Raw genomic sequence first — 53,035 nt, 5'->3', positions numbered from 1 at the left:
CAGGCGGGCCAGCCGTTGATGACGGCGATCAGCTGCCAGTACCGCTCCGCGCGCGGGTCGTTGCCGATCTCGACCTGCTCCAGCAGCTTCCGCCGGAACTCGGGGCCGTCCGCGGCACCGTAGGCCGCCGCGTAGGCGGCGACCAGCTCGTCGAGGACGGGACGGGCCGCGTCCGAACCGGGCTCGATCCCGTCCGCGATCGCCGCCGCGATCCTGTCCCCCGTCATCCGGCCGAGGCCCTCCGGATCCTCGGGGTAGGCGCCCTGCTCGATCTGGGCGGCCTGGTACTCGGCCATCCGCCGCACCGACGCCCGGAAGCCGGGGTCGCCGACCAGCTCGGCGAGCTCGACCCAGGCGTCGACCTGCTCGGGCGCGGGGTCGTCCGGCAGCTCCGGAAGCCCGGACCGCATCTTCGCCTCGAAGTCGGGGCTCAGGTCCAGTCCGGCGAACGACTCGTCGATGAAGTCGGTGATGATCCGCCGGCGCTCCTCGTCGGACAGCCGGGCCAGCTTGTTCATGATCTCGATCTCCTCCGGGGTGGATCCGCGTTTCGCCACCGCCCGCAGCACGGCCCGGCGCAGCCTGAGCGTCCGGATCTGCACGTCCAGCGCCTCCGCGTGCGCCGCCGCGACCTCCCCGACGCCGATCTCGCGGGCCAGCACCCGCTGGATCGTGCCGAGGTCGACGCCGAGGTCCCGCAGCGTCCGCACCAGGTCCAGGCGCGCGGCGGCCTCCGCGTCGTACAGCCGGTAGCCGGCCGCGGTACGGCAGGTGGGCGGCACGACGCCCTCGTCGGAGTAGAACCGGATCGTCCGCACCGAGAGCCCGGTGCGGCGTGCCAGCTCCCCGATCGTGTACAAGGCGTCGCCGTCCATGCCCCTCACCCTGTGCCCTCCACCCGCTGGAGACTCAAGCCATATCTTCCAGGCCGGTGGACGAACCCGGTCACCGGCCTCAGCCGGATGCGCCGCCACGGCATCGCCACTGGTCAGCGCGTCGTCCCGCCGCCACGAGAGCGCTGTGCGACGATCGCGGGCATCGCGTGGGACTTTTCGTGGCCGGAATCTGCCTGCGCCGGGGGATTTCCCGCCGGATGCCGGGGAACTGATCGCGGCGGGCGGGATCGGCCCGGCCCCTCGCGGGACGGATCGCGGGGACGCGGGAACTGCCGGGAGAGGACGTGGACGCGAACCAAGCACTGAACGAGCTGCTCGCGGGACGGCTGGAACCGGGCGTCTACCAGTGGCGGACGCCCCCGGTGCCGGGCGCGGTCGGCGACACGAGCTGGACGGAGCGGGCCGAGGAGGCCGGCTGGCGCGGCTTCCACCTCGACGGCCGCCGCGCCCGCGACAAGGCGGGGTTCCTCCGGTTGTGCGCCGCGGTGTTCGAGGCGCCGGCGCTCGCCGACGGCGACTGGGACGACCTCGCCGCCGCCCTCAGGGACCTGTCGTGGGCGCCCGCGAAGAACGGCTACCTGGTGCTGTACGAATCCTGGGCCGAACTGGCCGACACCGACCACAAATCGCTGCGGATGGTCCTCGACGTGTTCGGCGACGCGGTCAAGGCGTGGCGCGCCACGTCCACCCCCATGACGGTGCTGATGTCCAGCGTAGGGGTGGAGGTGGCGGGCGTCCCACGGCTGGCCTGAGCGGTCAGTACGTGCTGCCGCTGCTCGCGGCGAACATCGCGATCCCGAGGATGTAGAAGAGCAGGATGAGCAGCCAGCCCGCGCTGATCAGGTAGCCGAGGATCAGTCCGGTGACGGCCATGCCGTGGCCGCCCTCGCCGGTCCGCTTGATCTGGCTCAGCGACACGTGCCCGAAGATGACCGCCAGGATGGACGTGACACCGCACGCGAAGAACCCGATGAGCCCGCAGACCAGCGACGCCGTCGCCATCCCGTTGGTCGGCGGGGCGACCGGCATCGAAGCCCCGTAGTAGTGGTGCTGCACGGCCGGGGGCTGGGAGTAGGACTGCTGCGCGTACGGGTCCTGCGATCCGTAGCCGTAGGGGTCGTAAGGGGGCTGTGCCATGTGCATCCCGATCGGTTCGCGCGCCCGCCGGCCGGAGAGGACGCGCGTGCGCTGAGGGCTGGGTTCCGGATTATGCCAGTGTGACGTGACCTTCGGATTTTGTCGTCAGGCTGGTCGCACCCGGTTTAGATGCCGCGCACGCTGCGCGGGTTCCAGGAACCGCGCTCCTCAGAGCTTCGAGCGCAGCCACGCGATGTCGTCGGCCTGCCCCGCCGCCGGCGTCTCCACCACGACCGGGGCGCCCGCGGCCCTGACCACGGCGAGGATCAGCTCCGGGTCGATGCTGCCGCTGCCGAGGTTGGCGTGCCGGTCGGCGCCCGACCCGAACGCGTCCCGGCTGTCGTTGCAGTGCACCAGGTCGACGCGGCCGGTTATGGCCTTGATCCGGTCGACGGCGTCGACCAGTTCCTCGCCGGCCGCGTGCGCGTGGCAGGTGTCGAGGCAGAAGCCGAGCTTGCCGTCCAGCCCCGGAACCCCGGACAGCACCTCCCACAGCCGGGCGATCCGGTCGAACTTGCGCGCCATGGCGTTCCCGCCGCCGGCCGTGTTCTCGATGTAGACCGGAATCGGACACTCGACCCGCTCGAACACCTTGCGCCAGTTCTCGAAGCCCGTCTCGGGGTCGTCGTCCTTCAGCACGTGCCCGCCGTGCACGATCAGCGCCGTCGCCCCGATGGACGCGGCCGCCTCCAGCTGCTGCGTGAGGTTCTTGCGGCTCGGGATGCGGATCCGGTTGTTGGACGTCGCGACGTTGATCGTGTACGGAGCGTGCACGAAGACGTCCACGCCGGACCCCGCCAGCGCCTCGACGCCCTCCGGCAGGACGGGCTTCTTCCAGCCCTGCGGGTCGCCCAGGAAGAACTGGACGACGTCAGCCCCGACCGCGCGGGCGTTGTCGAGCGGGTTCTGCTGGTCGACATGGGCTCCGATGCGCATGCCGACGAGCCTATCCGCGCTCTGCGACACCCGGGACGGGTCAGATCGAGAAGCCGCCGTTGCTGAGCGCGAAGCCGGTGCCGATGAACGCGGTGATCATGCCGATCACGTTCAGCCACCGCTCATTGGTCGTCGCCGAGATCATCTGGGAGTACAGCGCGAGCGGCAGCCCGATCACGCCGAGCACGGCACCGGGGAAGTGGGTCTCGGGGAACCAGCCCAGGAACAGGGCGGCGACCCCGATGGTGATGGCGGCCACCGCCAGCACGCCCTGCAGCCGGCGGGGCTCCTGCCTGGTCTCGGCACGTGCCGGCGTCCGCCGTGCGTCGGTTGCCTCCTGCGGCATCGGATCCTCCTCAGGTGGTGCTCCCGCGCTTGGGGCGCATGGTGAACGCGGGACCGGACGGACCATGCCCATAAGGGAATTCCCAGCCCAAGCGAAGATCAACCAGCGTGGGCGGTCGGAAAATGTCGGCGGCACCCGGTACTGTCGAACATGGATTCGAGAACACCGGCTCGGTCCGGCCCCCGAGGGGAAGCGGGGGAGAGCAGGAGGTTGCACACCGTGACGAAAGCGGAGTTGGGGCTCATCGGCGACGCGGAGCTCGTCGAGGAGCTGTCCCTGCTGACGACCCAGACCGCCCGCATGCGCGCCCGCATGGCCGACATCATGGCCGAACTGGAACGCCGCCGCTGCACCAGACCCACCCACCCCACCTACCAACGCCACTGACCCACCCATGCCCCACCAACCGGCGCGGTGTCGGCTTGTGGGGGCGACCCCACACACCCCCGGCAAGGGCGGTACAAGCCGGTTCCCTCCGTTCCGCTGGCGCTCCACTGCGGGAACCGGCTTGTACGCTGCCGACTGTTGGTAGCCTGTATCGGTCTCGCGGCAGGTGCGCCCGGCAATCCGGGGTCCAGTACCGCCGCGGCGGACGCAAGAGCCCTCCTGTCACGGAGAGACCGTGACCGCATCAGTCCAGAGGAGGTAGGGACACAGCATGCGTCGTTACGAACTCATGACCATCCTCGACCCCGCCATCGACGAGCGCACCGCGAACGCGGCGCTCGAGCCGTTCCTGAAGGTCGTCCGGGACGGCGGCGGCAGCGTCGAGAACGTCGACGTCTGGGGCCGCAAGCGCCTGGCGTACGAGATCCAGAAGAAGTCCGAAGGCATCTACGCGGTGATCGACCTGTCGGCCGAGCCTGCCACGGTCAAGGAGCTCGACCGGCAGCTCAACCTGAGCGAGTCGATCCTCCGCACCAAGGTCATCCGCCCCGAGGTCCACTGAGCCAGGCTCAGCCCTCTCATCAGCCGGAGCGAGCCCCATGGCAGGCGACACCGTAATCACGATCGTCGGGAACCTCGTCGAGGACCCGAATCTCCGCTTCACCCCGAGCGGCCAGGCGGTCGCGTCCTTCCGCATCGCCTCGACCCCGCGGTTCTTCGACCGCCAGTCGGGCGACTGGAAGGACGGCGAAGCCCTGTTCCTGACCTGCAACGTCTGGCGGCAGGCGGCCGAGAACGTCGCCGAATCGCTGCAGCGCGGCATGCGGGTCATCGTCCAGGGACGCCTCAAGCAGCGGTCGTACGAGACCCGCGAGGGTGAGAAGCGCACCGTCTTCGAGATCGAGGTCGACGAGGTCGGCCCGTCGCTGCGCAGCGCCACCGCCAAGGTCAACAAGACCCAGCGGCAGGGCGGTGGCGGCGGCTTCGGCGGCGGTGGCGGCCAGGGCGGCGGCGGCTTCGGCGGCGGCGGCGGTCAGGACGGCGGCTTCGGAGGCGGCGGCGGCCAGCAGGGCGGCGGCGGCTTCGGAGGCGGCGGCCAGCAGGGCGGCGCCCCCGCGGACCCGTGGGCCACGGGCGGCGGCGGTGGCGGCGGCTACTCCGACGACCCCCCGTTCTAGGCCCCGACGCTCCGGCGCGACCACGACACCATCCAGTACACGTCCATTCCCGCGTGAGCGGGGCTCTCCCAAAGGAGCACCACGATGGCGAAGCCACCTCCCCGCAAGCCGAAGAAGAAGGTTTGCGTTTTCTGCCAGGAGAAGATCTCCTACGTCGACTACAAGGACACGGTCCTGCTGCGGAAGTTCATCTCCGACCGCGGCAAGATCCGTGCTCGGCGGGTGACCGGCAACTGCACCCAGCACCAGCGGGACGTCGCCACGGCGATCAAGAACGCCCGCGAGATGGCGCTGCTGCCGTACACCAGCACCGCGCGCTGAGGCAGGGGGTATAGATCATGAAGCTCATCCTGACCCAGCAGGTCTCCGGGCTCGGCGAGCCCGGTGACGTCATCGAGGTCCGCGACGGCTACGGCCGCAACTACCTCGTCCCCCGCGGGTTCGCGATCCAGTGGACCCGGGGCGCCGAGAAGCAGATCGACTCCATCAAGAAGGCGCGTTCGGCCCGCGAGATCGCGACCGTCGAGCACGCCAAGGAGGTCGCCGACCAGCTCGGCGGCCTGCGCGTCACGCTGCGCACCCGGACCGGCAGCAACGGCCGCCTGTTCGGCGCGGTGACCGCCGCCGACATCGCCGAGGCGGTCAAGGCCGCCGACGGCCCCGACCTGGACCGCCGCCGCATCGAGATCGGGAACCCGATCAAGACCGTCGGCACCCACCGGGTCAGCGTGCGCCTGCACAGCGACGTCAGCGCCACGATCGACGTCAACGTCGTCGAGGGCTGACGCACCCACCGCACCACCGAACGGCCCCCGAGTCCCACAGGCTCGGGGGCCGTTCCACGTCCACCCCCTTGCCCCTGCACCTCGGCCGAGCTGCGCGTTCGAGTTCCCTGGGTCTGCGTCTTTCCGCTACTTGCCGTTGCTAGGGCGGTGCATGCGTTCGGTGGGGACGGGGTGCGTGGAGACGGCTCTGGATCCCGCAATCTCTTGCACAAGAGCAGGGCGAACGCCGTCCAATGGCAGGGATCGTGCGCTGGGTTTCATGTGAAACGTCCCTGAACCGCCCTGTGTTTGGGTGATCGCCAGAGCGGCCATTACGTTCCGTGATCAGTTGATCCGGAATGAGGGGGGACGGTGTGATCGCGCATTCGGGGGACGGCGCGGACGACCGGGACCGGCGCGGCCTGCCGGTGACGCGCCGGGCGCTCATCGGCGGCGTGGCGGGGGCCGGCCTGCTGGAGATGCTCTCGATGGCGTCGCCGCTCCAGAATGGGGCCATGGCGGACGAGGGGATGGCGGTCCCCGTCGACTTCACGGCGGAGAACCCGCACATCTACACACGCGCGCAGTGGAACGCGAGACCGCCGAGGCGGCCGGCCAAGGTCCTGAAGCGGGCGCCGGATCACATCATCGTGCACCACACCGCCACGGCCAACACCAGCGATGTGTCGCTGTCCCACGCGTTCAGCCTGTCGCGGTACATCCAGAACTTCCACATGAACAAGAACGGCTGGGACGACACCGGTCAGCAGCTCACCATCAGCCGCGGCGGCATCGTGATGGAGGGCCGCAACCGCAGCCTGAAGGCGATCCGCGCCGGCGACCTCGCGGTGGGCGCGCAGGTCCTGCACCACAACCAGCACACGCTCGGCATCGAGAACGAGGGGACGTACACGTCACGGGCGGTCCCCGGCAAGCTGTGGGGTTCGCTGCTGGAGGTCTGCGTGTGGCTGTGCCGGCAGTACAACCTGGACCCGGCCCAGGCCATCGTCGGGCACCGCGACTACAACAACACGTCCTGCCCGGGCGACAGGCTCTACGCGCGACTGCCCGAACTGCGCCGCGCGGTCGCCGCCCGCCTGGAGACGTCCAACCCGAGCCAGAACAACGCCGACAACGGCTCAATCCTGCCGATACTGCCGCCCCTCGACAACCTGACCTGACCCTCCCCCTCCACGGACGCCACTCGCGTGAAACGCTCGCGCATCACCGCCAGTACGAGAACGCCTGCGCGATGCCGTCCGTAGCCCTTGGGGTGGTGGTCGGGGTGGGTTTAGGTGTCGGGGGTCGTGTAGCGGGTTCGGCGGCGGGCTATCTCGGGGTCGATGCCCTCGACCAAGGACCAGATGCCCGCCACCCGTTCCACCAGGGTCTCCGGGGGCAGCCCGGCCAGGCCCTCGGCCGCCAGGTCGTCGATCGCCTGCGTCAGCCGGGCCATCCGCTCGCCATGGGTGGAACACATGTTCGAATCGTAGCGGGTGGGGTCGGTGGTGCGGGTGCGATTCCCAGGATTTTGCCCACGCGGGTCAGCGGACGGCCCCGGTGACCATCCAGCGGTCGCCGCGGGCGCGCAGCCCCAGGGTGATCATCCGGGTCAGCATCCACAGGCCGATCGCGACCCACAGCCCGATGAGGCCCGCGTCCGCCCGGTACAGGACGAGCGCGGCGGGGAGGAAGACGACCGTCGCGATCAGCGTGGTCGCGGCCAGGTAGGCGCCGTCGCCGGCGCCGATCAGGATGCCGTCCAGGACGAACACCACGCCCGCCACCGGCTGGAGCAACGCGACGAGGAGCAGTGAGGCGAGCAGCAGGTCGCGGACGTCGCCGTCCCCGGTGAACAGGCCGGGCAGCCACGGGCGCACGGCGAGGACGGCCAGCCCGAACACGATGCCGCAGCCGATGCCCCACCAGACCATCCGGCGCGTGATGGCCCGGGTGCCCGGGATGTCGGACGCGCCCAGGTAGCGCCCGGTGATGGCCTGCCCGGCGATCGCGATGGCGTCGAGCGCGAACGCAAGCAGCGTCCACACCTGGAAGCCGACCTGGTACGCGGCGATCTCCTCGTCCCCCATCCGGGCGGCGATCGACGTGCCCACGATGAGGACGACGCGGAGCGCGGCCGTCCGCACCAGGAGCCCGAAGCCCGCCGTGGCGGACGTCCGCAGGCCCTCCAGGTCGGGACGGACCGGGGCCCCGTGGCGGCGCGCCCCGCGCAGGACGACGGCCGTGTAGACGGCCGCGCTGCCCGTCTGGGCGAGCACGGTGCCCCAGGCCGAGCCGGCGATCCCCCAGTCCAGGACGATCACGAACACCACGTTGAGCAGCAGGTTCGCCGTGAAGCCTCCGATGGAGACGGCGAGCGGCGTGCGCGTGTCCTGGAGGCCGCGCAGCACGCCGGTACCGGCGAGGACCAGCAGCATCGACGGGATGCCGAAGAGGCTCACCCGGAGGTAGGTCACGGCGTACGGGGTCACGGACGGGGACGCGCCGAACGCGTCCACGATCCACGGGACGAGCGGCCATCCCGCGACGATCAGCACCGCGCCGATGGCGACCGCCAGCCACATGCCGTCGATGCCCTGCCTGATCGCGGCCCGCATGTCCCCGGCGCCGACCTGCCGCGCTACCCCGGCGGTGGTGCCGTAGGCGAGGAACACGCACAGGTAGACGAGGGTGCTGAGGGCCTGGCCGGCGACTCCGAGCCCGCCGAGCTGGGCGGTGCCGAGGTGCCCGACGATCGCCGAGTCCGAGAGCAGGAACAGCGGCTCGGCGACGAGCGCGCCGAAGGCCGGCACGGCGAGGCGCAGGATCTCGCGGTCGTGCGCGGTCGCGAGCCGCCGGGAAGTCGTCACCGCGCCGAGGCTACCACCGGAGTAACTGTCCTAAGAACTTCAAGCCTTACATGGGCGCGGACGGCCGACTTTCTTTCCCGCACAGCCGGTGGACGACGTTGCCGCAGGTCAGCGGAGTGGGGCGGGGGTCGTCCGGCGGAAATCCACAAAGTTGTCCACAGGTCGTGCACAACCATAACGGCGTGTCTGCACAGGCAGTCCACAGGGTTGTCCACAGGCTGCTTTGCTCCCGGCCGCGCGGCCTCGGGAGAATGTCGGACGCGTCAGGTAGACGTGGGACGAACGGTCGGCGACGCGGGGCCGCCGGCGGCCGAGATGAAGGGGGTGCGACGGTGAGCGTGGCCGACATCGGACCGCAGGAGCACGAGTTCGAACGCACCCCGCCGCACGACATCTCGGCGGAGCAGGGCGTCCTCGGCGGCATGCTGCTCTCCCAGGACGCCATCGCCGAGGTCGTCGAACTGCTGCGCACGCCCGACTTCTACCGGCCCGCGCACCAGATCATCTACGACGTCATCCTCGACCTCTACGGCCGCGGCGACCCGGCCGACGCCGTCACCGTCGCCGGCGAGCTCACCAAGAACGGCGAGATCGCCCGCATCGGCGGCGCCCCCTACCTGCACACCCTGATCTCCCTGGTGCCCACCGCGGCCAACGCCGGGTACTACGCCAAGATCGTCCACGAGCGGTCGATCCTGCGCCGCCTGGTGGAGAGCGGCACCCGCATCGTCCAGATGGGCTACGCGGCCGACGGCGCCGACGCCGACGAGGTCCTCGACCGCGCCCAGGCCGAGGTCTTCGCCATCGCCGAGAAGCGCGCCGGCGAGGACTACGTCGCGCTGTCGGAGATCATGCCCGGCGCCCTGGACGAGATCGAGGCCATCGGCAGCCGCGGCGGTCAGATGGTCGGCTGCCCCACCGGCTTCGCCGACCTCGACGCCCTCACCAACGGCCTCCACCCCGGCCAGATGATTGTGGTGGCGGCGAGGCCTGCCATGGGTAAGGCTTTGAGCCTCAATGTCCCACTTCCCACCCCTTCGGGGTGGACGACCATGGGGCAAGTGTCCGTTGGTGACCAGCTGATCGGGGCCGACGGGAAACCGACTCGCGTCGTCGCCGCCACCGACGTGATGTATGGCCGTCCCTGCTACGAGATCGAGTTCTCCGACGGCGAGGTCATCGTCGCCGACGCCCAGCACCAGTGGCGCACCTCGGCACGCCTGAGGAACGGCGCTGCGTCGCCCTCGGCCGAGGTGGCCTCCAGACGCGCCCTGACTAACGTCAACACGAACTTCCGCATGGCCATCTCCGGGAAGCGACGCGGCCGGCTCGGACGAATCGGAGTCGAGTCGGTCCCGGACGCCTTCGATCCCCCGTTCTTCATCGCCGCCGGGCGCGGCGACCGGTCCGCTGAGGCGGTCCGCGCCGCGCACGCGGTGACGAGGGGGAACGCTCAGCGCGGTGAGCCGGGCGATCGCTCCCAGCACCGGACGAGCGATTCCGTTCAGCGCTGCCGCGGCCGGTTCGACCGAACAGGGGCTCAGCCGTCGGAGAGCCCTGACGCGGCACGGAAGACGGCCCGTCACCGCGCCGTCGTCGTCCCGCCGCAGGAGATGCAGGCTGGGCGCTCGCGGATTCGCACGACCGAGCAGCTGCTCGCGACGCTCCGGCACGAGGGGCGTCCCGCGCACACCGTCGAGGTCGCCGGCGCGTTCGACCTCCCGGAGGCCGAACTCCCCGTCGACCCGTACGTCCTGGGCGTGCGGCTCGGCGCCGGTGAGGCGGGAACCGACGGCATCACCTGCCTCGACCGCGAGGTCATCGCCCAGCTGGAGGCGACCGGCGCGCAGGTCCTCCCGGAGCCCATCCCCGGCTGCTACGTGCTGCCGGGGGTGCGTCGCCGCCTCGGGCCGTCCGACGGTGGGCAGATCCCCGCCCGGTACATGCGTGCGTCCGCGGCCCAGCGGCGAGCGCTGCTCGCCGGGATCCTCGACGTCCGCGGCCACGTGGCCGCCGATGGACGCGTCGACCTCGCCTTCTCCTCCGCTCGGCTCGCCGAGGAGGTGCACGAACTCATCCTCAGCCTCGGTCACCGTGCCGAGGTGACGACGTCGGGCCCCGCGGCGGAGGCCGTTCACGAGATCGCCTTCACGCCCGCCGAGACGGTGTTCCGGCTGCCGCGCAAGGCGGCACGGCAGCCCCAGAGCGTCCCATCCGAGGCCCGGGTGCGGTACATCGTGGACGTCCGGCCCGTGGAGAGCGTGCCGGTGCGGTGCGTGCAGGTCGACAACGACGACCACATGTACCTGGCCGGACGGCACTGCGTCCCGACGCACAACTCGACGCTCGCGCTCGACTTCGCCCGCGCCGCGTCCATCAAGCACGGCCTGACCTCGGCGTTCTTCAGCCTGGAGATGGGCCGCAACGAGATCACGATGCGGCTGCTGTCCGCCGAGGCGCGGGTGGCGCTGCACGCGATGCGGTCCGGCACCATGCAAGACGAGGACTGGACGCGCCTCGCCCGCCGCATGAGCGAGGTCGCCGAGGCGCCGCTGTTCATCGACGACTCGCCCAACATGTCGATGATGGAGATCCGCGCGAAGTGCCGCCGCCTCAAGCAGCAGCACGACCTGCGGCTCGTCATCATCGACTACCTGCAGCTGATGACGTCCGGCAAGCGCGTGGAGAGCCGCCAGGTCGAGGTCTCGGAGTTCTCCCGCTCGCTGAAGCTCCTCGCCAAGGAACTCGGCGTCCCGGTCATCGCGCTCTCGCAGCTCAACCGAGGCCCCGAACAGCGAACGGACAAAAAGCCCATGGTGTCCGACCTTCGCGAATCGGGATCAATCGAGCAGGATGCGGACATGGTGATCCTGCTGCACCGCGAGGACGCCTATGAGAAGGAGTCGCCGCGGGCCGGTGAGGCCGACCTGATCGTCGCCAAGCACCGCAACGGCCCGACCGCCACCGTCACGGTGGCGTTCCAGGGCCACTACAGCCGCTTCGTCGACATGGCCCAGTAGCCGGTCTCGGTCCGGACGCGGCCGCATCGCGGCACAGCCGTTGCGCCTCATTGGACCTGATGGGGCGTTGATCGAGGAATCGTTGGTCGCCGGAGTGGTGGCTCATGCGCAGACGTCCGGCACCGCCCCATCCTCGGCTGAGGCGACCTCGGGCTTGAGGACGGGGCGGGCCGGCGTTCCCGCGCGGGTTCTCGATCAGCCGCCTGTGCCGTCGCCGCCCGCGGACGGTCCGCCGGCCACTCGGGTGCACGGAGGCACGCTGCCCTTCTTCTTGACCATCGGGCTGAACACGCTGCCCGCGTCCTTCCCGAACCAGACGCTGAGGACGACCTGCTCCCCGGCGTGGAGCTTCTGCGGGTGGATCCGGGCCACGACGCCGCCCCTCATGTCCGCGTCGGCGTGGGGATCCGAGCCGGGGTCTTCGCCGAAGACGCCGCCGTCCGGCTCCTTCGACTGCCACCAGTCGGAGGAGTACTCGCGTCCTTTGCACTGCGTCCCGAACGGCAGGAAGTCCACCGTCGCGGGCACCCCGAACGCGCGCAGCTTGGCCTCCACCCGCTCGGGATGGGTGAACTCCACCAGACGCACCGTGATCGACCCGTCCGGCCCCCGCTCCACGGCGTTCGCCTGGGAAGCCTCGTCCCCGGTGAAGGCCGGCACGGCCACCAGCGCAGCGGCCGTGGCGCCCACCACGGCGGCCGCGACGCCGAGCCGGAGGCCCATCCGCCGCCGACGAGGTGCGGGCTTCTCGGACCTGGCCGCGACGACGTTCCTGAGCTCGCTCAGAAGCCGGTCTTCGAAGGTCTGCATGTTCTTCACTCCTTCACGTAGGCCAGGTCGTTGACGGGCTGGATGTCGGCGAGCAGTTTCCGGGCCCGATGCAGGCGCACCCGCGCCGTGACCGGCCGGAGCCCCAGCGCGGCGGCGGCCTCGGACACCGTCAGCCCGTCCACCGCGATCAGTTCGATCACCGCCCGAGTGCCCTTGGGCAGCGTCGAGATCGCCTCGTACGTCCGGCGCCCCGGGCTCTCGGCGTCGATCCGCTCCTCAAGTCGCGCGATGTCATCGGCGTCCAGCAGCCGCCGGCCGGCGATTCGCCCGGTGGCCCGGTGCTCCCGGGCCGCCCGGCGCCGCTCTGCCGCGAGCACGTTGCGCGCCACCCCGTACAGCCACCCGATCTGCGACCCGGCCGATGGCCGGTAGGTGTGCGCGGAGTCGATCACCGCCAGGAAAACCTCGGCCGTCATGTCCGCCGCCGTGTGCGGATCGCTTACGCGCCGCGCCACGAATCGCGTCACTCTGTCGATGTGCCGCCGGTAGAACTCCTCGAAGACGGCGGGATCCTGTCCCAGGCCGGCTAGGCCGGGATCGGCCATGCGATCACTCCTATCATCGTCGTACACCCCCACTTGGTCCCGCGCACATCACGCGTTACTGCACCGTCTTCACGCGTCGTCGACCAACCCGGTCGGCGTGGTCGAGTCCGGCAGAAGAAGCGGTGTGCCCGATTTCCTCGGGCTGCGCCGCCCTGCTCCCAGCCCTGGTGCGACGGCGTCGGTGGTCATCGCATCCCCTGCCGGTGTGCGCCTTTTCGAGGTTGTCCGGTAACACCGGTGGGGGGCTCGACACGTACGGGGTGTCACCGCTGTGAAGGAGAGACACGTGCGCCATGAGAGACCCCGTCATCGGGGCTTCGATGGATGACCGCGAGGCCAGGTTCGAGGCGATCTATGCCGCGACCTACGAGCCGATTCTGGGGTACGTGCTGCGCCGCTGCGCGTCCCCCGACGATGCCGCCGACGTGGTGGCCGAGACGTTCACGATCGCGTGGCGGCGGCTGGGCGAGATACCGCCGGGCGGCAGGGCGCGGCTGTGGCTGTACGGCGTCGCGCGCCGGGTGCTGGCCAACCACTGGCGCGGCGAGGCGCAGCGCAGGCGTCGCACGACGAGCCTGCGCCACGACCTGCGCGACGAGATCGCCGCGGTCGGTGCCGATCCGGTCGAGGCGTCGGCGATCGCGGACGCGTTCCGCCAGTTGTCCGACGACGATCGGGAACTGCTCAGGCTGGTCGCCTGGGAGGGGCTGGACCATTCCGCGATCGCCGCGGTCCTCGGCTGCTCGACGGGGGCCGCACGCGTCCGGTTGCACCGGGCGCGCAAGCGCTTCTCCCGCGCGCTGCGCTCGACGCGCGCCGAAGTGATGCCCGTGGCCGCGCAGCGTCCCATCACCGAACGGAGTTCCCTGACATGAAGCCTCACTCCACCGACGACATGGTGCGGTCGATGGCCCGTGTCCGCGACGAGTCGCTGGCCGGGTTCGCCGACCGGCCGGCCGCGCGGGCGCTGGCGAAGGACGTGATGGAGTCCGCGCGGGCCGAGGACGTCCGCGCCGAGACCGCGGGCCCGGTGCGGCGCCGCGGCGGGTTCCGGCTGGGCGTGCGGCTCGCCGCCGTCGGGACGCTGGCGGCGGTCGCCGTGGCCGGGGTCGTCCTGCGCGGGGCGGACGATGCCGGACCGCCCGAGGCGCTGCCCGCGGACATCGCGCTCGGTACCCCCGCCGAGGCGGCGCACGTCCTCGACCGGGCCGCCGCGGTCGCCGCGACCAGGCCGTCCGCCGGGGCGAAGCCGCGCCAGTGGGTCTATACGAAGATGCAGCTGACCTCGTCGGTGAAGCCCGCCGGGCTCGTCACCGGAGGCCCATACAAGACGGAGACCTGGGAGGTGTGGCGCCGCGGCGACGGCAAGCAGTTCACCGCCTATGAGAACGGCAAGCCGAAGGCCGGGCACGAGCAGGTGTCCTCGGCCGTCGCGACCAGGTTCGAGCCGCTGCCCAGCGATCCCGGTGCGCTGCTGCGGAAGGTGCGCAGGGGGCCCAAGGGCGGGGGCGGTGACCTGATGACCTTCCAGACGCTGGTCACCATCCTGCGGGACAGTTCCCACTCCCCGAAGACGGAGGCGGCGATCTTCCGGGCGATCAAGATGATCCCCGGTGTGACGCCGGTGGAGGGGAAGGCCGACATCGCCGGCCGGCCGGCGATCGCCCTCGGCATGACGGTGGAGGGCTGGCTGCACGAGGAGGTGCTGCTCGACCCGAAGACGTACGCCTACGTCGGGGAACGCGCGATCGCGGTCAAGACCCGCAAGTTCGAGTCGGCGGGTGATCCCACGGTCACGGTGAAGGCGGGGACGCTGCAGCGCCTCATGGTCCGCGTCGCCATCGGGGTCGTCGGGAAGTCGGGGCAGCGCCCCTGACCTTGGGTGAAGGAGTCACCGCGGGCCGGTGGTGCTGGCCCCGGCTTCCCACGGCGGCGTCGGACGTGCTCGCGTCCGGCGCCGCCGAGGCGTTCCAGCGCGCCGTACGCAGGCTCAGGCCGGCGCAGTCTCAGGTGCCGGTGGCGAGCGAGTCGATCCACCGGTGCAGACGGCCGCCCTCGACGGCCATGAGGCCGGGGTCGCGGAGGGTGTTGGTGAGCAGGGAGATCCCCTGGTAGGCCGCGATCAGGGCGACGGCCAGCTCGCGCGCGTCGCGGCGGCCCAGCTGCTCGAACTGCCGCTCCGCCCAGTCGATGAGCCGCGCCATCACCTTGGCGAGCGTCTCGTCCAGGCCGTCGGCGCGCTTGTCGAGTTCGGAGGCCAGGGTCCCGGTCGGGCAGCCGTACCGCGCGGCGAGGTCGCGCTGGTCGACCCAGCCGTCCACCAGTGCCTTGAGCCGGGCGGCCGGTTCGGGGAGCGCGTCGAGCGCGGCGATGATCGTGTCGAGCCGCCGGGACTGGGCGTCGATCGCGGCCTCGATGAGCTGGTCCTTGGTCTTGAAGTAGTAGTAGACGTTGCCGACGGGGACGTCGGCCGCCCGCGCGATGTCGGCGAGGGTGGTGCGCTCCACGCCCTGGGTGTGCAGGACCTCGGCGGCCGCGCTGGCCAGCCGCTCCCGCTTCCCCGGGCTTTTTGAGTTAGTCACCTGACTCACTATAGACACACTCCCCGGAGGCCGCTATGGTCCGATTAAGTCAGTCAACTAACTCACTGAGGAGCATGACGATGATCGCAGTCACGGGCGCCACCGGGAACGTCGGCGGGCGACTGGCCGCGCTACTGGCCGCCGCGGGCGAGCAGGTCACCGCCCTGTCGAGGCGGGCCGCGGAACTGCCGGACGGTGTCCGGCACGTCCGGGCCGACCTGGCCGACCCTCCGAGCATGGAGGCCGCCCTCGACGGAGCCGACGCGCTGTTCCTGCTGGTGGCGGGCGACGACCCCGAGGCCGTGCTGGACGCCGCCCGGTCCGGTGGCGTCCGGCGGGTCGTCCTGCTGTCCTCCCAGGGGGCCGGGACCAGGCCGGACGCCTACCGGCACCCGGCCGCCTTCGAGGAGGCCGTCCGCCGGTCGGGGCTGGAGTGGACGATCCTGCGGCCCGGCGGCTTCCACTCCAACGCCTACGCGTGGGCCGAGCAGGTCCGGGCGGACCGGCGGGTCGCCGCCCCGTTCGGCGACGTCGGCCTGCCGACCATCGACCCGGCCGACATCGCCGCGGTCGCCGCCGCCGTCCTGCGCGAGGACGGGCACGCCGGCCGCACCTACGAGCTCACCGGCCCCGGGCCGACCACGCCGCGCGAGCGCGCGGCGGCGATCGGCGCCGCACTCGGCGAGCCGGTCCGGTTCGTCGAGCAGACCCGGCGGCAGGCGCGCGAGGAGATGCTGCGGTTCATGCCCGAGCCGGTCGTCGAGGGGACACTGTCCATCCTGGGCGACCCGGTCGAGGCCGAGCAGCAGGTCAGCCCGGACGCCGAGCGGATCCTCGGCCGCGCGCCCCGGTCGTTCGCCGATTGGGCAGCCCGCAACGCCGCCGCCTTCAAGTGACGTGAAGACCGCCCACAGCCGCGCGAGCGGACTCCAGTCGTTCCTCGCCGCGCCGCACGTGGCCACCCTGACCATGCTGCGCCCCGACGGCTCACCGCACGTGGCGCCGTCCGCTTCACCTGGGACCGGTCCGCCGGCTAGTGGTCGGAGCCGGACGGGCAGGTGGCGGGGGTGCGGCGGGTGAGGACGGCGAGGGCCTGCTCGCACCAGCGGAGGTTCTCGCGTTCGAACGCCAGGCCGCGCATCAGGGTGAGGTAGGGGCCGATGCGCTCGGCGGTGGCGAGGTGCTCCTCCTCGGTGCGCCCGTCCAGCAGGCGGGCGCGGAGGCGTTCGAAGCGGGCGACCTTGGATTCGGCCCAGGTCATGCGTTCGCGGATGGCGTTCATGACGGCCCGGACGTCGCCCGCGTCCACCGCCTGCACCTGGACCATCAGCTCTTCGCGGATCGCGCCGGGGCGCGGCGGGGTGGCGGTGAAGTCGTGGAGCGCGCGGCGGCCGGCGGCGGTGAGGGAGTAGAGGCGCTTGTTGGGGCGGCGCTCCTGCTGGACGACGCGCGCCCGGATCAGGCCCTCGCCCGCCATCTTGTCCAGTTCCCGGTAGAGCTGCTGCGGGGTCGCCATCCAGAAGTTGGCGACCCCGGCGTCGAAGCTCTTCGCCAGGTCGTATCCCGACGCCTCGCCCTCCAGGAGCGTGGCCAGGACCGCGTTGCGCAACGACATGGGTCGAGCGTAGCGGCGGCGCCGGGCACCGGACGCGGGCGTCAGGGGGCCACCGGCTCCTCGGCCTCCTCGGTCCTGGGTTCGCGGGGGCGGACGGCGGCGCCCTCGACGTCCAGGCGGGGCAGGAGCCGGTCCAGCCAGGACGGCAGCCACCAGGCGCCCTTGCCCGCCAGCGCGAGGACGGCCGGGACGAGCGTCATCCGCACCAGGAAGGCGTCCGCCAGGATCCCGGCGGCCAGGCCGAGGGCGATCGGCTTGAGGGTGAGGTCGTCGGTGGTGACGAATCCCGCGAAGACGGACAGCATGATCAGCGCGGCGGCGGTGATGACCCGGCCGCTGTGCCGCGCGCCGGTCAGCACCGCGTCGCGCGGCAGGCCGGTGCGGACGTACTCCTCGCGGATCCGCGACACGAGGAACACCTGGTAGTCCATCGCCAGGCCGAACAGCACGGCGATCACGACGATCGGCATGAAGCTGAACACCGGCCCGGTGGTGGCGACGCCGAACAGGCCGGCGAGCAGGCCGTCCTGGAAGACGGCGACGACCGCGCCGAACGCGGCGCCCGCCGACAGCAGGAACCCGGCCGCGGCCTTCACCGGCACGACGACCGAGCGGAAGACCAGCAGCAGGAGCAGCAGGGAGAGCCCGACCACGAGCGCGGTGAAGGGCGGCAGCGAGCCCTTGAGCCGGTCGGAGACGTCGATCGCGGCGGGGGTCGAGCCGGTGACCAGGACCTCGGCGCCCGCGGCGGCGCCGAGGCCGGGGGTGCGGGAGCGGATGTCGCGGACGAGCCGCCGGGTCGCCTCGCTGCGCGGGCCCTGCGCGGGGACGAGGCCGAGCACGGCGGTGCGGCCGTCGGTGCCGGGTTCGGGGTCGCCGACCGACACCACGCCGGGCAGGTGGAGCCCCGCCGCGACGGCGGTCGCCGCCCGCACCGGGTCGCCGTCGCGGGCGCGCACCAGGACCAGGAGCCGGCCGTTGCTGCCGGGCCCGAAGGCATCGGAGATCAGGTCGTAGGCCTTGCGCTGGGTGGACGCGGGGTCGGCCGTCCCGTTGTCGGGCATCGCCAGGTCGAGTCGCAGCGCCGGCAGCGCCATCGCCGCGAGGGCCAGCAGGACGACCGGGATGGTGACGAGCGGGCGGCGGGTGACGAGGCGGGCCCAGCGCAGGCCGCCGCCGCCCGTGCCGCCGGGCCGGGCGGCGGCGCGCGAGCCCGGTGCGGGGCGCAGCCGCTCCCCGGCGAGGCCGAGCAGCGCGGGCAGCAGGGTGATCGCGGCGGCGACCGCCATCAGGACGGTCAGTGCGGCGGCGAGGCCCATGACGGTCAGGAACGGGATGCCGACCACCGCCAGCCCGGCGAGCGCGATGACCACGGTGAGGCCGGCGAAGACGACGGCCGTGCCGGCGGTGGCGGCGGCGCGCGCCGCCGATTCCTCGGCGGCCATGCCGGTGGCGAGCTGCGCGCGGTGCCGGGAGCCGACGAACAGCGCGTAGTCGATGCCGACGGCGAGCCCGATCATCAGTGCCAGGCTCGGTGCGGTGGAGGAGACGGTCGCGACGTTGGACGCCAGCAGCACGCCGAGGAGGCCGATCGCCAGCCCGGTGATCGCGGTGAGCAGGGTCAGCCCGGCGGCGAGGAGCGAGCCGAAGGTGAGGACGAGCACGGCGACGGCGACCGCGACGCCGAGCCCCTCGCCGATGCCCGCGTGCATGCCGGCGGTGCTGTAGACGGACCCGCCGACCTCGGCGCGCAGGCCGCCCGCGCGGGCCTCGGCGGCGATGTCCTCCAGCGCGGTGACGCTGGAGTCGTCCAGTACGTCCCGCTTGATGGGGTACAGCACCTGGGCGAGCGCGGTGCGGCGGTCGGCGGAGACCGCGCCGGTCTCGAAGGGGTCGGTCGCCTCGGCGACCTGCGGCGCGGCGGACGCCTCCCGCACCGCGGCCCCGATGCGGGCCCGGTGGACGGGGTCGTCGACGGTCGCGCCGGGCGGCGCGGCGAAGACCAGCTGCGCGGTCACCCCGGTCGCGGCCGGGAGGGCGTGTTCGAGGACGTCGATCCCCCGCTGCGACTCGGCCCCGGGGATGGTGGCCTCGCTGTCCAGGTGGGGGCCGGCGGCGATGAGGCCGCCGGCGGTGAGGGCCAGCAGGAGGAGCCAGCCGGCCAGGAAGCGCGCGCGGTGGCGGAACGCGGTCCGGCCGAGCCGGTAGAGCAGGGTCGCCAACGGAGGGGTCCTTTCAGCCGCGCGCGGGCGGCGGGAGCAGCGCGGTCAATACGGCGGTGAACGCCCGCTCGATGACGTCGGCGGTGACGGATCCGGGGTCGGCGAGGTGCTCGTTGACCAGGCCGTTCGTCAAGCAGTGCAGGATCAGCCCGGCCAGCTCCGGGGGGACGGCCGGGCTGGTGCCGGTGCGCTCGGTCACCTCGGCGAACGAGCGGGCGGCGGTGTCGCGCTGCGCGCGGCGCAGCGGGGCCAGCACGGCCCGGGTCGGCTCGTCGCGGGCGGCGCGGGCGGCGAACTCCAGGCCGAGCTGCCCGCGCCCGGTGTCCCCGACGATCCGGGCGGTGATCAGTTCCGCGATCCGCTCGATCAGCGCGGCGGCGTCGTCGGTGCCGCCGATCTCGGCGGCCACGGCGGCGAACTCGTCCTCGGCGCCGCTGCCGAGGACGGCGCCGAACAGCTCCTGCTTGCCGCCGAAGTTGGAGTAGACGGCGCCCTTGGTGAATCCGGCGGCGTGGGCGATGTCCTCCAGCCGGGCGTCGGCGTAGCCGCGCTCGGTGAAGATCCGCAGCGCCTCGGCGAGCAGCCGCCGCCGTACCTCGTCGCGTGGCACCCGCCGCGCGGGCCCTGGGTTGTCGTTCATGGACGCACCGTAGCATACTTAAAGTACTGAGTACTTTCGGTATCCGAAAATGGAGGCACGTTGTCCATCTCGTCCCGCCGCGCACTGCCGCTCGCCGCCGGAGCGCTGCTCGTGACCGCGTCCCTGGCCGGCTGCGGCGCCTCGGCCGCCGACGCCACGCCCGAGCAGCGCGCCTTCGGTCCCGTCGGCACCCGGCTCACCATCGCCAAGGACGCCGGTGACCTGGACATCCGGCCCGCCGACGTCAGCGATGTGCGGGTGACGCGCCGGTTCGACCGCTGGTCGGTGATCGGCGGCAAGCCGTCCGCGACGTGGAAGCTCAGCGGCGACCGGCTCACCCTGGCCACCGACTGCGACACCCTGATCGGCGGCTGCGACGTCCGCTACGAGGTGCTGGTGCCGAAGGGGCTCGCGGTCGGCGTCGAGGGGCAGAACGGGACGATCTCGGCGACCGGGTTCAATGCCGCGCTCCGCGTCCGCAGCGCCAACGGCGCGATCGTGGTCGACGGTGCCGCCGGCCCGCTCGACCTGCGCAGCGAGAACGGGGAACTGCGCGCCAGCGCGACCAGGTCGCAGGAGGTCTCGGCGCGATCGCAGAGCGGGAAGGTCGACCTGTCGTTCGCGGCGGCGCCGCGCCGGGTGGCCGTGACGACCGAGAACGGCGAGGTGCGGGTGACGGTGCCGCGCGCCCCCTACAAGGTCAGCACCGCCACGGAGAGCGGTGACGTCCGCGCCGACGTGCCCGCGGAGGCGTCCTCGCCCCGGTCGATCAGCGCCCGCACCGAGAGCGGATCGATCACCCTGCGGACACCGGGCGGCTGACCGGGCGCGCCGGGCGGCCGAGCGGCCGGCGTGTGACCTGTGCCATCGGGGTGGCCTCTGGACGAGTGGTCGAGTGCGCGATTAGTGTCATTCGCACCTAGTCAACTAGTTTCCTATCGGGGGGCGCTCCCATGCATCCGTTCCGCCGGGCCGTGGAGGCCGGTGACGTCGCCGCGCTGGAGTCGCTGTTCGCGGAGGACGCCGTGTTCACGAGCCCGGTCGTGTTCAAGCCCTACGAGGGGAAGGCGATCACCGCGGCGATCGTGCGGGGCGCGGCGCGGGTGTTCCAGGACATCCGCTACGTGCGGGAGATCGTCAGCGTCGACGGCCGCGACCACGCCCTGGTCTTCAAGGCGACGGTGAACGGGCTCCAGGTGCACGGGTGCGACTTCCTGCACCTCGACGAGGACGGGCTGATCGACGACCTCACCGTGATGGTGCGCCCGCTGTCGGCGGCGACGGCGCTGGCCGAGGCGATGGGCGCCCAGTTCGACCGGATCCAGCAGGAGGCGCTGGGCGCGCAGCCGGTCGAGTCGCCGTAGGACGCCGGCCGGGCGATCAGCGGGCCGGGCGATCAGCGGGCGGTGTGATCAGCGTGCGGGGTGATCAGCGGGCGGGGCGGTCGAAGATGAGTTCGCGGCCGTCCTCTTCGTCCCACTGCTCGCCGATGTAGGTGAAGCCCTGGCCGGCGATCGTGGCGAGGGACGCCTGGTTGTCGGGGCTGATCGTGGCGCGGACGGTGGTGACGGACGGGTCGGCGGCGGCGCGCTCCCGGAGGGCGGCGAGCATCGCGCGGGCGTAGCCCTTGCGGCGGTGCGCCGGGTCGACCGAGTAGGCGATCGTGACCGTGCCGTTCTCGGGGGCGCCGTGGAATCCGGCGTGGCCGACGACCTGCCCGTCCGGTTCCGCGACGGCGGCGCGCACGATCCACGGGGCGTGGGACGGGTCGCGTGCGATCTGGTCGAGGCGGAAGCGCCAGAGCGACTTGGCCTCGCCGGTCGTGAAGTAGCCGGTGAGGGGGATGCCGGCGGCGGCGCTCGCCTTCGCGAGGTCTCCGTCGAGCAGTGCGGCCATCGCGGCGGGCGGCAGTTCGACGAGCCGGATCACGGGCGGCACGGATGGCATGGGCGCCTCCTTGAGCGGGGGGAGGCGCCAAGCCTACGGTCGGGTTTCCCGAGGTCGCGACTGATTTACCGGCCCCGCGCGTGGTGGTCGGCGAGGCGGGTGAGCAGGCCGGTGAACTGCTCGCGCTCGGCCGGGGACAGCGGGGCGAGGAGGTCGTCCTGGATGCCGGCGAGCACCGCGTCCAGCTCGCGGAGGTGGCGGGCGCCGGCCGCGGTGAGCGTGATGACGTTGCGGCGCCGGTCGGACGGGTCGGGGGAGCGGTCGACCAGGTCCTTGGCGGCGAGTTCGTTCAGCGCGGCGACGACGTCGCTGCGGTCGACGCCGGTGTGCCGGCCGAGGGCGGCCTGGCTGGACGGGCCGTACTCGTCGAGGGCGGCGAGCAGCCGGTAGTGGTAGCCGCGGGCGCCTGCGGCGGCGAATCCGGCGCCGACCAGGCGGTGGCTCTGCGCGGCGACCAGGTTGATCAGCCAGCTGGGGGCGTGCCGGAGGCGTGCGGGCGTCCGGGCGTCGGCCGTCGTCATGCCGGCCAGTCTAGCGGTTTGTTGGCAGCGCCAACGGTTGATAATGTTGGCGTATCCAATGTTGGTGTCACCAATGAATGGAGTCGGTCATGGACGATCGTCAGCAGCTCTCCACGCTGGTCAGCCGCCTCGGGCGGTGGCTGGACGACAAGAGCCCCGGCGACGGGCGCGACCTCTTCACCGAGGACGCGGAGGCGCACACCCTCGGCGGCGTCTCCAAGGGCGTCGACGCCCTCGTCGAGCAGGCGCGCCGCAACCACCAGGTGCCGACGCAGCACTTCATCACCGACCCGCTCGTCGACGTGGACGGCGACCGCGCCGAGATCAGCGCGAACCTCCTCGTCGTCTTCGTCCGTGAGAGCGGGCCGCGCATGCTGGGCGAGCGCTACGAACTGGAGACCGTCCGGACGCGGGACGGCTGGCGCATCTCGCGCGTCCAGGCCCGCCCGATCTGGGAGATCGAGCACGCCTTGGCCCTGGGTTAAGGGGACGTGAGGTCGTCCGAGAGCGCGCGCAGGCGGGCACGGGCATCAGGGTCGTACGCCTGCTCGTCCGCGCGAGCTTCTTGGAGGCCGTTGAAGAAGCGGCCGGAAAGGTCGTCCAGCGCCGGATCGGTGACGAGGCGATGCGTCGCCTCCACGCCCTCCTCCAGCGTGCTGACCGGCGACGGCACCATCTTCGTCGGCATGAACGTGGCCGGGTGCAGGGCGTTCGCGGTGACGCCCGTCCCGGCCAGCTCGCCGGCGAGGTCGATGGTGAACAGGACCTGGGCGAGCTTGCTCTGGCAGTACGCTCCAAAGCTCTGGTAGCGGCGGGTGAGCATCACGTCGTCGAAGTCGATCGCCTGCTGGCCGAGGCTGCTGACGTTCACGATCCGGGCCGGTGCCGACGAGACGAGGGTCGGCAGCAGCAGCCGGGTCAGCAGGTAGCCGGACAGGTAGTTCACCGCGAACGTCAGCTCGTGGCCGTCCGTGCTCGCCTGCCACGAGTCGGGCCCGGCGATGCCCGCGTTGTTGACCAGCACGTCCAGGCGCGGGTGGTCGGCGCGGACGGCCTCGGCGAGCGCGCGCGTCTCGGCGAGTGACGACAGGTCGGCCCGGTACCAGGACGCCCGGCCGCCGATCTCGTGCAAGGTCGCCTTGCCGCGCTGGTCGTCCCGCCCGTGGACGAGCACCGTCGCGCCTTCGGCGGCCAGCCGGGCGGCCAGGGCGCGACCGAGGCCGTCGGTCGCGCCCGTGATGAGGATGGTCTGCTGATCGATGGGACGCATGGTTCCCATCGTGCTCGGTCGGGCGGGGCTCCTGTCAGGGGCGGTCGAGGAAGTCCTGGACGAGCTTCACGAACTCGTCCGGCCGTTCCATCATGACGACGTGTCCGGTGTCGAGTTCGGTGTACTCGCTGCCCGCGATGCCCCGGGCCAGCTCCCTGTGGTTCTCGACCGGGATCGTCAGGTCGGCGGTGCAGCCGATCACCAGGGACGGCGCCTCGATCTTCGTCAGCAGCGCCCGGACGTCGACCCGCCGGACGAGGTCCATCTGGCGCAGCATGCCGTCCGTGGGGCGGATGAAGCCGTGGAGCTGCTCGGCCCCCTCCTCCCCGATCCTGTTCAGGAACGCGCGGCTGGCGGAGGTGACCGTCCCGAGCCTGGCGAATCCCTCGGGGCTGCCGGTCAGCGTGAGCCACAGGGCGAACAGCTGCCGGACGTACTCGTCCTCGCTGTGCGCGAACCCCGCGACGGGGACCAGCCGCCGGACGAGGTCGGGGCGCAGCGCGGCCGCGGCGGCGGCCGTCGGCGCGCCCAGCGAGAAGCCGACCAGGTCCACGGGGCCGGTGCCGAGGTCCTCGATCACGGCGATGACCTGGTTCGCGAGCGCCTCGATGGTGAGCGGTGAGCCGTCGTCCTCAGCGGGCTCGGAGCCGGCCAGGTCGGGCAGGACCACGGTGCGCCGGTCGGTGAAGCGGTCGGTGAGCGCGTCCCACATGGCCGAGCCGGGGCCCACGCCGTGGACGAGGACGAGGGCGGGGCCGGAGCCTTCCGTCCGGTAGGCGATGCGGGCGTTTCCAACGGTCAGGTTCGTCATGGCCCCGACACTGCCGCCGTACGGCCCGGATGAGGAGCGGACCGCTCTGGCTAGGACAAGCGGTCCCAGTCTGGGGCGGCGCAGAACAGGGACTATGGAGACATGGGCATGAACCGTCGCGACCTCGCCGATTTCCTCCGCCGCTCCCGGGAACGGCTGCGGCCCCGGGACGTCGGCTTGGCGGAGGGGCCGCGACGGCGCACGCCGGGGCTGCGCCGCGAGGAGGTGTCGCAGCTCGCGGGCATGTCAGCGGACTACTACATGCGCCTTGAGCAGGCCCGCAGCCCGCAGCCGTCCGCCCAGCTCCTCGCCGCGCTCGCCCGCGCGCTGCGGCTGACCGTGGACGAGCGCGACCATCTGTACGTTCTCGCCGGGCACCGGCCGCCCGCAGGACCCTTCGCTGGCGAGCACGTCCGGCCGGGCCTGCTGTACCTGCTCGACCGGCTGACCGAGACGCCCGCGCAGATCATCGGTGACCTCGGTGACCTGCTCGCGCAGAACGCCCTGGCCGAAGCCCTGTTCGGCTGCGTTTGCACCGTGGAGGGGCCGGACCGCAACATCGTCTGGGGGTGGTTCACCGACCCGTTCGTGCGGGAGGCGTACCCGGCGGAGGAACGCGACCACTACAGCCGCCTGCACGTCGCCGACCTGCGCGCCGCCGTCGCGCGGCGCGGCGGCGACGAGGCGGCGCAAGCCCTTGTCCGGCGGCTGCGTGCGGCCAGCGACGAGTTCGCCGGCCTGTGGGATCTGCACGAGGTCGCCGTCCGCCGGACGAGCCGGATGAGGGTGGTGCATCCGCAGGTCGGGCCGATCGAGTTCGACGCGGAGGTCCTGCTCACACCGGCCGAGGACCAGCGCCTCGTCGCCTTCACCCCGCCGCCCGGCAGCTCGACGGCCGACGCCCTCGCCCTGCTGCGCGTCATCGGCCCGGAGACCGCCCACCGCAGCCACGTCTGAGGAGTCAGGCGGGAGCGCGCCGCAGCCGCCAGAGGGACGTCGTCTCGGCGGCGCGGGCCGCGTGGAGCGGGTCGTCGGGGTCGGCGGCGCGCGGGTGGACGGGCTTGTTGTCGAGCCTGCCGGCCACCTCCAGACCGGACGCGTCGAACAGCGCGCGGAGGTCGTCGCGGGTACGGAGCCCGAGGTGTTCGGCCAGGTCGGAAAGGATCAGCCAGCCTTCGCCGCCCGGTTCGAGACGGTCGGCGAGGCCGGTGAGGAAGCCGCGCAGCATCCGCCCGCCCGGGTCGTAGACGGCGTGTTCGAGGGGCGAGCTGGGTTTGGCGGGCACCCACGGCGGGTTGCACACGATGAGCCCGGCCTGGCCTGGCGGGAACAGGTCGGCTTGGACGACCTCGACCTGCTTTCCGACGTCCAGATGGTCGACGTTCTCCTTGGCACAGGCAAGCGCGCGCGGGTCGAGGTCAGTGGCGACGACGCGTTGTATGCCACGGCGGGCCAGGACCGCCGCCAGAACACCCGTACCGGTGCCGATGTCGAACGCGGTCTTCGTGGACGGGAGCGGAGCCTCGTTGACGAGGTCGACGTACTCCCCTCTAACCGGCGAGAAAACGCCGTAGTGCGGGTGTATCCGGTCGCCGCCCAGCGCTGGGATGGGCACGCCCTTCCCACGCCATTCATGCGCGCCGATCAGCCCGAGCAGCTCGCGCAATGACGTCAGGTAGGGCTGGTCGTCCGACCCGTAGGCCTCCGTACACGCGTCTTGGACGGACGGTGCACGACGTAGCGGGATCACATGTCCCGGATCGAACGGTATGAGCAGCATGCCGAGCGTCCGCGCGCGCTGGGCGCGTGCCTGGCGGTGCAGGTGGAATGCCTGTACCTGTGACGGTTCCGGCTTGCGCTTGGCCCTGCGCGGCGGTCGGTCGATCCTGCGTGCCATCGCCGTGAGCAGTTGCCGCGCGTTCTGGAAGTCGCCGCGCCACAGCAGGGCGGTGCCTTCGCAGGCCAGTCGGTAGGCGTCGTCCGCGCGGGTCTCGTCGTCCGCGACCACGACGCGGCGGGGCGGCGGCGCGCCGCTCTCCGACCGCCAGCGGACGCGATGGTCCCGGCCGTCCTCCCGCCAGGAGATCTCGTCCACACGTGTACGGTATCGGCGTGCGTCTTCCTGGGCCATTGCATGTGCTGAACGAGGGGCTCGCCTTCGTCCTGGAGGTCGCGGCCATCGTCGCGCTGGCCTGGTGGGGTTTCACCACGGGCGGCAACGTCGTCGTCAACATCATCTTGGGCATCGGGACGCCGGTGGCCGCGATGGTCCTGTGGGGCCTGTTCGCTGCGCCGCGCGCCCGGTTCAAGGTGGCGCTGCCGTTCGTCCTGTTGGTCAAGGCCATCGTCTTCAGTGCGGGTGCACTGGCGTTCTACGGCGTGGACCATGCGACGGTGGCCGTCGTGTTCGCCGTCATAGCCGTCCTCAACACCGCGCTGGCCACGCTGGACCGCGAGGCCCACTTCCGTGCGGCGGCCGACCCAAACGCCTAGCCGAGGTCGGCGCTGGAGCGGCGATCGGACGTCTCGGCCAGTTTGTGCAGGGCGGCCTCTGACGGCGACCCCGGTTCGGCCGCGTAGAGCATCAGGCGGCTCAGGTCCGGGTCGCCGGGCAGGTGCAGAGTCTCGAACGGCAGGACGAGCCGTCCGACCTCCGGGTGGTCGATACGGGCCTCACCGTGCGTCAGGTCAGAAACGTGGTGCGCCGACCACATCCGGTGGAAGTCGGGGCTCCGCTTTCGCAGGCAGTCGATGACCGCGCGCAGGTTGGGGTCGTCCGGGTCTTGGCCGGAACGGAACCGCAAGTAGGCGGCGTTGCGCCGGGCAACGGTCGGCCAGTTGTCGCCTAGCCGCGCCTTGTAGTCGGCGTTGAGATGGATCTGGTGCGACCACGTCCGCTCATCTGGCGGGACGCTCGCCAGGTCGACGAACACGGCGGCGGTGAGCCTGTTCCACGCGACCACGTTCGTGTAGTGCCCGACCACGTACGCGGGCGCGTGCGTGAACGAGTCGAGCAGGTGCTGGAGGGGCGCCCGCAGGCGCGGCGGCGCGGTGACGGGCGCGCGGCGCGGCGGGTGCGCGAGGCGGTGCAGGTGGGCGTGCTCGTCGCCGTCCAGCCGCAGCGCCCGCGAGATCGCGTCCAGGACCTCGGCGGAGACGCCCTCGGCCGTCCCCTGCTCCAGCCGGATGTAGTACGCGACGCTGACGCCGGCGAGCTGCGCCAGCTCCTCGCGCCGCAGGCCGGGCACGCGGCGCCGCGTCCCGTAGGAGGGCAGGCCGGCGTCCTCGGGCCGCAGCCGCGCACGCCGCGACTTGAGGAATTCGCCCAGCTCGCCGTTCCGTGCCATGCCGCAGAGGCTATCCAGCCTGGAGCCTGCTACTGGGAGTGGTACGAACGAGCGGGGTCTGGGTAGGCGCGCCCAACGCAGCGATGGTCTCTTGCATGACCGCATTGACCACCGCCGTGTCCGCTCCTTCTGAGCGGATGTCGTCGCGGCACAAGCTGGTACTGACCCTTCTTCTCGGCGCGCAGTTCATGCTCGCCATCGACTTCTCCATCCTCAACGTGGCGCTGCCGGTCGTCGGCAAGGGCCTGGGCTTCGGGCTGGACGAGCTGCAGTGGATCGCCACGGCGTTCGCCCTCCCCGCCGCAGGGTTCACGCTGCTGTTCGGCCGTGTGGCCGACCTGTTCGGACGCCGCCGGATGCTGCTCGCGGGCATGGCCCTCTTGGCCGGAGGGTCGTTGATCGGCGGGATGGCCACGTCACCGGCGATGCTGCTCACCGGACGGGTGCTGCAGGGGCTCGCCACGGCGATCGCCACACCGGCCGCGCTGTCGCTGATCACGACGTCCTTCCCGGAGGGCCCGCTGCGGACGCGCGCGCTCGGGCTCAGCGGCGCCCTCATGTCCGCCGGGTTCACGGTCGGCGCGATCCTCGGCGGCGTCCTCACCGACCTGCTGAGCTGGCGCTGGGCGTTCCTGATCAACGTCCCGGTGGCGGTGCTGATCCTCGCGGTCACGCCCGCCGTGATCGCGGAGAGCCGCTCCCGGGACGGGGCGAGACTGGACGTTCCGGGCGCGGTGACCGTGACCGGCGGGCTGCTCGCCCTCGTCTACGGGATCACCTCCGCCGGATCGGCCGGCTGGAGCTCCCCGTCCGCGCTCGGCGCCCTCGCCGCCGCCGCGCTGCTGCTCACCGCGTTCGTCCTGGTCGAGCGGCGCGCACCGGCCCCGCTCGCGCCGCTGCGCGTGCTGACCCGCCGGACGGTCGCCTGGGGCAACGTGGCCGGGTTCGTCGCCTTCGCCACCGAGACGTCGCTGGTGTTCCTGATGACCCTCTACCTGCAGAAGGTCCTGGACTTCACGCCGCTCGCGACCGGGCTCGCGCTCGGCGTCCTCGGTGCCGGGACGTTCGCGGGCGGCGTCGCCGCACCCCGGATCATGGGCCGGCTCGGCGGCCGGGCGACGCTGGTCGCCGGGCTCGTCCTGCAGGCCGCCGCGACCGCCGCGCTGCTCGGCCTCGGGGAGTCGCGCGGCTCCCTCGGCCTGCTGCTCGCCGCGACCGCGATCGGCGGTTTCGGGAACCTCGTCGCGATCGTCGCGTTCATGGGGACCGCGACGTCCGGGCTGCCGGACGCCGAGCAGGGCCTCGCGACCGGCCTCGCCACGATGACGCAGCAGGTCGCCATCACCCTCGGCATCCCGGTGATGAGCGCGGTGGCCACGGCGAACGCGTCCGTCCTCGGCGGCCTCCACCTCGCGACCGCGGTCAACGCCCTGATCGCCCTCGCGGGCGCGGCCCTCGTCGGGTCGTTCCTGCGCCGCTCCGGCGGGTCGTTCCCGCGCCGCTCCGGCGACCGGTGAAGGAGACCGCCATGGACCTCGAACTCGACGGCAGGGTGTACATCGTGACCGGCGCGTCCGCCGGGATCGGCGCGGCCGCCGCGCGGCTGCTCACCGGCGAGGGCGCGCACGTCGTCGGCGTCGCGCGTTCGTCCGCCGACGTGGCCGCCGACCTCACCGACCCCGCCGCGGCCCAGCGCGTCGTCGACGCCGCCCTGGAGCGCCACGGGCGGCTGGACGGCCTGGTCAACAACGCCGGCGCGCTCGAATCCCGCATCGGCTTCCTGGACGTGACCGACGACCAGTGGCATGCGACGTTCGAGCTGAACTTCCACGCCGCCGTGCGCATGGCCCGCGCCGCGCTGCCGGCACTGATCGACCAGGGAGCCGGGAGCATCGTGCACGTATCCAGCGAAGCCGGGCGGTTCCCTGACACGCCGCTGGTCGACTATGCCGCGTCCAAGACGGCCCTTCTGTCGGTGTCCAAGACGCTGGCGGGGGAGTTCGGCCGCTGCGGGATCCGCTCCAATGTCGTCACACCCGGCCCCACACGGACACGGCTCTGGGACGAGCCCGGAGGGTTCGCCGACCAACTGGCCGCCCAGTACGACCTTCCGGTGGAGGAGGCGATCGAACGGTTCGTCCACGAAGAACGGCGGCTCCCAACAGGACGCCTTGGCACGCCCCAGGACGTTGCCCGTGTCATCGCCTACCTGCTGTCACCCCTGGCCGTCCAAGTCACGGGCGCCGAATGGACGGTGGACGGAGGAGCACTACGCCAACTCTGAGGAGGCAGCACCCCGTGTGCCGGACGCCGCGCAGGCGTCCGGCACATCCGGGCCCCCTCGCCTTCAGGCCGGGACCTTGTCGAGGAACCCGGTCACCCGCTCGAACCGGCCGTCGTCCGCGAAGACCGCCACGTCGAAGCCGGCGGCGATCGCCTCCCCGTCCTCGGGGCCGAGCTCCCAGGTGAAGCGGGCCACGTTGTGGTGGGCGTCCACGGCGCCCGCCGGGCGGAACACCAGGCCGGGGAACTGCTGCTGCGCGGTGCCGATGAACGCGTCGATGGCGTCCCGGCCCTCGGCCAGGCCGAGCGGGTCCACGTAGACCGGGTTCTCCGTCCACAGTTCGTCGATCGCGGCGCGGCGCGCGGCCGGGTCCTTCTCGTTCCAGACCGCCAGGTAGCGGGCGACCCGCTGCTGAACGTCGCTCATGTCATGACTCCCGTCTGATCGACCGGGTTCGTCCCCCGGTGACCCTCACGCTGCCAGCGCTCCGGCGGAAGATCGATTACCTGCGACGTCAGCTACCTGCGACGTCATGCCCGTCCCTCACTCGACCGCGATCGCGGCGACGGCGGCGCGGGCGAGGCGCTCGGCCTCCCGGACGGCCTCGTCGCGGGAGTCCCGCTCCTCCGGGGGCGCGTAGACGAGCCACGCCACGACGTTGGCCTTGCGCGCGGAGACCTGGATCTGGTGCACGCGGGTGCCATCCTGGTAGGTGGCGGTGTCGATCGTTGCTCCGTCGCCGACACCCGGCAGCGTACGGGCGCCCTCATCGTCGAGCGTGGGCCCGCCAGGCCCCTCGCGGAACCGCTCCTCGGCACGCTCGATCCCGCCGTCCATGCCAAGGTCGTACCTGAAGAGTGTGTACTTGAGCGATAGCGAATCACCGAACCGGCACCGCTCCTCGTCGTCGTTCGGGAGCCGCTGCGGTGCCTGCTTGGGGAACATCTCCTTCGCGGTGGGCTCGATCACGTGGCACGCGTTGGGGAGGCGCACTGCCTCCTCACGCCCGGGCCAGGAGGAGTGGTGCCAGACCGGGTCGAAGGTCACGAAGAGTGCGGTCCATGCCGCGAGAATCGCCAGATGGGTGCAGGCGTAGCCCAACGTCAGGAGCGAACGTCCGCGCACCACACCGGTTCCGGCACGGCGGGACAGTTCGGCGAGGGCGGCGTCGAACTCACGGTCACGCCCGAAGCGCAGCCGGACGGGCGCCGCCAGCGTCACCTCGGTGAGGCCGTCGGCCGCCACCACCGACTCCGTCCACAGGCGGCGGCGCAGCTCCAGCCGATTGATGCTCTCCCAGGTCAGCGACTTCTCTCCGACCGGGTCGTCCTTGCTGCGCAGCCCGCGCGGATCGAGCGTCACCCGGCCCGCCGCCAGCGGTATCGCGCGCCCCGCGCCGACCAGGCCCATGAAGGCGATGCACATGGACGGGACGATGGCCCCGACCATGAGCAGGTAAATCGCGATGCCGACGAGCAGGGCGCCGCACGCGATCAGCACACGGGCCGCGTAGCGGAGCGTGCGCGGCGGCCTCAGCACCACCTCGCCGGATGCGCCGGAGCCCGCTGGTCCGTCCGCGTCGTGGGCTGGTAACAGGCGGCCCTCGGGCTGGTGCTCCATGGTCTCCCCTTCGCCGATGCCGGTCGCGGGACGATCGTAGTGCCGGTGACGATGATGTCGTTTTCTCGCTAGTAGAGGCGTATCGCCATCGGTGATGCTGGAGGCATGCACGATGACGTGGAGAGGTGCGTGCGGGCCGTCCAGTCGAAGGACGCCCGCTTCGACGGGTGGTTCTTCACCGGGGTGGTGACCACCGGGATCTACTGCCGTCCAAGCTGCCCGGTGGTCCCGCCCAAGCCCGAGAACATGCGCTTCTACCCCAGTGCCGCCGCGGCGCAGCAGGCCGGTTTCCGGGCCTGCAAGCGCTGCCGGCCCGACACCTCCCCCGGCTCGCCCGAGTGGAACCACAGGGCGGACGTCGTCGCACGGGCCATGCGCCTCATCGCGGACGGTGTCGTCGACCGGGAGGGCGTGCCGGGCCTTGCCGGACGCCTCGGCTACAGCACACGCCAGATAGAGCGGCAGCTCAACGCCGAACTGGGCGCGGGCCCGCTCGCCCTGGCACGGGCCCAGCGCGCTCAGACGGCACGGCTCCTCATCGAAACGACACCCCTGCCGATGGGCGACGTGGCGTTCGCGGCGGGGTTCGCGAGTATCCGCGCCTTCAACGACACCGTGCGCGAGGTGTTCGCGCTCACGCCCACCGCACTGCGCGACCGCGTCGCCAAGGGGCATCCGCCTGGCGGGTCCGGGGTTCTCGCCCTGCGGTTGCCGTTCCGTACGCCGCTCTGCCCGGACAACCTGTTCGGCCACCTCACCGCCACCGCTGTGCCAGGCGTCGAGGAATGGCGGGACGGTGCGTTCCGCCGTGCCATGCGCCTGCCCCACGGGCACGGCATCGCGACCCTTCGGCCCCAGCCCGACCATGTCGCCTGCACGCTCAGCCTCAGCGACCTCCGCGATCTGACCATCGCGATCAGCCGCTGCCGCTGGATGCTCGATCTGGACGCCGACCCCGTCGCCGTGGACGACCTGCTCCGCGCCGACCCCGTCCTGGCCCCGCTGGTCGACAAGGCCCCCGGACGGCGCGTCCCCCGGACCGTGGACGGGCCCGAGTTCGCCGTGCGGGCCGTCCTGGGGCAGCAGGTCTCCACGGCCGCCGCACGCACCCATGCCGGCCGCCTGGTCACCGCCTACGGTGACCCCATAGACGACCCGGGCGGCGGCCTCACGCACCTGTTCCCGACACCGTCCGCCCTGGCGCGGCTCGACCCGGAGACGCTCGCCTTCCCGAAGACCCGGCGCACCACCCTCACCACCCTTGTCAGCGCACTCGCGAACGGTGAGATCGACCTCGGCGTAGGGAGTGACTGGGAAGAGGCCCGCGCGCGCTTGGCCGAGCTACCCGGCTTCGGCCCGTGGACCATCGAGACCATCGCGATGCGCGCTCTCGGCGACCCGGACGCGTTCATCCCCAGCGACCTGGGGATCCGGGCCGCCGCCAAGTACCTGGACCTTCCCTCGACCCCGGCCGCCCTCGCCAAGCGCGCCGCACCATGGCGTCCTTGGCGCGCCTACGCCGTCCAATACCTGTGGGCGACGAGCGACCATCCCATCAACCTGCTTCCAGCACACTGAGGAACCTCATGACTTCACACGTCGTCCTGGACAGCCCCGTCGGCCCCCTGACCATGGTGGCCGTAGACGGCGGCCTGGCCGGGCTCTACATGGAGAAGCAGCGCCACCTTCCGCCTGAAGAGACCTTCGGCGCACCCGATGACCCGGACGCCGAACCCTTCGCGACCGTCGCCAAGCAACTCACCGCGTACTTCGCCGGAGAGCTGACCGAGTTCGACGTCCCGCTCAACCTTCGCGGTACACCCTTCCAGCAGCGCGTCTGGGCGGCGCTCCAGGAGATCCCCTACGGCCGGACCACGACGTACGGCGAACTCGCCGTCGAGATCGGCAGCCCGTCCGCGTCCCGCGCGGTCGGCCTGGCGAACGGGCGCAACCCGGTCAGCGTCATCGTGCCCTGCCACCGCGTCGTCGGCTCCACCGGCTCCCTCACCGGCTACGGCGGCGGCCTCGACCGCAAGCGCTACCTCCTCGACTTCGAGCGCAGGGCCCGCACCGCGGCGGACGAGGCGACGCTCTTCTGACGCGTTCTGTCAGATGCGGCGGCTACCGTGCAAGGCGTAGACGCTCACCGATGGAAGGCTGACCGAGGTGGAGTTCCGAGTCGACCGGCAGACGCTCGCCGACGCCGTCGCATGGGCGGCGCGGACGCTCCCGACGCGTCCCGCCCTCCCCGTCCTCGCGGGCATGCTCATCGAGGTGACCGACAAGGGCGAGCTCACGCTCGCCGGGTTCGACTACGAGGTGTCGGCCCACGCGCGCGAAGACGCCGACGTCGCCGATCCGGGCCGGGTGCTCGTCCCCGGCCGGCTCCTGTCGGACATCGTCCGCAACCTCCCGCCGCACCCCGTGGAGGTGTTCACCAAGGGCTCCGAGGTCGTGGTCCGCTGCGGCCCCGCCGAGTTCGGCCTGCTGACGCTGCCCGTCGAGGACTACCCCACCCTCCCCGAGCCGCCCGCCCGCGCCGGCACCGTCCCCGGCGACCTGTTCGCCGCCGCCGTCGCCCAGGTCACCCCGGCCGCCGGGCGCGACGACACGCTGCCCATGCTCACCGGCGTCCGCGTCGACATCGAGGGCGACACGATGTGGCTGGCCTGCACCGACCGCTACCGCATCGCCGCCCGCGAGCTGACCTGGTCGCCCGACGACCCCGCCTTCACCGCCGGGGTCGTCGTGCCCGCCCGCACCCTCGCCGACACCGCCAAGTCGATCAAGCGCGGCGCGGAGGTCGCGATCGACCTCGGCGGCGCCGGCGACACCCTAATCGGCGTCTCCGGCGGCGGCCGCAGCATGACCAGCCGCCTGCTGGACGACCAGTACATCAACTACCGGTCGCGGCTCACCGGCACCTGGACGTCCGTCGCCGAGATCCGCGTCGCGCCGTTCGTCGAGGCGATCAAGCGCGCCGCCCTGGTCACCGAGCGCGGCACCCCGATCCGGCTCGCCTTCACCGCCGACGAGGTCCGCCTCCGCGCCGCCACCGGCGATTCCGCCCGCGCCAACGAGGCCCTCCCGGCCACCCTCACCGGCGACGACATCGACATCGCGTTCGCCCCCCAGTTCCTCCTGGACGGCCTCGCAGGCATCGACACCGAGTACGCCCGCCTCGAATGCGCCGGGCCCACCAAGGCCGCCCTCCTCACCGCCATCCCCGACAAGAAGGACAAAGAGGACGCCCCCGCCGAAACCGACACCGGCTACCGCTACCTGGCCATGCCCGTCCGCCTGACCTCCTGACCTCCTGACCGGGCTCACACGTCCGGCGGTCGGCTTCCGGCGGCGTCTCCCCTCGGCAGCGACCGCAGGACGGCGGCCATCAGCGTCAGACCCGCGACGATGCCCACCAGGTGTTCCGCGACGGCCACCGACGTGTACTCGGTGGTCACGAAGCCCCCGGGCCGGAGGATCGCCATCGGCAGCTTCCAGCCGCTCCACGCGAACAGCGAGCCGGAAGCCGCGAAGGCCAGCGTCATCGGAACCCACCGCCGCACCCCGGCGGGCCGCCCGCGCGTGAGCGCCCACATGCTCCACGCGCCGAGCAGGGCCCACAGCGCCGAACTCCCGTTCAGCAGCCGTCCGTTCACATCCCAGTGATCCCGGTGAGCCGGGTCGAGGCCGGCCGTCCCGCCCAGCGCCCAGTACGTCCAGAGCAGCCCCAGCGCGACGGCCGACGCCCCCGCCGCCGCGAACGCCGGCGACAGGCGTCCATCCCCGTCCCCCACCCGGCCGGCGAACGCCCTCGGCCACCGCTCCCGCAGGTAGACCGGCACCGCCACGGCCAGCCCGGCCGCCATCCCGATGAAGCCGATCGTGAGGAAGACGGTCTCCCACTGCGGAACCGAACTGGAATCACCCGATCCCGACCCGCCCGAGCCTGAGCCGTCCCCGCCCGAGCCGCCCCCGAACGCGCCGATCACCCCGCTGAGCAGCGCGTACGGAAGCATCGGAACCAGGAAGCCCGACCCAACCCACGAGAAGAAGACGACCGGTACGGCGGGCAGCCGGCGCCCCCAGGGCCGGGCCAGAGCCAGCCCCAGCACGACCCCGGTCACCGCCATCACCACGGTGACGGAGTTCAGCGCCACCCAGCCCGCGGTGCCGAAATCGTCTGGACGGTGCCCGAACAAGGCCGCCGCGACCCACAGCACCTTGACCACGAGATACAGCGCCATGCTGAACGCGGCGCCATACCCGGCGAGTTGGCCCACCGCGCTCCACCGCGCGCCTGCCGCTGGAAGGTTTGCCGAACTGTGCACCCCGAACTCCCGGCTTGAGACTCGACCGACACGGCGAGCCTCCCGGAGCCGTCCGTCCCGCAGCACCCGCCACGGGACGAAATGCAGGCGATCAACTCCCCCGCGCGGGGGAAGCGGAGACAGGTATCAAAGGTCCAGCACGGCGAGGATGAAGCGGACCTCTCCGTCCCCGGCGTTGCCGTACGAGTGAGGGCGGTCGCCGACGAACACGGCCGCGGCCCCCTCCTCGACGAGGTCCGTCCGGCCGTCCACCCCGAGCGTCAGCGTGCCCTGCTCCACATAGACGATCTCCTTGGTGCCGGGCACATGCGCGTCGCTCTCCCGCGTCTCCCCGGGCCGCAGCACCCAGTTCCACAGTTCCAGCGACGGCCTCGGGTCGCTGCCGGCCAGCAGCGTCCCCGTCCCGCCGCGCTCGCCCTCCCACAGGATGACATGCCGCTCCGGCCGGAACATCCGCACCGGCGGCTCCTCCTCCACCTGCACGAGCCGCGTCAGCGGCACGCCGAGGGCGTCCGAGATGCGGATGAGCGTGCCCAGGTTCGGGTTGCCGCGCCCCTGCTCCAGCCCGACCAGCACGCCCTTGCTCACTCCGGCGCGTCCGGCCAGCTCGTCGAGGCTCCACCCGTGACCGGCCCGCAGCGCCCGCACGGTCCGCGCGACGGCCTCCCCGATCGCCTCCTGCTCACTCAAGCGCCCTCCACCACTGGTCCGCGTCGCCCGCACCGGCGAACTCCCGGTCCGCCCACCTCGCGCACCGCAGCACCAGTCTCCCGCAGCGACCCATGCCGCGTACCGGTGGCACGAGGTCTCCTTGATCACCGCCTGCCGACACCGCCCGTTGAGCGACCCGAGCCACTCCGCGTCGCCGGTCGTTCTTCGAGCGAGGCCGCCATCGGTCGGTATAGTGGTATCGACGTTGCATTAAAGTGACCGCATGGAGGGTTCGAGGATGTTGGAGCAGGTCGTCGTGGACGAGGCCGTGCGGGAGTTGCGTCCCGACTTCGCCGTCCTCGTGATGACCGCCGAGGGCCTGGCGAACGGGCCCGGGGACGCGGAGTCGGAGAGCTGGCTGGCCGGGGCCGCGGCGAAGGCGGACGCCGCCGACCCGCACGTCGAGGCGTGGCGCGAGGCGTACCGGGCGTTCGGCGCCAAGCCGCAGCGGACGCGCCCGTCCGTGGACGCGCTGCTCCGCCGGGCGGACGCGCTGCCGTCCATCAACAAGGTCGTGGACGCCTACAACGCGGTGAGCGTCGAGTACGCGCTCCCGATCGGCGGCGAGGACCTCGACGCCTATCAGGGGCCGGCGCGGCTGGTCCGCGCCACGGGCGACGAGCCGTTCGACGTGGTCGCGGGCGGGGAGCCCGCGGTGGAGCACCCGAACGCGGGCGAGGTCGTGTGGCGCGACGACGCCGGCGTGACGTGCCGCCGGTGGAACTGGCGCCAGTGCGTCCGGACCCGGCTCACCGAAGACACCAAGAACGGCCTGTTCCTGCTGGAGAGCCTCGCGCCGTACCCGATGGACCGGCTGACCGAGGCGGGCGACCGGCTGGCGGGGCTGCTCCGCGCGATCTCGCCGGACGTCCGGATCGGGAGCCGGCTGCTCGGCGGGCGGTGATGGTCACGGTCCTCGCGCTCAGCGCCGCGCTCGCCTACGGGGTCGCCGACTTCCTCGGCGGCGCCGTGGCGCGCAAGTCCACGGCGCTGAAGGCGCTGACCTGGTGCGTGCCGGCCGGGTTCGCGGTGGTGCTGGTGGCCGCGCTGCTCGGCGGCGGGAGCCCGAGCCCCGGGCCGATGGCGTGGGGCGTCGCGGCGGGGATGAGCGGCGGCGCCGGGCTGATCACGTTCTACCGGGCGCTGGCGCGCGGGCCGATGAGCGTGGTGGCACCGGTGTCCGCGCTGGCGGCGGCGGTGCTGCCGGTGGCCGTCGGCATCGCGAAGGGCGAGCGGCTGGACGCGTCCGTGCTCCTCGGGGTGCTGCTGTGCCTCGTCGCGATCGGACTGGTCAGCATGGAGGCCGGGGACACCAGGGAGGCCACCACCGGCCGCCTCCTGGACTCGGGCCCGATCACGGCCGCCGTTTCCGGGATCTGCTTCGGCGTCTTCTTCGTCCTGCTGGAGGCGGCGGGGGACGGCAGCGGTCTGTGGCCCATCGTCGGCGCCCGGGTCGGCAACCTGCTCGTCGTTCTCGCGGCGGTGCTGTTCGTGGTCGCGCGCGGCCGCAGCCTCGGGCCGCGGGTGTCCGGGCGGACGCTGATCGGGCTGGCGCTGCTGTCCGGGAGCCTGGACGCGGGCGCGAACGTCCTTTACTTCGTCGTGGTGCACGACGGCCTGCTGAGCCTGGCCGCCGTCCTCACCTCGCTCTACCCGGCGATCACGGTGCTGCTGGCGCGGATCGCCTACAGCGAGCGCCTGCGCGCCGTCCAACGCGTGGGCCTCGTCGTGGCCGCGGCCGGCGTGGCGCTGGTCACGGTCGGCTGAGACACCCGGCAAAAGAGCGCAAGCACCAGAAAGGGCCGCGACTCGGTCGCGGCCCTCAGTGCGAGCGGTGGTGGTGGGATTCGAACCCACGGAAGGTTGCCCTTCACACGCTTTCGAGGCGTGCGCCCTCGTCCACTAGGCGACACCACCGCGGGAGAGCCTACCCGACTCTGCGGCGCGCGAAGAACTCGATAAGCGGTGCGGCGCACTCGTCGGCCATGAGTTCGGCGATCACCTCGGGCCGGTGGTTGAGGCGACGGTCCCGGACGACGTCCCACAGCGAGCCGATCGCGCCCGCCTTCGGATCGACGGCGCCGTACACGATCCGGTCGACGCGGGCCTGGACGGACGCCCCCGCGCACATAGTGCAGGGCTCCAGCGTGACGACCAGCGTGCAGCCGGGCAGCCGCCACGTCCCGAGGGAGGCCGCCGCCTCCCGCAGCGCGACGATCTCCGCGTGCCCGGTCGGGTCGGCGGACGCCTCGCGGTCGTTGCGGCCGGTGCCGATGACCTCGCGGGACGCGTCCAGCACGACCGCCCCGACGGGGATCTCCCCGGCCTCGGCGGCGGCCCGCGCCTCGGCCAGCGCCCGCCGCATCGCCGGGACGTACCGCGCGAGCACCGGGTCGGTCACATCGCCCGCCGGGTCGGACGGGCGCGGGGGACGGCCGGGCTCAGTCACGGAGCCGGTCGAATTCCTCGCCGAAGCCGGCCTGCTCGGCGACCGCGAGGAGCGCGTCGCCGGGCAGCGCGCGCTCGCCGAGGTCGGCGAGCCGCTTGGCCTCGACGCCGAGGTCCTCCAGCAGGGCCGGGTCGCCGCCGGAGTCGCCGTCCGGGACCTCGCCGACGAGCTGCTGGAACAGCGAGCCGAGCCCGTCCTCGCGGATGGTGGACACGTAGGCGCGGGGCTCGTCCTCCCCGTCCAGCCGGACGACCGCGAACCAGTCGTCGTCCTGCTCGATCAGCAGCAGCACCGGGTCGCCGTAGGACTCGACGGCGGCCTCCCGCATCAGGTCGGCGACGTCGTCGACGTGGTCCGCCTCGTCGAGCACGGCCTCGGCGCCGACCCAGCCCTGCGGGGTCTGCGCGAACACGGCGGCGAAGTAGGGCACGTGCTCATTGTGACCCACGGGGATGTGGCGGTCACACCCCTCATGGGCGGTCGAATCCGGACACCGCTCCCCACCGACAGTCGTGAATAAACTTCAGGTTCTGTCCGGTGGCGGACCGGCCGCCGTCCTTCCCCCGCGTCCCGGAAGTCCGGATACTGCACAGCGGTCCCCATCCGGGAGGAACGCCATGAGCGCGGACGAACTGAGCAGGCGCGGGTTTCTGGCGGGGACGGCGGGCGCCGCGGCGATCCTGGCGGCGGGCGCCGCCGGCGGGTCGTCCACCGAGGCCCACGCCGCCCAGCTCGCCGCGACGAAACGGGCACCGGTCGCCGAACTCCCCGACCCGGCGGAGTCCGGCATCGACCACATCGTGGTCGTGATGATGGAGAACCGGTCCTTCGACCACTACATGGGCTGGCTCCCCGGCGCGGACGGCCGCCAGGCCGGCCTCACCTTCACCGACGCCGACGGAAACGAGCACGGCACCCACCATCTGAAGGTGCCGTGGGGCTGCGGCTTCCAGGACCCCGACCACTCCTACGCGGGCGGACGGGTCGAGTACAACGACGGCGACTGCGACGGGTGGCTGCGCGCCGGGAACAACGACGTGTTCTCCATCGGCTACTACGAGGGCCCCGACCTGGGCTTCCACGGCCACGCCGCCCTCGACTGGACGGTCTGCGACCGCTACTTCCCCGCGATCATGTCGTCCACGTTCCCCAACCGGATCTACCAGCACGCGGCGCAGACCGACCGCATCTCCAACTCGCTGACGATCTCCGAGACCACCACCATCTGGGACCGGCTGAAGGCCAAGGGCGTCTCCTGCCGCTACTACTTCAGCGACGTCCCGTTCACCGCGCTCTGGGGGCTCCGCCACCTCGACATCAGCCGCGGCATCTGGGAGTTCCGCGCCGACGCCCTCACCGGACGGCTGCCCGCGGTCAGCTTCGTCGAGCCCGGCTTCCTCGGGGAGATCTTCCTGCCCGGCATGTCCGAGGACGAGCACCCGCTCGCCGACATCCGGTTCGGGCAGGCGTTCCTGAACGAGGTCTACACGGCGGTCGTCACCTCGCCGAACTGGCCGCGCACCCTGTTCGTGATCAACTACGACGAGTGGGGCGGGTTCTTCGACCACGTCCCGCCGCCCGCCGGCCCCGACCCGCGCCCCGACCTCGGCACCGGGCTGCGCGGCTTCCGCGTCCCGTGCCTGCTGATCTCGCCGCGGGCCCGGCGCGGCGCCGTCGCGCACGAGGTGTACGACCACACGTCCGTGCTGAAGGCGATCGAGTGGCGCTGGGGCCTGGAGCCGCTGACCGTACGGGACGCCGCCGCCCGCAACATCGCCGAGGTCCTCGACTTCACCAGCCCGCCGGACACGCGCGCGCCCCGCTACGACGCCAGGCGCCCCATCAGCCTGGGCTGCCTGGACCCGGCCCACAGCCACACGGGCGACGACTGGGCCGGCCTGAGCGAATACGCCCGGACCCACGGATTCCCGGCGCCCGCCTGACCGGGCACCACCGGACTACGGGACGGCGTCGAGGGCGCGTTCGAAGGCGGGCGCGAAGCCGACGCGGCCGGCGATGCTGAGCAGCATCTCGTCCGGGTACAGCTCCAGGTCGCCGGAGATCGCGCCGAGCTCCATCTCGTCCAGCCCCAGGTCGGCGAAGATCGACATGTCGCCGACCGGGAGGACCTGGTCGAGCTCCTCGTCCTCCGGGATCGGGATGTCCAGGTAGTCGAGCACCTGGCCGGCCAGCGGCCAGTCGACCGAGGCGGTGACGTCCGACAGGAAGACCATGACGTCGTCGCCGAGGAGCCGGATGGCGACGAAGAAGTCGTCGCCGACCGAGACCAGCCCGACCGTGCCGCCGAGGCTCGGCTGCTGGCGCAGGGCATGGATCAGCCCCGCGAGGTCCTCGGTCAGCGCCACCGGGAGGATCTCGGCCTCCCAGCGCTCGTCTTCCCGGTACACCACGACGGCGAAGTCCGTCGCGTCCACATCCGTCATTTCCACCCCACCGGCGCGTCTCCTGCCAGGGCATGGTCGCAGATGCGGCGCGCAGACGCGTGCCCCACCGTCAAACTCGGCGCCGCACCCGGCGGTCAGACCGGGAGTCGGCACCACGTACTGGTACCTGGCGCCAAGAACCTATCCAATCCCCATCAATTGATGCGGAAGGTGCGGCGGCGCAGGGCCGCGTGGATCCGCGCGCGGCGGGACCGGTGCGGCGTCACCCGGGCGCGCAGCTCGCGGGCCTCCGCCAGCTCGCGCAGGAAGATGGCCCGGCGGCGCAGATGCTCGCGCACCTGCTCGGGGGAGATGTCGCCCTGCGGGCCGGGGCGCGGCGGGGGCTCCTCGCCTGTGACTTCGGTCACCGCGGCGTCCGCCGCGGGGGAGGCGGCCTCGGCGGCGGGGGGTTCGGAGGGTCCGGCGGGACGGTGGGAGGCGGGCGGGCCGGGCGCGCCGGACGCGGATTCGCGCGGCCCCGCAGGTCCTCTCGGCTGGTGCTCGCTCTCGCTGTTCATACCGCCATACTGCCCAGCTCAGCGGCGTCCTATCCTAGATCGGCAGGGTCCGGCCGGGCGGCCGGGGTGGGCTACGGTGACCCCATGCAGACCCTCGCCGTCGACCACCCCCTCGTCGCGCACAAGCTCACCACGCTGCGGGACGTCCGCACCGACTCCCCCACCTTCCGGCGCCTGGCCGACGAGCTGGTCACCCTGCTCGCCTACGAGGCCACGCGCGATGTCCGGGTCGCGGCGGCGACCGTCCAGACCCCCCTCGTCGAGACGCGCGGCGTCCAGCTGGCGAGCCCGAAGCCGCTCGTCGTGCCGATCCTGCGCGCCGGGCTCGGGATGCTGGACGGGATGACGCGGCTGCTCCCCACCGCCGAGGTCGGCTTCCTCGGCATGATCCGGGACGAGGGCACGCTGCAGGCCCAGACGTACGCGACCCGCCTGCCGGACGACCTGTCCGGGCGGCAGTGCTACGTCCTGGACCCGATGCTCGCCACCGGCGGGACGCTCGCCGCCGCGATCCGGCTGCTGATCGACCGCGGCGCCGACCACGTCACCGCGATCTGCCTGCTCGCCGCCCCCGAGGGGCTGGCGTACCTGGAGCAGGCGTTCGCCGACATCTCGGCGCCGGTCCGGGTGGTCACCGCGGCGATCGACTCCCACCTCGACGAGCAGGGCTTCATCATGCCCGGCCTCGGCGACGCGGGGGACCGCCTGTACGGCGTCGTCTGACCCGGCCCGGCCGCGCCGCCGCCGTCCGTCCCCTCCCTCCCGGATACCCGACGTGACCTGCGATGTTCGTTCCCGGGCCCAGGGGGTACCACACGGCTACGGAACGCCGCGCGCGTTCCCTCCGCCGTCCCGGCACAGGGGACCGTCAACGGACCGGGCGGCGCGAGCGAGTTCGAGTCGAGGTCGCACGATGGCTCACCAAGGGGACGATCTGCCGCGCTACGCCGCGATCGGCGAGCGGCTCACCGAGGAGTTCGACGGGGTGCACGGCGCCGACACGGTGGACCGGTGCGTCTCCGCCGCGCGCTACGGCGCCGAGGAGGTGACGGGGTCGGCACCGGCCGATCTCGTGGAGCGCATCGCGCGCCGCCACCTGGAGGTGCTCGCGACCGTCGCGGCCGAGAAGCGCCGCAAGGCGAGCCGGTCGTCGCTGGACAACGCGCCATAGCCGGCCGCGAGTGCCGCGGGCGAACTCCGCGGTGGCCTTCGGTGGCGGCAACGCGCTACATCCCTTGCTTTGCCGGTCGGACGCGCTGTGCGAGACTGAACCGGGGTCCGTGAGTCGACGCTCCGGGAGGCGGCCGTGCCCGCAAAGAAGTACATGACATGGGCCGCGGTGGCCTTTGTGGCCTTCTACGTCATCCAGCAGCCGGACGGCGCGGCGCAGTCGGTGGAGACGGCGGCCAACGGCCTCGCCTCCGCCGCCGGGTCCCTGGCCACCTTCGTCAACGCGCTCGCCTGAGGCCGGGATGAGACTCGTCACCCCCGGCGACTCGGCGCCCGCGTCGGTCAACAAGTACCTGCTCCCGCACGAGAACCAGGTGATCACGGTGCGCCGGCACCCGGCCGTGCTGATGGTCCCGGTCGGGCTCGTCCTCGGCGGCCTGATCGTCGCGGGCGTGCTGAGCAACACCGTCGCCAGCGACGCGGGGAAGGTGATCAGCTGGATCTGGTGGGGCTGGCTGATCCTGCTCGCCTGGTTCGTCTGGCGCGTCGCGGAGTGGTCGGTCGACTACTTCGTCATCACCAACCAGCGGATGCTGCTCACCACGGGCCTGATCACCCGCAAGGTCGCGATGATGCCGCTGGCCAAGGTCACCGACATGAGCTTCAAGCGGACGATCGCGGGCCGCATGCTCGGCTACGGCGAGTTCATCCTGGAGTCCGCCGGCCAGGACCAGGCGCTCACCAACGTGGACTACCTGCCCTACCCCGAGCAGCTGTACCTCGAAGTCTGCGAGATGATCTTCCCGAACAAGAATCCGGAGCCGGTGGAGAAGACCCTCCCCCCGCCCCCGCCGCCGCGCCGGCCGAGGAAGACCGAGGACGTCCCCGCCGCCCCCGGCCCCCAGGACGGCGCCGACACCGAGGCGTGATCCGTCCCGGCCATGGCGGCGCGATGGCCGGAAAGCGCGGCGGACTGGTCAATATCGGCGGTGACCGAGATCTTGTCGGCCCCTTCGGATACCGTCGTTGAGGTGACAGACGTCGCGACCGCCGGACGACCGGCCGGTACGAACCGGCGCGCCACCGCCTTCCAGCAGCGTGCGCGCGACGGCCGGGCGGGTCCGCGCCGGCGGGTCTCCTCCAACCCCGCTTCCTTGCTCTCGATGTGCGATAACGCGCAATGTGCAATCATGTCGGCACCCCAGCCGCCTGTTTACTTCCGCTAAGTGAGTCCACATGCCGGGTCCAGGCAATGTCGGCGAACGTGTCCGCAACCTGCGGCTGACCAGACGCTTGTCGCAGGCACAGCTCGCCGGTCACGACCTTTCCGACAGCTACATCTCCTTGATCGAATCGGGTAAGCGCACGCCTACCCCGACGGTGCTGCGCATGCTCGCCGAGCGCCTCGGCTGCACCCCGGAGTACCTCGCCGAGGGGGTGGAGCCGGAGCAGCGCGCGCACCTGGAGGTGCGGGAGCGGCACGCCCACCTCGCGCTGCTGCGCGGCGACGCCGGCACCGCCGAGGCCGGCTTCGACGAGGTGATCGCCCGCAGCGACGACCCGGACCTCACGTCCCGCGCCCGCTGGGGGCGCGCCCGCGCCCTGGAGGAGCTGGGCCGGACGGACGCCGCGATCGCGCTGTTCGAGGAGCTGCGCGAGCAGGCCGAACGCGACCCGGGCCGGGCCAGCTGGCTGCCGCCCGTGATCGCGCTGGCCCGCTGCTACCACGCCGTCGGCGACCTGGGGCAGGCCATCGCGCTCGGCGAGCGCGCCGTCGAACGGCTCGAACAGCTCGGGCTCGGCGTCGGCAACGAGTTCACCGAGGCCGGACGCATCCTGCTGCTCGCCTACGTGGACCGCTCTGACCCGGCGCGCGCGCACGACCTCGGCCGGCGCCTCCTCCACCCGGACGAGTCCGCCGAGACCGAGCCGGTGAGCGTCCACTACCAGCGGGCCAGCATGCGGGCCCTGGACGAGGGCACCGTCGGCGACTCCCTCTACTTCGCCGACCAGGCCCTCGCGGCACGTACGGATGCCACGCCTGTGCAGAGCCAGGCCCGTCTGGCCCTTGCCGGCGCCAAGGCGCTGCTCAGGGGCGTCCTGCCGTTCTCGGTCATCGCTGCGCCGGGTGCGATGCCGTCCGGTGAGTTCGGTGTCGAACGCCCGCGCGCCGAAGGCTCGCGTGAGGCCGCGCAGGAGGCACTGGCCCTCCTCCAGTCGACGGGGGATCTCGAAGGCGACGAGTTCACCGAGAGCACCATCGCCAAGGCGCGCGCGCTGGTCCTCATGGGCGAGCTGGACGACGCGATCGCCACGCTGGAGCAGTTCCTCAACACCGGCCTGGCCCTCGCTCCTCCGACGAGCCCCCACAGCGTGACGCCGCAGCCCGGCAGCGACCTCGCCGTCCGTACGCAGAAGAGCGTGCTGGCCAGGCTCGTCCTAGCGCGGGCACGCGTGGCCCAGGGCGACCACACGGCCGCCCAGGTGGTGCTGCGCGCCGCGTCCGAGCAGCTCGCGATGCTGGCGCCGGGCCGTCCGGCGGCACATCTGTTCAGGGAACTGGGCGAGCTGTTCGAGCTCGTCCAGGACAGCGAGAGCGCGGCCGCCGCCTACCGCCAGGCGCTCGAGGCGGCGGGTCTGTCCGCGTCCCTGCTCATATCGGCGTCCGGCGCACGGGCTCCGTCCTTCCACGGCCAGCACGACGACCCCGCCCTCTGAGGGCGGCACCTCCGCCGCCCGCGGACGCGATCAGTTGTGAGGCATCTCCCGCCGAGCCGGGAACAATCCCGCCTGATCTCGCATTACCCTTAAACGTAGGATGACTGGTTGACCGGAGGTTGGCGATGACGTTGCGCACGGCTCGGCGATCGTCCCTGGTCGACCAGGTGATCGCCCAGCTCAGGGACGAGATCGTCGGCGGGAACTGGCCGGTCGGCGCCAAGATCCCGCCGGAGCCGGTGCTGGCGGAGTCGCTGGGCGTCGGCCGCAACACCGTTCGCGAGGCCGTCCGCGCGCTGACCCACGCCGGCCTCCTCGAAAGCAGGCAGGGCGACGGGACGTACGTGCGCGCGACGAGCGAGCTGTCCGGTGCCGTCCGGCGGCGCCTGGAGCGGGCGGAGCTCATCGAGATCCTGGAGGTCCGGCGCGGGCTGGAGGTGGAGGCCGCGAGGCTCGCCGCGACCCGCCGCACCGAGGCCGACATCGCCGCCATCGCGGTCGCCCTCGCCCGCCGCGACGCCGCGCTGGCGGCCGGCGCGCACGAGACGTTCGTCGAAGCGGACCTCGCCTTCCACATGGCCGTGGTCGAGGCCACCCACAACCGCGTCCTGACGGACCTGTACCGCGACTTCAGCGCCGCGCTGCGGGCCAGCATCGGCACCGCCGGCGCCCTCCTCGAACACACCGACGTCCCGCACGGCCCCATCGCCGCTGCCGTCGAGGTCGGCGACGCCGAGGCCGCGACCCGCGCCACCCACGCGTGCCTGGACCAGATCCTCGCCACCGCCCTCTCCGGCCGCCGACCGGGACGCGAGGCCGTACATGAGCCCTGACCCACGCGACCCGGACCGCCGCGACGGCGACGTGATGCGACCGCCCTGCCGGTCTTCCGCCGCCTGACGAGCGCCCGCCCCTGAGGCCCGCCGAGCGGGCCGGACCAACGCGCCGCACGCCCCCCCGACGCCCGGCCCCACCATTACCTCTCGCCCCGAGCAGGGGAGAACGCCGCCCCGACGGTCGTGACGACGGAACCACTGCGCGAACCGCGCCCCGATCGATTCCGGCCAGTGCGGCGAAGACGACGAATGAAGACGTGCCCCGGTGCCCCGCGCCGGTGCGGAAATGACGATGAGCAAGGTGAGATGAACAGTTCTGCGACGACTCCGGTTTCCCGCGCCACGGCCGTCTGGTCGCTGGTCGGGCTGGTCCTGCTGACGGTCAACCTGCGGGCGGCGATCACCGGCATCGCCCCCGTGCTCGGCGAGCTGCGGGACGTCTTCGGCCTGTCGGGCGCCGAGGTCGGCGTCCTCACCACGCTGCCGGTGCTGTGCCTGGGCGTCTTCGCGGCCGTGGCGCCGCTCGCGGCGCGCCGGTTCGGCGCCGAGACCGCCATCGCCGGCTCCCTCGTCATGATCACCGCGGGGATCGTGCTGCGCGTGGTGCAGTCCCCGGTGTCGCTGTTCCTTGGAACGGTCCTGGCGGGCGCGGGGATCGCGATGGGCAACGTCCTCATGCCGGCTGTCATCAAGCGCGTGTTCCCGACCCGCGTGGGTTCGCTCACCGGCCTCGCCATGATGCTCATGGCGACCAGCGGCGCCGTCGCGGCCGGGCTCGCGGTGCCGCTGGACGAGGCGGGCGGCTGGCGGCTCGCGCTCGCCGTCTGGGCCGTCCCGTCCCTGGTCGCCGTGCTGGTCTGGGGACCGCTCGCGCTCCGCGTCCGCCGCGAGCCGGCCGCCGCGGCACCGGCCGCCGCCGCCCCGCGCGGCGAGGGCTCGCTGCTGCGCTCCCCGACGGCCTGGCACGTCGCGGCCTTCATGGGGCTGGCGTCGCTGATGTTCTACGTGCTGATGTCGTGGCTCCCGGAGATCATGCAGGACGCCGGGTTCGCGCCCGCGGCCGCCGGGATGATGGTCTCCACGATGCTGATCGTCGGGATCCCGCTCGGGTTCGTCGTCCCGGTGTTCGCGGCGCGGCTGCGCGACCAGCGCCCGCTGGTCGTCGCCGTCGCCGCGACCATGGTGGTGGGCGTCGTCGGGCTGATGCTCGCCCCGTCCGCCGGCTGGACGTGGGTGATCGTCCTCGGCCTCGGCACCGGCAGCGCGTTCCCGCTGGCGTACACGCTGCTCAGCCTGCGCTCGCCGAGCCCGCACGTGGCGGCGGCGCTGTCCGGGATGGCGCAGACGGGCGGCTATCTCCTCGCGGGCGCCGGCCCGCTCGCGGTCGGGGTGCTGCACGACGCCACGGGCGGCTGGAACGTCCCGCTCGTCCTGCTGCTCGTGCTGGTCGTGCCGGAGGTCGTGTTCGGCCTGCTGGCGGCGCGCCCGGGGTTCGTCCGCCCGGCGCGTCCGCGCACCGGCCCGAAGCACGCCCGCGCCCTGGAGCCCGCCGCGCGCACCCGCTGACCGGCGGTCAGCTCATGTCGACGGCGTCCAGATCCAGGACGCGCGCGTGCAGGACGAGCCGCTGGTGCAGCGCGGCCCGCAGCGCCCGGTGCAGGCCGTCCTCCAGGTAGAGCTCCCCGTGCCACTGGACGACGTGCGGGAACAGGTCGCCGTAGAACGTGGAGTCCTTGGACAGCAGCGACTGGAGGTCCATCTCCCGCTTGGTGCTGACGAGCTGGTCGAGGCGGACCTGGCGGGGCGGGATCTTGGCCCAGTCCCGGGACGAGAGCCCGTGGTCCGGATAGGGCCTGCCATCACCGACCGCCTTGAAGATCACCCTTCGAGTCTACGGCGTCGGCCCCACCCGGAGAAGGCGACGCAACAACATGCGTCACTCCACTTACCACACCTGTAAACCAGTTACCGCCCAGGTCAACGACCCCGTCACTTAGTTCCGTCCGGCTTCCGCCAGGAGCCGTTCAGCGTGCTGAGGCGCCACGGCGTCATCTTCAGGACGGTGATCTGCTCGTCCAGCGGGCCCGCGGCGCCGAGGACGCGGGGGTCGAACCCGAGCGGGTGCTCGGCCGCCTCGAACAGGTCCCAGACCTTGCGGCGCGTCCCGGCGTCGCCGGCGAACTCCGCCGCGCACTCCGCGACCGCGACCTCCTGTGCGGGGTCCCAGTACGAGCAGGACACGTACGGGCGGTGGCCGATGTGCGCGACCTTGGGTGACGCCGGACGTGTGAAGGCCCACCCGGTGAGGTCGTCGCCGGTGAGCTCCCAGTACGGATGGACGACGCGCGAGCGGGGGCGGCCCAGGCGGTCGACGGTGGCCAGCGAGCACCACACGACCCGGTGCGCGACGGCGACGAACTCCCGGAGCAGCGCGGTCTCCGGTCTGCTACCTTCCACAACCATGGTTGTGGATATTAAGGCGGAAGACCTGGAGTTGTCACTCCTCGCCCTCTTCGCCGGCTGGGCCATGGCCGACCGGGTTCAGCGGCGGCTCGCCGCCGACGGGTTCGGCGAGCTGCGGATCAACGACGGGGTGGTGATCCAGCATGTGGTCGCCGGACCGCTCTCGATCACCGCGCTCGCCGAGCGGATGGGCATCACCCAGCAGGCCGCCTCGAAGGCCGTCGCCGACCTGGAGGCCCGCGGGCTGGTCGAGCGGCGGCGCTCCACCGAGGACGCGCGGACCAGGCACCTGCACCTCACCGGCCGCGGCCGGGACGCGGTGCGCGCGGCCCGGACCGTCCGCGCCGAACTCGACGCCGAACTGGCGGCGGAGTTCGGGGCCGGGCGCATCGCCGAGACGCGCGAGTTGCTCGCCGGGATCCTCACCCGGTTCGACGCGGGGGACGCGATCCGCCGCCGCCGCGTCCGTCCCCCGATCTAGCGCGCCGGCGACCGGGACCGCATGCGAAAGGCCGGTGCCCGTGTCGGGCACCGGCCTCGGTGTGGCGGAGGATGCGAGATTCGAACTCGCGAGGGCGTGAACCCAACACGCTTTCCAAGCGTGCGCCCTAGGCCACTAGGCGAATCCTCCACGGGGAAGCCTACCGGTTCTCGGGCAGTGACCTGACATCAATTACGGCGGAGACCGGGATCGGTCCGTAGACGTGCGGGAAGACCGCGTCACCGACGGGCTCGTGGCGGACGGGAGCGTCCAGGCGGGACACGTCGATGACCAGCAGAACCAGGTCGTCTCGGTCGATACCGCTATAGAAGCGGGCGAGGACGCCGTCCACCTGGGGCATGTCGGACGAGCAGTGGATGAAACCCTCGTCGTCCAGCGTCCGGCCCAGCGTGGACATGGTGTACGACACACCGGTGGTGCGGGCGGATTCCCAGTGGGTCCGTTCGGCGATGTGCAGGAGGGTGTCCTGGGATGCGGTGGGCATGACGCGGAGACTATGCGGGAACCGTGGCAATCCACGGCCGGGGATGCCATAGACTCTGGGGAGACCCCTCGCATGGCGTCATCCTGTGAACCTCCCCAGGGCCGGAAGGCAGCAAGGATAAACAGGCTCTGGCGGGTGTGCGGGGGGTCCTTTCGCTTCTGACGCTCTGCTTCTCCAGGAGGGCGGACCCCCGATGAGTCTGGCGCTGTACCGCAAGTACCGGCCAGCGACGTTCGCCGAGCTGAAGGGACAGGAGCACGTCGCGGAGCCGCTGCAGCAGGCCCTGCGCAACGGCCGGATCAACCACGCGTACCTGTTCAGCGGTCCGCGCGGGTGCGGTAAGACCTCCAGCGCCCGGATCCTCGCCCGCTCCCTGAACTGCGAACTGGGGCCGACGCCCGATCCGTGCGGCAAGTGCGATTCGTGCGTCGCGCTCGGCCCGTCCGGGACGGGGCACATCGACGTCATCGAGATCGACGCCGCGTCCCACGGCGGTGTCGACGACGCCCGCGACCTGCGGGAGCGTGCGTTCTTCGCGCCGGTGGCGGCGCGCTTCAAGGTGTACATCATCGACGAGGCGCACATGGTCACCCGCGAGGGCTTCAACGCGCTGCTGAAGCTCGTCGAGGAGCCGCCGCCGCACCTGAAGTTCGTGTTCGCGACGACCGAGCCGGAGAAGGTCATCGGGACGATCCGCTCCCGGACCCACCACTACCCGTTCCGGCTGATCCCGCCCGGCGTGCTGCAGGAGCTCGTCGAGGAGATCCTCAAGGCGGAGGACGTCCCCTACGAGACGTCCGCGCTGCCGCTGGCGGTGCGCGCGGGCGCCGGCTCCGCCCGCGACACCCTGTCGATCCTGGACCAGCTGCTCGCCGGGTCGGACGAGCAGGGCATCACCTACGCGCGGGCCGTCTCGCTGCTCGGCTACACCGACTCCGCCCTGCTGGACGAGGTCATCGCGGCCTTCGCGGCCCGCGACGGCGCCGCCGTCTTCGCCGCGATCGACCGGGTCGTCGAGAGCGGCCAGGACCCGCGCCGGTTCACCGCCGACCTGCTGGAGCGCGTCCGCGACCTGGTGATCCTGTCGAACGTCCCGGAGGCCGGTGGGACGGGCCTGCTGAACGTTCCGCCGGACGAGCTGGAGGCGATGCGCCGCCAGGCGTCCTCCATGGGCCCGGGGGAGCTGACCCGCGCCGCCGACCTGCTGCACACCGGCCTCACCGAGATGCGCGGCGCGACGTCCCCGCGGCTGCTGCTGGAGCTGATCTGCGCCCGCATCCTGCTGCCCGCCGCCTACGAGGACGAGGCGTCCATGTTCGCCCGCCTCGACCGCCTGGAACGCCAGGCCTCCCAGGGCTCCGTCGCCGCACCGGCTGAGGGCATGGCTCCGGCGTTCACGCCGCCGCCCGCTCCCGCTCCGGCCCCCGCACCGCCCCAGGCCGAGCGACCTTCGCCGCCGCCCGCCGCGCCTGCCGCGCCCGAGCGTCCGGCCGAAACGCGTCCGCCCGAATCCCGCCCGGCTCCACCGCCGGAGGCCCGACCGGCCCCGCAGGCGGAAGCCCGCCCGGCCCCCTCACCGCCGGCGCAGCCGAGCCAGGCTCCCGCCGCGGGCGGGGGGATGGACTTCGGGACCGTCCAGCGGCTCTGGCCGGACGTGGTGGAGGCCGTCAAGCAGAAGAGCCGCGCCACCTGGATGACGATCATGTCCGGTGTCCAGCCGGTGTCGCTGGACGGCAAGGTCCTGACCCTGGGCTTCGACGCGGAGGGACGCCGGCTGGGCTTCGTCAACGGCGGCCGCGAGACCGTCCTCCGCGAGGTCTTCAAGGAGCGGATGGGCGTCGACTGGCGCATCGACACCGTCGTCGGAGGCGGCGGAGGCGGAGGCGGTGGCGCCCGCCCCTCGAACCCGGGGCCCGGCGGCGGCCGGCCGGGCGGGGGCTTCGGCAACGCGCAGTCCTCCGGTTTCGGCGGGTCCGCCCCGTCCGGCGGCTTCGGCAACGCGGCCCAGCCGGCGCCGCAGGCCGCGCCCCAGGCGGCGCGGCCCAACCCCGCTCCGCGCCCGGCGGACGGCGAGAGCGCGGCACGCCAGGCGGACCCGGGCCCCCTGCCCCCGCCGCCGGACGAGCCCCCGCCGCCTCCCGAGCCCGCGCCCATGGACGAGAGCGACGAGGTCGACCCCGAAGGCGACGCCGACGCCGACGGCACCGAGGCCGAGATGAACGGCATGGCCCTTATCCAGCGCGAACTCGGCGGCCAGATCATCCGCGAGATCGACAACACCTGACCCCGACGCGGCCGGTCCGCCACCGGGAGTTCATCGCAGTGTCGGCGGCCTCCACTCGGACGGCGTGTGACTCGAACCACGTCGCGGGGGCGTCGGCCGTGGGCTCAGAGGGAGCGGATCACCCGGGCGGGGTTGCCCACGGCCACGACGTTCGCGGGGACGTCCTTCGTCACCACGGCGCCCGCGCCGATGACGCTGTTCTCGCCGATGGTCACCCCGGGCAGGACGATGGCGCCGCCGCCCAGCCAGACGTTGTCCTCGATCACGATCGGCTCGGCGGCCTCCAGCTTCGCCCGCCGCCGCTCGGGGTCGAGAGGGTGCGTCGGCGTGAGCAGCTGCACGTTCGGGCCGATCTG

At 72.4% G+C, this 53,035-nt stretch carries 62 protein-coding genes, 2 tRNA genes, 1 other RNA gene and 1 pseudogene (2 of these 66 running past the window's edge); 34 read left to right on the top strand and 32 right to left on the bottom strand.

The genetic code is table 11. From position 1 onward, the window contains the following. Positions 1 to 875: the 5' portion of a MerR family transcriptional regulator gene (locus HUT06_RS43440; RefSeq protein ID WP_176201016.1), read on the bottom strand. The gene continues 61 nt to the left of window position 1, outside the view; only the first 875 of its 936 coding nucleotides appear in the window; it begins with the start codon at positions 873 to 875; the stop codon falls past the left edge of the window. A gap of 305 nt (positions 876 to 1,180) precedes the next feature. On the opposite strand from HUT06_RS43440, the gene HUT06_RS43435 reads away from it, so the two are divergent. Then, positions 1,181 to 1,648: a barstar family protein gene (locus HUT06_RS43435; protein WP_176201015.1), complete on the top strand. Its 468-nt coding sequence runs from the start codon at positions 1,181 to 1,183 to the stop codon at positions 1,646 to 1,648. Between the two features lie 4 nt (positions 1,649 to 1,652). On the opposite strand, the gene HUT06_RS43430 is transcribed toward HUT06_RS43435, so the two are convergent. The 3 genes from HUT06_RS43430 to HUT06_RS43420 form a co-directional block, all read right to left on the bottom strand. Further along, positions 1,653 to 2,033 carry a DUF4190 domain-containing protein gene (locus tag HUT06_RS43430; protein ID WP_176201014.1) on the bottom strand — a complete coding sequence of 127 codons (381 nt, stop codon included), beginning with the start codon at positions 2,031 to 2,033 and terminating at the stop codon, positions 1,653 to 1,655. Between the two features lie 168 nt (positions 2,034 to 2,201). Continuing rightward, a complete protein-coding gene (locus tag HUT06_RS43425) occupies positions 2,202 to 2,969 on the bottom strand; it encodes a deoxyribonuclease IV (protein ID WP_176201013.1) in 768 nt (255 codons plus the stop codon). 40 nt (positions 2,970 to 3,009) lie between these two features. Next, positions 3,010 to 3,315 carry a hypothetical protein gene (locus tag HUT06_RS43420; protein WP_176201012.1) on the bottom strand — a complete coding sequence of 102 codons (306 nt, stop codon included), beginning with the start codon at positions 3,313 to 3,315 and terminating at the stop codon, positions 3,010 to 3,012. A gap of 219 nt (positions 3,316 to 3,534) precedes the next feature. Here HUT06_RS43420 and HUT06_RS43415 point away from each other — a divergent pair, with 219 nt between their 5' ends. The 6 genes from HUT06_RS43415 to HUT06_RS43390 all read left to right on the top strand — a co-directional run bounded on the left by HUT06_RS43415 (position 3,535) and on the right by HUT06_RS43390 (position 6,825). Next, positions 3,535 to 3,702 (top strand): hypothetical protein, encoded by a 168-nt coding sequence (locus HUT06_RS43415; RefSeq protein ID WP_176201011.1) that lies wholly within the window; start codon positions 3,535 to 3,537, stop codon positions 3,700 to 3,702. Between the two features lie 271 nt (positions 3,703 to 3,973). Further along, positions 3,974 to 4,264, top strand: a complete 291-nt coding sequence (gene rpsF / locus HUT06_RS43410) for a 30S ribosomal protein S6 (RefSeq protein WP_138636747.1) — start codon at positions 3,974 to 3,976, stop codon at positions 4,262 to 4,264. Positions 4,265 to 4,301: 37 nt separating this feature from the next. Next, positions 4,302 to 4,880, top strand: a complete 579-nt coding sequence (locus tag HUT06_RS43405) for a single-stranded DNA-binding protein (protein WP_176201010.1) — start codon at positions 4,302 to 4,304, stop codon at positions 4,878 to 4,880. Positions 4,881 to 4,964: 84 nt separating this feature from the next. Continuing rightward, positions 4,965 to 5,201 carry a 30S ribosomal protein S18 gene (gene rpsR / locus HUT06_RS43400; protein WP_026403973.1) on the top strand — a complete coding sequence of 79 codons (237 nt, stop codon included), beginning with the start codon at positions 4,965 to 4,967 and terminating at the stop codon, positions 5,199 to 5,201. Between the two features lie 17 nt (positions 5,202 to 5,218). Then, a complete protein-coding gene (gene rplI / locus HUT06_RS43395) occupies positions 5,219 to 5,665 on the top strand; it encodes a 50S ribosomal protein L9 (protein WP_176201009.1) in 447 nt (148 codons plus the stop codon). A 494-nt stretch (positions 5,666 to 6,159) separates the two neighbouring features. Further along, positions 6,160 to 6,825, top strand: coding sequence for a peptidoglycan recognition family protein (locus HUT06_RS43390; RefSeq protein ID WP_254715856.1), 666 nt, complete (start codon positions 6,160 to 6,162; stop codon positions 6,823 to 6,825). 110 nt (positions 6,826 to 6,935) lie between these two features. On the opposite strand, the gene HUT06_RS43385 is transcribed toward HUT06_RS43390, so the two are convergent. Both HUT06_RS43385 and HUT06_RS43380 read right to left on the bottom strand, forming a co-directional pair. Beyond that, a complete protein-coding gene (locus tag HUT06_RS43385) occupies positions 6,936 to 7,124 on the bottom strand; it encodes a hypothetical protein (RefSeq protein WP_131877625.1) in 189 nt (62 codons plus the stop codon). A 64-nt stretch (positions 7,125 to 7,188) separates the two neighbouring features. Continuing rightward, positions 7,189 to 8,514, bottom strand: coding sequence for an MATE family efflux transporter (locus HUT06_RS43380; protein ID WP_176201008.1), 1,326 nt, complete (start codon positions 8,512 to 8,514; stop codon positions 7,189 to 7,191). A gap of 332 nt (positions 8,515 to 8,846) precedes the next feature. Between HUT06_RS43380 and dnaB the strand changes: the two genes are divergently transcribed. Continuing rightward, complete coding sequence (gene dnaB, locus HUT06_RS43375; RefSeq protein WP_217711674.1) at positions 8,847 to 11,534, top strand: replicative DNA helicase; 2,688 nt, start codon at positions 8,847 to 8,849, stop codon at positions 11,532 to 11,534. Between the two features lie 195 nt (positions 11,535 to 11,729). On the opposite strand, the gene HUT06_RS43370 is transcribed toward dnaB, so the two are convergent. Beyond that, the gene (locus HUT06_RS43370; RefSeq protein ID WP_176201006.1) at positions 11,730 to 12,344 is read right to left on the bottom strand and encodes a hypothetical protein; all 615 of its coding nucleotides are present in this window, start codon (positions 12,342 to 12,344) and stop codon (positions 11,730 to 11,732) included. A 5-nt stretch (positions 12,345 to 12,349) separates the two neighbouring features. Next, the gene (locus HUT06_RS43365) at positions 12,350 to 12,910 is read right to left on the bottom strand and encodes an RNA polymerase sigma factor (protein WP_176201005.1); all 561 of its coding nucleotides are present in this window, start codon (positions 12,908 to 12,910) and stop codon (positions 12,350 to 12,352) included. Positions 12,911 to 13,203: 293 nt separating this feature from the next. On the opposite strand from HUT06_RS43365, the gene HUT06_RS43360 reads away from it, so the two are divergent. Together HUT06_RS43360 and HUT06_RS43355 are read left to right on the top strand one after the other, a co-directional pair. After that, a complete protein-coding gene (locus HUT06_RS43360) occupies positions 13,204 to 13,785 on the top strand; it encodes an RNA polymerase sigma factor (protein WP_254715704.1) in 582 nt (193 codons plus the stop codon). Continuing rightward, positions 13,782 to 14,786: a CU044_5270 family protein gene (locus tag HUT06_RS43355; RefSeq protein WP_176201004.1), complete on the top strand. Its 1,005-nt coding sequence runs from the start codon at positions 13,782 to 13,784 to the stop codon at positions 14,784 to 14,786. Before HUT06_RS43360 ends, HUT06_RS43355 begins: the two co-directional genes overlap by 4 nt. A gap of 130 nt (positions 14,787 to 14,916) precedes the next feature. Here HUT06_RS43355 and HUT06_RS43350 read toward each other — a convergent pair whose 3' ends face one another. Then, positions 14,917 to 15,492, bottom strand: coding sequence for a TetR/AcrR family transcriptional regulator (locus HUT06_RS43350; RefSeq protein WP_176201003.1), 576 nt, complete (start codon positions 15,490 to 15,492; stop codon positions 14,917 to 14,919). 80 nt (positions 15,493 to 15,572) lie between these two features. Between HUT06_RS43350 and HUT06_RS43345 the strand changes: the two genes are divergently transcribed. Then, the gene (locus tag HUT06_RS43345) at positions 15,573 to 16,388 is read left to right on the top strand and encodes an NAD(P)H-binding protein (protein ID WP_176201002.1); all 816 of its coding nucleotides are present in this window, start codon (positions 15,573 to 15,575) and stop codon (positions 16,386 to 16,388) included. A 137-nt stretch (positions 16,389 to 16,525) separates the two neighbouring features. On the opposite strand, the gene HUT06_RS43340 is transcribed toward HUT06_RS43345, so the two are convergent. From HUT06_RS43340 to HUT06_RS43330, 3 genes are read right to left on the bottom strand one after another with little or no spacing between them, the layout of a single operon-like run. After that, entirely contained in the window at positions 16,526 to 17,107 is a 582-nt protein-coding gene (locus tag HUT06_RS43340; RefSeq protein ID WP_176201001.1) for a PadR family transcriptional regulator, read from the bottom strand. 41 nt (positions 17,108 to 17,148) lie between these two features. Beyond that, the gene (locus HUT06_RS43335; protein WP_176201000.1) at positions 17,149 to 19,329 is read right to left on the bottom strand and encodes an MMPL family transporter; all 2,181 of its coding nucleotides are present in this window, start codon (positions 19,327 to 19,329) and stop codon (positions 17,149 to 17,151) included. A gap of 13 nt (positions 19,330 to 19,342) precedes the next feature. Then, the gene (locus tag HUT06_RS43330; RefSeq protein ID WP_176200999.1) at positions 19,343 to 19,969 is read right to left on the bottom strand and encodes a TetR/AcrR family transcriptional regulator; all 627 of its coding nucleotides are present in this window, start codon (positions 19,967 to 19,969) and stop codon (positions 19,343 to 19,345) included. A gap of 60 nt (positions 19,970 to 20,029) precedes the next feature. Between HUT06_RS43330 and HUT06_RS43325 the strand changes: the two genes are divergently transcribed. Both HUT06_RS43325 and HUT06_RS43320 read left to right on the top strand, forming a co-directional pair. Next, complete coding sequence (locus tag HUT06_RS43325; protein ID WP_176200998.1) at positions 20,030 to 20,791, top strand: DUF4097 family beta strand repeat-containing protein; 762 nt, start codon at positions 20,030 to 20,032, stop codon at positions 20,789 to 20,791. A 131-nt stretch (positions 20,792 to 20,922) separates the two neighbouring features. Then, a complete protein-coding gene (locus HUT06_RS43320; RefSeq protein ID WP_176200997.1) occupies positions 20,923 to 21,333 on the top strand; it encodes a nuclear transport factor 2 family protein in 411 nt (136 codons plus the stop codon). A gap of 64 nt (positions 21,334 to 21,397) precedes the next feature. Here HUT06_RS43320 and HUT06_RS43315 read toward each other — a convergent pair whose 3' ends face one another. Then, positions 21,398 to 21,916: a GNAT family N-acetyltransferase gene (locus HUT06_RS43315; protein WP_176200996.1), complete on the bottom strand. Its 519-nt coding sequence runs from the start codon at positions 21,914 to 21,916 to the stop codon at positions 21,398 to 21,400. Between the two features lie 65 nt (positions 21,917 to 21,981). Then, complete coding sequence (locus tag HUT06_RS43310) at positions 21,982 to 22,437, bottom strand: MarR family winged helix-turn-helix transcriptional regulator (protein ID WP_176200995.1); 456 nt, start codon at positions 22,435 to 22,437, stop codon at positions 21,982 to 21,984. An 89-nt stretch (positions 22,438 to 22,526) separates the two neighbouring features. On the opposite strand from HUT06_RS43310, the gene HUT06_RS43305 reads away from it, so the two are divergent. Next, the gene (locus HUT06_RS43305; RefSeq protein WP_176200994.1) at positions 22,527 to 22,922 is read left to right on the top strand and encodes a nuclear transport factor 2 family protein; all 396 of its coding nucleotides are present in this window, start codon (positions 22,527 to 22,529) and stop codon (positions 22,920 to 22,922) included. On the opposite strand, the gene HUT06_RS43300 is transcribed toward HUT06_RS43305, so the two are convergent. Both HUT06_RS43300 and HUT06_RS43295 read right to left on the bottom strand, forming a co-directional pair. Then, entirely contained in the window at positions 22,919 to 23,707 is a 789-nt protein-coding gene (locus HUT06_RS43300; protein WP_176200993.1) for an SDR family NAD(P)-dependent oxidoreductase, read from the bottom strand. The genes HUT06_RS43305 and HUT06_RS43300 overlap by 4 nt on opposite strands. Positions 23,708 to 23,741: 34 nt before the next feature. Further along, the gene (locus HUT06_RS43295; RefSeq protein ID WP_176200992.1) at positions 23,742 to 24,518 is read right to left on the bottom strand and encodes an alpha/beta fold hydrolase; all 777 of its coding nucleotides are present in this window, start codon (positions 24,516 to 24,518) and stop codon (positions 23,742 to 23,744) included. Positions 24,519 to 24,626: 108 nt separating this feature from the next. Between HUT06_RS43295 and HUT06_RS43290 the strand changes: the two genes are divergently transcribed. Next, positions 24,627 to 25,475 (top strand): helix-turn-helix transcriptional regulator, encoded by an 849-nt coding sequence (locus HUT06_RS43290; RefSeq protein ID WP_217711673.1) that lies wholly within the window; start codon positions 24,627 to 24,629, stop codon positions 25,473 to 25,475. 4 nt (positions 25,476 to 25,479) lie between these two features. On the opposite strand, the gene HUT06_RS43285 is transcribed toward HUT06_RS43290, so the two are convergent. Next, on the bottom strand, positions 25,480 to 26,613 hold the full coding sequence (locus HUT06_RS43285) for a class I SAM-dependent methyltransferase (protein ID WP_254715703.1): 1,134 nt from the start codon (positions 26,611 to 26,613) through the stop codon (positions 25,480 to 25,482). A 2-nt stretch (positions 26,614 to 26,615) separates the two neighbouring features. Here HUT06_RS43285 and HUT06_RS43280 point away from each other — a divergent pair, with 2 nt between their 5' ends. Continuing rightward, positions 26,616 to 27,011 (top strand): YrdB family protein, encoded by a 396-nt coding sequence (locus HUT06_RS43280; RefSeq protein ID WP_254715702.1) that lies wholly within the window; start codon positions 26,616 to 26,618, stop codon positions 27,009 to 27,011. Here HUT06_RS43280 and HUT06_RS43275 read toward each other — a convergent pair. Continuing rightward, on the bottom strand, positions 27,008 to 27,865 hold the full coding sequence (locus tag HUT06_RS43275; RefSeq protein ID WP_176200989.1) for a helix-turn-helix domain-containing protein: 858 nt from the start codon (positions 27,863 to 27,865) through the stop codon (positions 27,008 to 27,010). The genes HUT06_RS43280 and HUT06_RS43275 overlap by 4 nt on opposite strands. A gap of 95 nt (positions 27,866 to 27,960) precedes the next feature. Here HUT06_RS43275 and HUT06_RS43270 point away from each other — a divergent pair, with 95 nt between their 5' ends. Then, entirely contained in the window at positions 27,961 to 29,382 is a 1,422-nt protein-coding gene (locus tag HUT06_RS43270) for an MFS transporter (protein ID WP_176200988.1), read from the top strand. Between the two features lie 11 nt (positions 29,383 to 29,393). Next, on the top strand, positions 29,394 to 30,149 hold the full coding sequence (locus HUT06_RS43265) for an SDR family NAD(P)-dependent oxidoreductase (RefSeq protein ID WP_176200987.1): 756 nt from the start codon (positions 29,394 to 29,396) through the stop codon (positions 30,147 to 30,149). 63 nt (positions 30,150 to 30,212) lie between these two features. Here HUT06_RS43265 and HUT06_RS43260 read toward each other — a convergent pair whose 3' ends face one another. Continuing rightward, complete coding sequence (locus HUT06_RS43260) at positions 30,213 to 30,575, bottom strand: nuclear transport factor 2 family protein (RefSeq protein WP_176200986.1); 363 nt, start codon at positions 30,573 to 30,575, stop codon at positions 30,213 to 30,215. A gap of 117 nt (positions 30,576 to 30,692) precedes the next feature. Continuing rightward, positions 30,693 to 31,688 (bottom strand): hypothetical protein, encoded by a 996-nt coding sequence (locus tag HUT06_RS43255; protein WP_176200985.1) that lies wholly within the window; start codon positions 31,686 to 31,688, stop codon positions 30,693 to 30,695. 186 nt (positions 31,689 to 31,874) lie between these two features. On the opposite strand from HUT06_RS43255, the gene HUT06_RS43250 reads away from it, so the two are divergent. From HUT06_RS43250 to dnaN, 3 genes are all read left to right on the top strand, one after another. After that, entirely contained in the window at positions 31,875 to 33,347 is a 1,473-nt protein-coding gene (locus HUT06_RS43250; protein WP_176200984.1) for an AlkA N-terminal domain-containing protein, read from the top strand. Between the two features lie 8 nt (positions 33,348 to 33,355). Beyond that, entirely contained in the window at positions 33,356 to 33,868 is a 513-nt protein-coding gene (locus tag HUT06_RS43245; RefSeq protein ID WP_176200983.1) for a methylated-DNA--[protein]-cysteine S-methyltransferase, read from the top strand. A gap of 67 nt (positions 33,869 to 33,935) precedes the next feature. Then, entirely contained in the window at positions 33,936 to 35,081 is a 1,146-nt protein-coding gene (dnaN, locus tag HUT06_RS43240; RefSeq protein WP_176200982.1) for a DNA polymerase III subunit beta, read from the top strand. A gap of 14 nt (positions 35,082 to 35,095) precedes the next feature. Here the strand turns inward: dnaN and HUT06_RS43235 are convergent, their stop codons facing one another. Together HUT06_RS43235 and HUT06_RS43230 are read right to left on the bottom strand one after the other, a co-directional pair. Beyond that, on the bottom strand, positions 35,096 to 36,052 hold the full coding sequence (locus HUT06_RS43235) for a hypothetical protein (protein WP_217711672.1): 957 nt from the start codon (positions 36,050 to 36,052) through the stop codon (positions 35,096 to 35,098). 174 nt (positions 36,053 to 36,226) lie between these two features. After that, on the bottom strand, positions 36,227 to 36,790 hold the full coding sequence (locus HUT06_RS43230; RefSeq protein WP_176200981.1) for a helix-turn-helix domain-containing protein: 564 nt from the start codon (positions 36,788 to 36,790) through the stop codon (positions 36,227 to 36,229). A 244-nt stretch (positions 36,791 to 37,034) separates the two neighbouring features. On the opposite strand from HUT06_RS43230, the gene HUT06_RS43225 reads away from it, so the two are divergent. Next, the gene (locus tag HUT06_RS43225) at positions 37,035 to 37,715 is read left to right on the top strand and encodes a B3/4 domain-containing protein (RefSeq protein ID WP_254715701.1); all 681 of its coding nucleotides are present in this window, start codon (positions 37,035 to 37,037) and stop codon (positions 37,713 to 37,715) included. Further along, the gene (locus HUT06_RS43220) at positions 37,715 to 38,578 is read left to right on the top strand and encodes an EamA family transporter (protein ID WP_176201987.1); all 864 of its coding nucleotides are present in this window, start codon (positions 37,715 to 37,717) and stop codon (positions 38,576 to 38,578) included. Before HUT06_RS43225 ends, HUT06_RS43220 begins: the two co-directional genes overlap by 1 nt. Positions 38,579 to 38,643: 65 nt before the next feature. Here the strand turns inward: HUT06_RS43220 and HUT06_RS43215 are convergent. The 3 genes from HUT06_RS43215 to HUT06_RS43205 form a co-directional block, all read right to left on the bottom strand. After that, positions 38,644 to 38,728, bottom strand: a tRNA-Ser gene (locus HUT06_RS43215). A gap of 10 nt (positions 38,729 to 38,738) precedes the next feature. Next, a complete protein-coding gene (gene tadA, locus HUT06_RS43210) occupies positions 38,739 to 39,176 on the bottom strand; it encodes a tRNA adenosine(34) deaminase TadA (RefSeq protein ID WP_176201986.1) in 438 nt (145 codons plus the stop codon). 76 nt (positions 39,177 to 39,252) lie between these two features. Further along, complete coding sequence (locus HUT06_RS43205) at positions 39,253 to 39,690, bottom strand: hypothetical protein (RefSeq protein ID WP_176200980.1); 438 nt, start codon at positions 39,688 to 39,690, stop codon at positions 39,253 to 39,255. Positions 39,691 to 39,877: 187 nt separating this feature from the next. Between HUT06_RS43205 and HUT06_RS43200 the strand changes: the two genes are divergently transcribed. Further along, positions 39,878 to 41,203 carry an alkaline phosphatase family protein gene (locus HUT06_RS43200; RefSeq protein WP_176200979.1) on the top strand — a complete coding sequence of 442 codons (1,326 nt, stop codon included), beginning with the start codon at positions 39,878 to 39,880 and terminating at the stop codon, positions 41,201 to 41,203. A gap of 15 nt (positions 41,204 to 41,218) precedes the next feature. Here the strand turns inward: HUT06_RS43200 and HUT06_RS43195 are convergent, their stop codons facing one another. Both HUT06_RS43195 and HUT06_RS43190 read right to left on the bottom strand, forming a co-directional pair. Next, positions 41,219 to 41,704 (bottom strand): tRNA adenosine deaminase-associated protein, encoded by a 486-nt coding sequence (locus tag HUT06_RS43195; RefSeq protein WP_138641691.1) that lies wholly within the window; start codon positions 41,702 to 41,704, stop codon positions 41,219 to 41,221. Between the two features lie 155 nt (positions 41,705 to 41,859). Next, entirely contained in the window at positions 41,860 to 42,222 is a 363-nt protein-coding gene (locus HUT06_RS43190) for a hypothetical protein (protein ID WP_176193790.1), read from the bottom strand. A gap of 84 nt (positions 42,223 to 42,306) precedes the next feature. Here HUT06_RS43190 and upp point away from each other — a divergent pair, with 84 nt between their 5' ends. From upp to HUT06_RS43155, 7 genes and pseudogenes are all read left to right on the top strand, one after another. Continuing rightward, positions 42,307 to 42,945, top strand: a complete 639-nt coding sequence (gene upp / locus HUT06_RS43185) for a uracil phosphoribosyltransferase (protein ID WP_176200978.1) — start codon at positions 42,307 to 42,309, stop codon at positions 42,943 to 42,945. A 190-nt stretch (positions 42,946 to 43,135) separates the two neighbouring features. Then, the gene (locus HUT06_RS43180) at positions 43,136 to 43,393 is read left to right on the top strand and encodes a hypothetical protein (protein ID WP_176200977.1); all 258 of its coding nucleotides are present in this window, start codon (positions 43,136 to 43,138) and stop codon (positions 43,391 to 43,393) included. Positions 43,394 to 43,528: 135 nt separating this feature from the next. Next, positions 43,529 to 43,687, top strand: a complete 159-nt coding sequence (locus tag HUT06_RS43175) for a hypothetical protein (protein ID WP_176193789.1) — start codon at positions 43,529 to 43,531, stop codon at positions 43,685 to 43,687. A 7-nt stretch (positions 43,688 to 43,694) separates the two neighbouring features. Then, a pseudogene (locus HUT06_RS43170) lies at positions 43,695 to 44,204 on the top strand (PH domain-containing protein); the annotation flags it as partial. 424 nt (positions 44,205 to 44,628) lie between these two features. After that, positions 44,629 to 46,110, top strand: coding sequence for a helix-turn-helix transcriptional regulator (locus HUT06_RS43165; RefSeq protein WP_176200975.1), 1,482 nt, complete (start codon positions 44,629 to 44,631; stop codon positions 46,108 to 46,110). Between the two features lie 125 nt (positions 46,111 to 46,235). After that, positions 46,236 to 46,943 (top strand): FadR/GntR family transcriptional regulator, encoded by a 708-nt coding sequence (locus HUT06_RS43160; RefSeq protein WP_176200974.1) that lies wholly within the window; start codon positions 46,236 to 46,238, stop codon positions 46,941 to 46,943. Positions 46,944 to 47,252: 309 nt separating this feature from the next. Beyond that, entirely contained in the window at positions 47,253 to 48,512 is a 1,260-nt protein-coding gene (locus HUT06_RS43155) for an MFS transporter (RefSeq protein WP_176200973.1), read from the top strand. 7 nt (positions 48,513 to 48,519) lie between these two features. Here the strand turns inward: HUT06_RS43155 and HUT06_RS43150 are convergent, their stop codons facing one another. Both HUT06_RS43150 and HUT06_RS43145 read right to left on the bottom strand, forming a co-directional pair. Next, complete coding sequence (locus HUT06_RS43150; protein WP_176200972.1) at positions 48,520 to 48,828, bottom strand: type II toxin-antitoxin system VapB family antitoxin; 309 nt, start codon at positions 48,826 to 48,828, stop codon at positions 48,520 to 48,522. 107 nt (positions 48,829 to 48,935) lie between these two features. Then, positions 48,936 to 49,409 carry a pyridoxamine 5'-phosphate oxidase family protein gene (locus tag HUT06_RS43145; RefSeq protein ID WP_176200971.1) on the bottom strand — a complete coding sequence of 158 codons (474 nt, stop codon included), beginning with the start codon at positions 49,407 to 49,409 and terminating at the stop codon, positions 48,936 to 48,938. Here HUT06_RS43145 and HUT06_RS43140 point away from each other — a divergent pair. Next, complete coding sequence (locus HUT06_RS43140) at positions 49,408 to 49,890, top strand: MarR family winged helix-turn-helix transcriptional regulator (protein ID WP_176200970.1); 483 nt, start codon at positions 49,408 to 49,410, stop codon at positions 49,888 to 49,890. The two genes, HUT06_RS43145 and HUT06_RS43140, sit on opposite strands and share 2 nt — an antisense overlap. Before the next feature lie 62 nt (positions 49,891 to 49,952). Here HUT06_RS43140 and HUT06_RS43135 read toward each other — a convergent pair. Next, positions 49,953 to 50,040, bottom strand: a tRNA-Ser gene (locus tag HUT06_RS43135). A gap of 10 nt (positions 50,041 to 50,050) precedes the next feature. Continuing rightward, on the bottom strand, positions 50,051 to 50,395 hold the full coding sequence (locus tag HUT06_RS43130; protein WP_176200969.1) for a DUF952 domain-containing protein: 345 nt from the start codon (positions 50,393 to 50,395) through the stop codon (positions 50,051 to 50,053). A gap of 59 nt (positions 50,396 to 50,454) precedes the next feature. On the opposite strand from HUT06_RS43130, the gene ffs reads away from it, so the two are divergent. Both ffs and HUT06_RS43120 read left to right on the top strand, forming a co-directional pair. Then, an RNA gene (gene ffs / locus HUT06_RS43125) (signal recognition particle sRNA small type) lies at positions 50,455 to 50,550 on the top strand. Between the two features lie 38 nt (positions 50,551 to 50,588). Continuing rightward, entirely contained in the window at positions 50,589 to 52,679 is a 2,091-nt protein-coding gene (locus HUT06_RS43120) for a DNA polymerase III subunit gamma and tau (RefSeq protein WP_176200968.1), read from the top strand. Positions 52,680 to 52,783: 104 nt separating this feature from the next. Here the strand turns inward: HUT06_RS43120 and HUT06_RS43115 are convergent, their stop codons facing one another. Then, positions 52,784 to 53,035: the 3' portion of a sugar O-acetyltransferase gene (locus HUT06_RS43115; protein WP_176201985.1), read on the bottom strand. The gene runs 282 nt beyond the window's last position; 252 of the gene's 534 nt are visible here — the last part of the coding sequence; the start codon falls outside the window, past its right edge; its stop codon occupies positions 52,784 to 52,786.

Origin of the sequence: Actinomadura sp. NAK00032, assembly GCF_013364275.1 — a bacterium.
Classification (GTDB): Bacteria; Actinomycetota; Actinomycetes; order Streptosporangiales; family Streptosporangiaceae; genus Spirillospora.
The sequence above is the reverse complement of the archived record's forward strand: the minus strand, read 5'-3'. Positions and strand labels throughout refer to the sequence as shown.

Coding starts and splice junctions, on each gene's coding strand:
- HUT06_RS43430 (WP_176201014.1), bottom strand. CDS start 2,033: ATGGCACAGCCCCCTTACGACCCCTACGGCTACGGATCGCAGGACCCG.
- HUT06_RS43425 (WP_176201013.1), bottom strand. CDS start 2,969: ATGCGCATCGGAGCCCATGTCGACCAGCAGAACCCGCTCGACAACGCC.
- HUT06_RS43420 (WP_176201012.1), bottom strand. CDS start 3,315: ATGCCGCAGGAGGCAACCGACGCACGGCGGACGCCGGCACGTGCCGAG.
- rpsF (WP_138636747.1), top strand. CDS start 3,974: ATGCGTCGTTACGAACTCATGACCATCCTCGACCCCGCCATCGACGAG.
- HUT06_RS43405 (WP_176201010.1), top strand. CDS start 4,302: ATGGCAGGCGACACCGTAATCACGATCGTCGGGAACCTCGTCGAGGAC.
- rpsR (WP_026403973.1), top strand. CDS start 4,965: ATGGCGAAGCCACCTCCCCGCAAGCCGAAGAAGAAGGTTTGCGTTTTC.
- rplI (WP_176201009.1), top strand. CDS start 5,219: ATGAAGCTCATCCTGACCCAGCAGGTCTCCGGGCTCGGCGAGCCCGGT.
- HUT06_RS43390 (WP_254715856.1), top strand. CDS start 6,160: ATGGCGGACGAGGGGATGGCGGTCCCCGTCGACTTCACGGCGGAGAAC.
- HUT06_RS43385 (WP_131877625.1), bottom strand. CDS start 7,124: ATGTGTTCCACCCATGGCGAGCGGATGGCCCGGCTGACGCAGGCGATC.
- HUT06_RS43370 (WP_176201006.1), bottom strand. CDS start 12,344: ATGCAGACCTTCGAAGACCGGCTTCTGAGCGAGCTCAGGAACGTCGTC.
- HUT06_RS43365 (WP_176201005.1), bottom strand. CDS start 12,910: ATGGCCGATCCCGGCCTAGCCGGCCTGGGACAGGATCCCGCCGTCTTC.
- HUT06_RS43360 (WP_254715704.1), top strand. CDS start 13,204: ATGAGAGACCCCGTCATCGGGGCTTCGATGGATGACCGCGAGGCCAGG.
- HUT06_RS43355 (WP_176201004.1), top strand. CDS start 13,782: ATGAAGCCTCACTCCACCGACGACATGGTGCGGTCGATGGCCCGTGTC.
- HUT06_RS43345 (WP_176201002.1), top strand. CDS start 15,573: ATGATCGCAGTCACGGGCGCCACCGGGAACGTCGGCGGGCGACTGGCC.
- HUT06_RS43340 (WP_176201001.1), bottom strand. CDS start 17,107: ATGTCGTTGCGCAACGCGGTCCTGGCCACGCTCCTGGAGGGCGAGGCG.
- HUT06_RS43330 (WP_176200999.1), bottom strand. CDS start 19,969: ATGAACGACAACCCAGGGCCCGCGCGGCGGGTGCCACGCGACGAGGTA.
- HUT06_RS43320 (WP_176200997.1), top strand. CDS start 20,923: ATGCATCCGTTCCGCCGGGCCGTGGAGGCCGGTGACGTCGCCGCGCTG.
- HUT06_RS43315 (WP_176200996.1), bottom strand. CDS start 21,916: ATGCCATCCGTGCCGCCCGTGATCCGGCTCGTCGAACTGCCGCCCGCC.
- HUT06_RS43310 (WP_176200995.1), bottom strand. CDS start 22,437: ATGACGACGGCCGACGCCCGGACGCCCGCACGCCTCCGGCACGCCCCC.
- HUT06_RS43305 (WP_176200994.1), top strand. CDS start 22,527: ATGGACGATCGTCAGCAGCTCTCCACGCTGGTCAGCCGCCTCGGGCGG.
- HUT06_RS43300 (WP_176200993.1), bottom strand. CDS start 23,707: ATGCGTCCCATCGATCAGCAGACCATCCTCATCACGGGCGCGACCGAC.
- HUT06_RS43295 (WP_176200992.1), bottom strand. CDS start 24,518: ATGACGAACCTGACCGTTGGAAACGCCCGCATCGCCTACCGGACGGAA.
- HUT06_RS43290 (WP_217711673.1), top strand. CDS start 24,627: ATGAACCGTCGCGACCTCGCCGATTTCCTCCGCCGCTCCCGGGAACGG.
- HUT06_RS43275 (WP_176200989.1), bottom strand. CDS start 27,865: ATGGCACGGAACGGCGAGCTGGGCGAATTCCTCAAGTCGCGGCGTGCG.
- HUT06_RS43270 (WP_176200988.1), top strand. CDS start 27,961: ATGACCGCATTGACCACCGCCGTGTCCGCTCCTTCTGAGCGGATGTCG.
- HUT06_RS43265 (WP_176200987.1), top strand. CDS start 29,394: ATGGACCTCGAACTCGACGGCAGGGTGTACATCGTGACCGGCGCGTCC.
- HUT06_RS43260 (WP_176200986.1), bottom strand. CDS start 30,575: ATGAGCGACGTTCAGCAGCGGGTCGCCCGCTACCTGGCGGTCTGGAAC.
- HUT06_RS43250 (WP_176200984.1), top strand. CDS start 31,875: ATGCACGATGACGTGGAGAGGTGCGTGCGGGCCGTCCAGTCGAAGGAC.
- HUT06_RS43245 (WP_176200983.1), top strand. CDS start 33,356: ATGACTTCACACGTCGTCCTGGACAGCCCCGTCGGCCCCCTGACCATG.
- HUT06_RS43225 (WP_254715701.1), top strand. CDS start 37,035: ATGGAGGGTTCGAGGATGTTGGAGCAGGTCGTCGTGGACGAGGCCGTG.
- HUT06_RS43220 (WP_176201987.1), top strand. CDS start 37,715: ATGGTCACGGTCCTCGCGCTCAGCGCCGCGCTCGCCTACGGGGTCGCC.
- tadA (WP_176201986.1), bottom strand. CDS start 39,176: ATGCGGCGGGCGCTGGCCGAGGCGCGGGCCGCCGCCGAGGCCGGGGAG.
- HUT06_RS43200 (WP_176200979.1), top strand. CDS start 39,878: ATGAGCGCGGACGAACTGAGCAGGCGCGGGTTTCTGGCGGGGACGGCG.
- HUT06_RS43195 (WP_138641691.1), bottom strand. CDS start 41,704: ATGACGGATGTGGACGCGACGGACTTCGCCGTCGTGGTGTACCGGGAA.
- HUT06_RS43190 (WP_176193790.1), bottom strand. CDS start 42,222: ATGAACAGCGAGAGCGAGCACCAGCCGAGAGGACCTGCGGGGCCGCGC.
- upp (WP_176200978.1), top strand. CDS start 42,307: ATGCAGACCCTCGCCGTCGACCACCCCCTCGTCGCGCACAAGCTCACC.
- HUT06_RS43180 (WP_176200977.1), top strand. CDS start 43,136: ATGGCTCACCAAGGGGACGATCTGCCGCGCTACGCCGCGATCGGCGAG.
- HUT06_RS43165 (WP_176200975.1), top strand. CDS start 44,629: ATGCCGGGTCCAGGCAATGTCGGCGAACGTGTCCGCAACCTGCGGCTG.
- HUT06_RS43160 (WP_176200974.1), top strand. CDS start 46,236: ATGACGTTGCGCACGGCTCGGCGATCGTCCCTGGTCGACCAGGTGATC.
- HUT06_RS43155 (WP_176200973.1), top strand. CDS start 47,253: ATGAACAGTTCTGCGACGACTCCGGTTTCCCGCGCCACGGCCGTCTGG.
- HUT06_RS43140 (WP_176200970.1), top strand. CDS start 49,408: ATGGTTGTGGATATTAAGGCGGAAGACCTGGAGTTGTCACTCCTCGCC.
- HUT06_RS43145 (WP_176200971.1), bottom strand. CDS start 49,409: ATGGTTGTGGAAGGTAGCAGACCGGAGACCGCGCTGCTCCGGGAGTTC.
- HUT06_RS43130 (WP_176200969.1), bottom strand. CDS start 50,395: ATGCCCACCGCATCCCAGGACACCCTCCTGCACATCGCCGAACGGACC.
- HUT06_RS43120 (WP_176200968.1), top strand. CDS start 50,589: ATGAGTCTGGCGCTGTACCGCAAGTACCGGCCAGCGACGTTCGCCGAG.